This window comes from Actinomadura sp. B10D3 (assembly GCF_039871695.1).
Taxonomy (GTDB): domain Bacteria; phylum Actinomycetota; class Actinomycetes; order Streptosporangiales; family Streptosporangiaceae; genus Spirillospora; species Spirillospora madurae.
Genome location: NZ_JBDPLY010000009.1, coordinates 170,554 through 227,523 on the forward strand (window position 1 = coordinate 170,554; position 56,970 = coordinate 227,523).

Sequence of the window (56,970 nt, forward strand, 5' to 3'; positions counted from 1 at the left end):
GCTCTTGCGCAGGGTGCGCTGGACGTAGGCCATGGCCTCCTGAGCGGCAGCGTCGGGCTGGTCACCGAACGCGCCCCGGCCGCGACGGCCTTTCCGACGGCGTCAGCGGGCCCAGTGGGTGGGGTCTCCGCCGCCACCGCGGCGGGCAGCGGTGGCTCGGCCGGCGGTGGAGTCGACGATCGCGCGTGCCTCGCCCAGATCGCGGTCCGCCGCGGCGACCTGGACCGGGCCGGGGGGCGCGTCAACGTGGACGGTGGCCAGGCCGAGCAGGCGCTGGAAGACGTTCGCCGTCAGGCGGACGCTCTGCGCGCGCGCGTGGGCGATCACGTCCGTGCGGCGGCACGGCCATCCGTGCCGGGACACGAAGACCACGTCGTCGGTGCCGGCGCCGTCCGCCCGGTCGATGGCCACGGCCTTGGAGGACGCGGGGACGAGGGGCACGGCGTCGACGTCCGTCCCCGGGAAGACCTGGGAGACGAGGTGCATTGCGACGTGTCGAGGTGCGACGGGCAGCAGGGTCGACGACAGGGCCTGGCGTTCGCCCGCGTAACCGGCGACGGTGACGTCGACGCGGGCCCAGCCGAGGCTGCGCCAGATCGCCGGTTCGACGATGCTCACGGCCTGCACGCGGCCCGGCGGGAGCGTCTGCATCCGGGTCTCCAGCAGCCCGTAGCGCAGGCGGATTCCGTCCGGCGACATGGCGACCGTGAAGTTGGCGTACATCACCAGAGGCGCGGCGACGGCCCGGATGAGGCCGAGCAGCACGGGGATGGTGACGGCCAGGATCCCGCCCTCGGCGTACAGGACGAAGAAGATGAGGGACGCGATGAAGAGCAGCACCGTCCCGAGTACAGGGAGCCGCACGACCAGCGACCCGAGCAGCGAACCGAACGGGACGCGCCACAGGTGCCGTTCGGGCGCCTCTGGTGTGTGACCCGGCAGGCCCGCAGCGCGCGCGAGAAGTTCGGCTCGCAACTGTTGTGCCGAGTGCCGTCCCAGGTAGCGGAGTGCGATTTCGCTCTTCTCACCTCCGGCCAGTTCCACTCGCACTTCTGCCAGAGCGAACACTCGCGTCACCAGAGGGCGAACCAGGTCGATGGCCTGGATGCGCGAGAGGGGGATGCGGCGCTTGTTTTTCCGCAGAATGCCGGTTTCGACGACGAGGTCGTCGTTGTCGACGTGGAAACGCACCGACAGCCACGTCCAGAGCCCCGTCACCACCGCGACCAAACCCATAGGGACGGTCACGATGATGAACCGGAACAGGACCTCCGGCGTGAGCGCCAGGGTTACGCCACTGTTCGTCTGGGTCAGCAGCAGGGGAAAGCCCAGAAGGACGAAGTAGATGATGAGGAAGATGAAAGCGCGCAGCGGGGCCGTCGCCCAGTGGAGCCTGTGCGTCCCCTCGGAGAACCTGATCGGCGGGCGCTGCGCCTGCGGGGGGCCGTACCCGTAGGGAGGACGAGGCGGACCGTACGGCCCAGGCGGCCCGTACGGAGGGCGAGGCGGGCCGTAGGGGCCCGGACGTCCTTGAGGGCCGTACGGGCCAGACGGGCCAGGCGGGCCAGGCGGGCCGGGAGGCCCTGGGGGCCCAGGAGGCCTCGGCGGACCGTAAGGGCCGTAGGGGCCGCTCATAGGCCCATGCTCCGCTCTTCGCCCTTCTGCGCGAGACGGTCGCGCAGCTGGGCGGCATCGGCCGTGGGCAGTCCCGGGATGGTCGCGTCCGTCGCGGCGGCCGCGGTGTGCATCCGGACGGTGGCGATCCCCATCCAGCGTTCGAGAAGCCCTGCGGTGACGTCGACGAACTGCATCCGCCCGTACGGGACCACGATGAGCCGCTTGACGAACACCCCGTGGGTCACGATGAGGTCGTCGGCGCGTTCGACATACCCGTACGCCCGGCGGTCCAGCTCCGCGACCAGCCAGGTCAGCGCGGCCCCCAGGACGACGGCGGCGACCCACATCGCGGCGGGAACGACGCCTCCGTTCCGCCACACGATGAATCCGCCCACACCGCCTATCGGGATCGCCCACAGGACGGCCATGAGCAGCCTGTGGAACGCGTGGCGCTTGGAGATCGGCGACCAGTGCAGGCCGGCTCCGGGTGCGAACGCCTGGTCCGCCTGGTACATGGGCGGTGCCTGCTGCGCCGGGTATTGTGCCGGTACCTGACCCTGACCAGGCGGCTGACCGCCGGATCCCGGGCCGGGCGGCGCGGGCGGGTACGCCGCGCCCTGATGTCCAGGGTGCGCGGCGGGCTCGTATGGCGGTTCGCTGTGGCTCGCGTTCATTGCCCCCTAGTCAACCGGATAACGAGCACCGCTCGCCATGGGACCATGAAGCGGTGATCGGAGCTGCGGAGACGCGACCATGACCACCGAACGGATCGTCGGGATCGGTGCGGGCGCCAAGGAGCTCGCCACCGAGGACATGACCCTGAACATCGGCCCCCAGCATCCGTCCACGCACGGTGTGCTCCGGCTGAAGCTGACCTTGGACGGCGAACGCATCTCGGCGGCGGAACCCATCGTCGGGTACATGCACCGGGGCGCGGAGAAGCTGTTCGAGGTACGCGACTTCCGGCAGATCATCGTCCTGGCGAACCGGCACGACTGGCTGTCGGCGTTCTCCAGTGAACTCGGCGTCGTCCTGGCCGTCGAACGCATGCTGGGCATGGAGGTCCCTGTCCGCGCCGTATGGGTGAGGACGCTCCTGGCGGAGCTCAACCGGATCCTCAACCATCTGATGTTCCTCGGCTCGTATCCGCTCGAAGTGGGCGCGATCACGCCGATCTTCTACGCGTTCCGTGAGCGTGAGGCCCTGCAGCGGGTCATGGAGGAGATCTCCGGCGGACGCATGCACTACATGTTCAACCGGGTCGGAGGGCTGAAGGACGAGCTCCCCGCCGGTTGGACGGCGCGCGCGCGGACGGCGGTTTCCGAGGTCCGTTCCCGCATGGGTGAGATCGACGACCTCATCATGGGCAACGAGATCTTCCGCGCCAGGACGAGGAACGTCGGCGTCCTCACGCAGGAGCAGATCCTGCAGTACGGGGTGTCCGGACCCATCGCACGCGCTTCCGGCGTCGACTTCGACCTGCGCCGGGACGAGCCCTATCTCGCCTACGGGGACCTGGACGTCCGTGTGGTCACCCGGTCCGAGGGTGACTGCCTCGCTCGTTTCGAGTGCCTGCTCGACCAGGTGCACGCGTCCCTCGACCTCGCCGACGCCTGCCTGGACCGTCTCGCGGAACTGCCGCCAGGCCCGATCAACCAGCGGTTGCCCAAGGTCCTGAAGGTCCCGGAGGGGCACACCTACGCCTGGACTGAGAACCCGCTGGGCCTGAACGGCTACTACCTGGTGTCGCACGGCGAGAAGACGCCCTGGCGGATGAAGCTGCGGTCCGCGTCGTTCAACAACATCCAGGTCCTGACCGAGCTGCTGCCCGGAACCCTGGTGGCCGACATGATCGCCATCCTCGGATCGATGTTCTTCGTCGTCGGCGACATCGACAAGTGACCGGCGACAAGTGACCGGCGACAAGTGACCGGCGACAAGTGACCGGCGACAAGTGACCGGGGATCGAGTGACCGGGCGCGCGATGTTCCGTACGGGAGGCTGAACCGGTCACGGTCCGCTCGCGTCAGAAGCCATGACGTGAGGAGTCGCCGATGACGCAGATGCTCGAAAATCCGCCTAACACCGTGCCCGCATTCCCTCCCCCACCGCAGTGGGCGGCAGCCGACCAGCAGTGGACCGACTGGGGGCGGATGCAGGCGTCCGCAGGACCGCCCAGGCAGACCCGCAAGTTCTTCCGCGCGCCTGTCATCGTCCCGCTCGCCGTGCTCACGGGCCTCATCGTGCTCGGCGGCCTGTTCCTGCTGATCGCGGCCCCGACCGGTGCCGCCGCGGTCTGCGGCGGAGGCTAGTCCGCACCGTGGCAGCACCGAGCAACGCGAGCGCGCCGCCCGTCGGCGAGGCCCTAGCCGGGACGTTCCGGACCCTGCGCCGCACCTGGCTTCTCGGGACGGCCCTGCTGTCGGCCGGCGCGTTCGCGGGCGCCATCGCACTGGCGCCCGACGGTTCTGATTCACCCGGCAGAGCGCTGGGAGCCCTGCTGTTCCTCGGCTCGTCGGTGCACGTCGCCGCGACCGGCTGGTTCTTCACCCTCCCGGAGATACGCGCACACGCGGCTGCACACCGCGGGCGCTACGTGGTCGCTCCCGTCGCGCTGATCCTGGGGACGGCGCTCGCCGCGGCACTCGTCCCGTACGAGCAGCTGCAGTGGGCGCTTCTCGCATTCCTGGGCTGGCAGTTCTTCCACTTCCAGAAGCAGAACCTCGGGATGGCGGCGTTGGCGGGGGTGGCCCAGCGCGCCGGGTCCGTGAAGCCAGTGGAGCGACGCGCCATCATGCTCGCCGGTGCGGGCGGGATAGCGGGACTGCTCGTCCACCCGGAGCTGCTTCAGCTCGGCGTGGATCCGCCGGTCCGATCACTGTTTCCGGTGGCTTTCGCTGTGTTCGCCAGTGGGGTGGCCCTCGGCGTCTATGCGTTGGCACGGCGGGAACAGCGTCCACCGGCGTTCATGGCCATCTACCTGATCTCGCTGCTGTTCTTCTTGCCGGTCTTCCTCTTCACATCCCCGTACGCCGCGGTCGCCGGCCTCACCATCGCGCACGGCTACCAGTACCTGCTCATCGTCGGGCTCGTATCCGGCGCACCCAGGCGCGGACGCTCGGGCATGACCGGGCTCTGCATCATGGCCGTCATCGCCCTGGCCGGCGGTATCGCGCTCGATCAGGCATCCCATCTGCACGGTTCGCCGCACATCTGGGAGCGGGCCCTCTACGGCGCCTATCTCGGCGCGGTCATGGCCCACTTCGTCGTCGACGCCGGACTGTGGCGGCTGAGGGACGAGTTCCCGCGGCGCTTCCTCACCTCAAGCGTCCCGTACCTGCTGAAGCCCTAGGCACGGGACGCGCGGCGGTCGCGCTCCTCCTCGCCCGGGTCCTTCGGCACCCGGCACGCGTATTCCAGGAAGAACGCGGCCGCCACGAGCACGACCGCCGCGAGGAACGTGCCGCCGCTCACGTAGAAGTCGTGGCGCGGGGTCGCCTTCTCCAGGGACGACACCAGGCTCGCGGCGAACCCGCCGAACACGCCCGCGATGACCGCGGCGGAGTGCGCGCTGGCCTTCCCCAGCGCGGCCAGGCGCGCGACCGCCATCGGGTCCAGCGGCTTCGGCGCGGGCTTGCGGCTGTCCGGCACGCGCCCCTTGCCGGGCCTGCGGCGGATGCGGCGCAGCACGTTCAGCCCGCTGACGCTCTCGCCGAGCGCGAGCAGGAGCAGCGTCGGTACCGCCGTCCACGGCAGCGGCGGCAACGAGACGTAGGCGGAACGCAGCACCGCCCACGTGATCACCGCGACGACGACCACGAGGGCGATGAGGAACAGCGGGCGGGACGGTTTCATGCAGGCTGCTGCAAAGCCAGGTCGTCGCGCCGGCGGACGGCCGACGAGCCTCCCTCGGACTTCTTCGCCTGCGCCAGGTCACCGACCCGGCCATGGCCGGGCAGCAGCACGTCCGGCTCGATGTCGGCCCACGGGACGAGCACGAAGGCGCGCTCGTGCGCGCGCGGGTGGGGGAGCGTCAGATCGGGGTCGTCGGACGCGATGTCCCCGAACACCACGATGTCGATGTCGAGGGTGCGCGGGCCCCAGCGGACCACCCGCTCCCGGCGCATCGAGTTCTCGATGTTGAGGACGCGTTCGAGCAGGTTCTCCGGAGGCAGGCGCGTGTCGGCGACCAGCACGATGTTGAGGAAGTCGCCCTGCTCGGGGATGCTCTCCCCCGCCGGCGCGTAGGGCGCGGTCTCGTACACCGGCGAGAACGCCACGAAATGCAGCCCGGGTGCGTCGAACAGCGCGTCGACCGCCTCCTGGATGTTGTCCAGCCGGTCCCCGAGGTTGCTGCCGATCGAGAACACGACTCGATGCTGGACCAGCATGTGGCCGCCGGTGGCGGTGCGATCGGGCATGCGGTCGGACGCTGTCATGGGCGACTCCTCTTGATCTTCACGGCGACGTCCGTGAAGGGGTGCGGGACCGGGGCGCTCGGCTTGTGGACGGTGATCTCCACTTCGGAGACCGTCTTCTCTTCCAGACATATTGTCGCCAACCGGTCCGCCAGTGTTTCGAGGAGGTTGACGGGCTCCCCCTCCACGACGGCGACCAGCCGGCCTGCGAGCGTTCCGTAGTCGACGGTACGCGAGAGGTCATCACCCTCCGCTGCGGGGCGCGTGTCGAGCCCCAGGACCGCGTCCACGAGGAACTCCTGGCCCAGCTCACGCTCGGCGGGCAGGCAGCCGTGCCGCCCCCTGGCCCGGAGCCCGCGCAGCTCGATGCGGTCGAGAGTCATTCTTCCTCCGCATCCACGACGTTGAGAACGGGAGAACCATGGTGCAGCAGAAGCCGCCACTCACCGCCCGCCCGTACGAACACGTTCGTCGCGACGATGCTTCCCCCTGCGAGAAATCCGGTCTCCGTGTCCTCGTCCGCGGTGAGGATGTTCTCCTTGCACGTCACCACCGCGTGGTCGCCGAACACGTCGGTCTCCACGTCGGTCAGCACGAACTGGATGTAGCTCGTGTTCGCCATGATGAGCGCCCAGGACCGCAGTACCGACTCGCGTCCCCGGAGCATCGTCCAACCGGGATGGACGCAGGAGACCGCCTCGGCGTACTGGCCGTCCGCCCACACGGCGGACATCCGGTCGAAGTCACCGGCCTCGAACGCGGCATAGAACTCGGCGTGGACCTCGTCCACGTCGGCGCGGTTCACGGCACGGCTCATCGGCGAGGCTCCCCATCGTCGGAAGTGTCGTCTTTGCTCGGACGCGCCGCCCGCATGGCGGCCGCCACGCGCACCGCGTCCGCGTTCGGCCGGACCCTGTGCACCCTCACGCACCAGGCGCCGGCGCACGCGACCAGCGAGGTGATGGCCACGGTCGCGTCGTCGCAGTCGGTGAAGGGACGCCGCGTCCCGTCCGGGTCGGCGAGGAGCCTGGTCAGGAACCCCTTCCGGGAAGCCCCCACCAGCACGGGATAGCCGAGGCCGGTGAAAGCGTCCAGATGGGCCAGAAGAGACCAGTTGTGCCCCGTCTCCGGGTTCTTCGCGAAGCCCAGCCCAGGGTCGAGCACGATCATCGACGGATCGACACCCTCTCCCAGTACTGCATCGACCCTGTGCAGAAGCTCGTCGCGCACTTCTCGGACGACGTCGTCGTAGATGGCGCGGGTCTGCATGTCGTGGCTGTGACCGCGCCAATGCATCACCACGTACGGGACTCCTGCCGCGGCCACCACACGCGGCATGTCCGGATCGGCAAGGCCGCCGCTGACGTCGTTCACCAGCCGGGCGCCCACACCCACGGCGGCCTCCGCCACGTCGGCGCGCATCGTGTCGACGCTGACCGGAACGTTCTGTGCCGTAAGTGCTTCGATGACGGGGATGACGCGGCGCAGTTCCTCGTCCTGGGACACGCGCTGCGCACCGGGACGCGTGGACTCGCCGCCCACGTCCACGATGTCGGCGCCCTCCGCGACGAGGTCGAGCCCGTGCTGGACCGCCTTCTCCGGGTCGAACCAGGCCCCGCCGTCCGAGAACGAGTCGGGGGTCACGTTGACCACGCCCATGACGAGGCAGCGCCCTGGCGCGGGCAGCCCCGGAACAGCGGCACTGGTCATGTCAACCAACCCTATGCCTTGCGCACAACCCGCCGGAGCGACGCCTCAGCCGCCCCGGCACCGCCACCAGGACCCCGGCCGCAGGCCCTGGCCACGGGCCCTGGCCACGGGCCCTGAGGCGCCGGCCACGAGACCAGGCGACGGCGGCCGAAGCCCCCGAGACGCCCCCACCGGAAGCCCAAAACCCCAGACGAATGTCCCCGAGATGCCGGCGGAAGCCCCGAGACGCCCGTCGCAGCGGCGCCGGAACCAGCAGAACGGGCCTCAGCGTGACGCTGAGGCCCGTTCAGGCGGTCAGGCGGCCCGGGAGAGGGCCGGGCGGTCAAGAGCGGCCGAGAATGAGGCTCATCGCCTCGGACCGCGTCTCGGCATGATCGCGGAAGTCGCCGCGCACCGCCGACGTCACGGTCTTCGCGCCCGGCTTGCGCACCCCGCGCATGGTCATGCACAGGTGCTCGGCCTCGATCACCACGATCGCGCCGCGCGGCTCCAGGACGGTCATCAGCGCGTCCGCGACCTGGCTGGTGAGCCGCTCCTGCACCTGCGGCCTGCGCGCGTACACGTCCACCAGCCGCGCCAGCTTGGACAGACCGGTGATCTGGCCCTTCTTGTTGGGCGTGTAGCCGACGTGCGCCACCCCGTGGAAGGGGACCAGGTGGTGCTCGCAGACCGAGTACACCTCGATGTCCTTCACCAGGACCATCTCTTCGTGGTCGGCGTCGAACACCGTGGTGAGCGCGTCCTCCGGCGTCTGGCGCAGGCCCGCGAACTGCTCCGCGTAGGCCCGCGCCACCCTGGCCGGCGTGTCACGGAGCCCGTCCCGGTCGGGGTCCTCCCCGATGCCGATCAGGATCTCCCGGACGGCCTTCTCGATGCGTGCGTGGTCGAAATGCCCGCCGTGTACGGTCTCGCCCGGCGGGTCGATCTCGATCGGCGCCTCGTCGTACGGGATCGCCAAGGCCGTCAGCTTTCGCCCTGGGCCGGATCGGTCGCCTCAGAGGTGACGCCGCCGCCCTGCCCGTTGTTCTTGGTCAGGTCGGTCACGTCCTGGGGACCGAGCAGAGCGAGCTCCTTGGGCGACAGCACCGGCGGGCGGTCGGACGGGAGACGCTTGCCGTAGCCGGTGTAGGAGTTCTGGTGCGGCCGCTTCTGGATCGGCGCGAAGATCTCCAGCACCTGGTCCTTCGACAGGGTCTCCTTCTCCATCAGGTTGACGACGAGCTCGTCCAGGACGTCCCGGTACTCCACGAGGATCTCCCACGCCGTGTCGTGCGCGGCCTCGATGTAGCGGCGGACCTCGTCGTCGATGGCTGACGCGATGTCCTCCGAGTAGTCCCGCTCGTGGCCCATGTCGCGGCCCAGGAAGACCTCACCCTGACCGGTGCCGAACTTGCGGGCGCCCAGACGCTCGCTCATGCCGTACTCGGTGACCATGTTGCGGGCGATGGAGCTGGCCTTCTCGATGTCGTTGGCCGCGCCCGTGGTCGGCTCGTGGAACACCAGTTCCTCGGCGGTGCGGCCGCCCAGCAGCATCGCCAGCTGGTCGGTCATCTCCGAGCGCGTGGTGAGGAACTTGTCCTCCATCGGCAGGGTCATGGTGTAACCCAGGGCCCGCCCGCGCGGCAGGATCGTCACCTTGTGCACGGGGTCGGAGTTCGGCAGCGCGTGCGCCACCAGCGCGTGCCCGCCCTCGTGGTAGGCGATGATCTTCTTTTCCTTCTCCGACATCACCCGGGTCTTGCGCTCCGGCCCGGCCATGACGCGGTCGATGGACTCCTCCAGGGTGTCCATGTCGATCAGCTTGCGGTCGAACCGCGCGGTGAGCAGCGCCGCCTCGTTGATCACGTTGGCCAGGTCGGCGCCGGTGAAGCCCGGGGTGCGGCGCGCGATCACGTCGAGGTCGACGTCCTGCGCGAACGGCTTGCCGCGGCCGTGCACCCGCAGGATGCCCTTGCGGCCCTCCAGGTCCGGGCGGTCGACGGTCACCTGCCGGTCGAACCGGCCGGGACGCAGCAGCGCCGGGTCGAGGATGTCCGGGCGGTTCGTCGCGGCGATCAGGATCACGCCGCCCTTGACGTCGAAGCCGTCCATCTCGACGAGCAGCTGGTTCAGGGTCTGCTCGCGCTCGTCGTGGCCGCCGCCGAGGCCCGCGCCGCGGTGCCGGCCGACGGCGTCGATCTCGTCGATGAAGATGATCGACGGCGCGTTGGTCTTGGCCTGCTCGAACAGGTCGCGGACGCGGGACGCGCCCACACCGACGAACATCTCGACGAAGTCCGAACCGGAGATCGAGTAGAACGGCACCCCCGCCTCGCCGGCGACGGCGCGCGCGAGCAGCGTCTTACCGGTACCGGGCGGTCCGTAGAGCAGCACGCCCTTGGGGATCTTCGCGCCGATCGACTGGAACTTCGCCGGGTTCTGCAGGAAGTCCTTGATCTCCTCAAGCTCCTCCAGGGCCTCGTCGGCCCCGGCAACGTCGGCGAAGGTGGTCTTCGGGGTGTCCTTGGTGATGAGCTTGGCCTTGGACTTGCCGAAGTTCATCACCCGCGAGCCGCCGCCCTGCATCTGGTTCATGATGAACAGGAAGATCAACACGATGACCACGATGGGCAGCAGGCTGAACAGCAGGCTCATGAAGACGCTCTGCTTCGGCACGTCGACGTTGTAGCCGCCGGGCAGCTTGCCCGCGTCGGCCTGCTTCTGCAGCTGCTGCTGCAACTGGAGTCCCTGGCCGTCGACCCACGAGGCCTGCTGCTGCTTGCCGTTGTTGAGGGTCAGCTCGATCCGCTGGTCCTTGTCGACGATCTTGGCGGACTTCACCTGGCCCGCGTTGATCTCCGAGACGACCTTGGAGGTGTCCACCTTCTCGAACGAACGGCCGGGGTTGACGCCCCACATGACGAGGGCGACCAAGAGGCCGAACAGCAGGATCCACAGCAGCGGCCCGCGAAAATAGCGCTTCACGTCCATTTATCCGGTTACCCCTTCGGGGCCCGTCCCTCCTGACCAACGTCTGTGTGCGATCCCCGCCCGTCCCGGGGGGACGAACGCCACTGCGACCAACAATCCGTCCAACGAAGGACCCGTCGCCTGGGCTCCGGGCCCGTCGTGGCGGCTTCCCTCATAATCGCCTCCCGAACCCAGGGTCCGGGACACCGACGGTACACCGCAGGGCGCAGGAGACGCAGCCGACGCCGTTCCCCTGCTCCCCTTCCATATACCCGTCAACGACCCTTGCAACGATTCGTCACGGTCCCTTGTTCCCTGGGCGGTCCGTGCGGGCCCCTGGGGCCCTTCTCAGGGCCTTGGGGGCGCCTGTGCGGCGGCCGCCGCCCGCCGGGCCCGGAGGGGCCGGTACGGAGACCTCAGGCCCCGTCGCCGCCGTAGACGTGCGGGGCCAGCGTCCCCACGAACGGCAGGTTCCGATACTTCTCCGCATAGTCGAGCCCGTAGCCGATGACGAACTCGTTAGGGATGTCGAACCCGATGTACTTGACGTCGACGTCGGTCTTGACCGCTTCCGGCTTGCGGAGCAGCGCGCAGATCTCCAGGGAGGCCGGGCCACGCGACCGCAGGTTGCTCACCAGCCACGACAGGGTCAGCCCGGAGTCGACGATGTCCTCCACGATCAGGACGTGCCGGTCGAGGATGTCGGTGTCGAGGTCCTTGAGGATGCGCACGACGCCCGACGACTTCGTGCCCGACCCGTACGACGACACGGCCATCCAGTCCATCGACGCGGGCGAGTGCAGCGCCCGCGCCAGATCCGCCATGATCATGACGGCGCCCTTGAGAACGCCGACGAGCAGCAGATCCTTGCCCTCGTAGTCCGCGTCGATCTCCGCGGCGAGCTCGCGCACCTTGGCCTGCAGGTCGTCCTCGCGGATCAGCACCTTCGCCAGGTCTTTGCCCAGGTCCTTCTCGTCCACAACCCCACCCTCATCACTCAGACCGCGCCCGTCCGATAGGACGGACGTAGGACGGACTCCGCACGCGCGCGCCCGGTAGGAACGCGCGGCGGGCGCGGCATGTGACGATCGGCACACGCCGCGACGTCAAACCGGGACGAATAGCAGCTTTCCATACCGCCTGACGGCTCGGAGCCGCCCCGGCAGATCAACGTGCCGCTGCCCGCGCCAGGCCGTGACCAGCCGATCCATGGCATCGACATGGACCGCCGCGAGCGTACCCGGTGGGCTTCCGGCCTTGACCGCCGCCATCCGGAGGACCCGCGTACGGACGGCCCTCGGGAGCCCCTCGAGCCCTTCCAGTGCCACGGCGACGCTGTACCCGTCTTCCGTCGTTTCCAGGTCGCTGAATGCGCGGGAGGCAAGTTCGTCCAGGGCATCGGCATCGTCGCGCAGCATCCCGGCCGTCCGCGCCAGTGCTTCCGCCACACCGGGCCCCAAGGCCTTCTCCAGGGCGGGCAGGGCCTCGTGCCGGACGCGCACGCGCGCATAGGCGGGATCGACGTTGTGGGGGTCATCCCAGGGTTCAAGCCCCATCGCCTCACAAGCACGACGCGTGGTAGCTCGATCAAGTTCGAGCAGAGGCCTCGCGTAAAGGACGCCCTGGGATCGCCTGAACGTGGGAGGCATCCCGGACAGCGACCGGGCACCGGACCCACGCGCCAGCCCCAGCAGGACGGTCTCGGCCTGGTCGTCTCGCGTATGCCCGAGGAGGACGGCTGACGCCCCCCACCGGTCGGCCGCATCGTCGAGCGCGGCGTACCGGGCGACGCGCGCCGCGTTCTCCGGGCCGCCAGGCCCCTCGACGGTGACCGCGACGGAGCCGGACGGGTCCAGGCCGAGGTCGACCATGGTCCGGACCACGGCGTCCGCACGCTCCGCTGAGCCTTCCTGGAGGCCGTGGTCGATCGTGACGCCGCCGGCCGGGCGTCCCGCCCTGGGCGCCTCGAAGGCGAGCGCCGCGGCGAGCGCGAGGGAGTCGGCGCCTCCACTGCACGCGGCGAGGACCATCGCACCCTGCGGCAGGTCGGAGAGCACATGCCGCACGGCGAGACGCACCGCCGCCACCGCAGGATCAGGGCCCATGGGAAACGTGTACCACCACCCTGCGACGACCGAGCGCCCAGCCATCGGGCTCAGGCGTCACCGGACCCATGCGTCGGCGGGCCCGAGCGTCGGCGGGCTCAGGCCTCGTTGGCCTCAGGCGGGGCGTCGATGGCGCGAGGACCGACGACCCGGTCCATCCACAGGGCCGGCTCCTTGATCTCGGCGTGCGTGGGCAGCGTCTCCGGTGACTGCCAGACCTGGTTGAAGCCGCTCATGCCGATCTCGGTGACGACCCGCCGGACGAACCGCGAGCCCTCCGCGTACTGCTTCATCTTCAGGTCGATGCCGAGCAGGCGCCGGATCGTCCGGTCGAGCTTGGAGCCGCCCGCGCGGCGCCCCTGGAAACGGGACCTGATCTGCTGGACGGACGGCACGACCTCCGGGCCGACCGCGTCCATCACGTAGTCGCCGTGCCCCTCGACGAGCGTCATCACGGCGGTGAGGCGGTCGAGGATCTCCCGCTGCTCCGGGCTCTGGATCGCGTCGATGAGGTTGGCGTCACCAACACCGCGCACGGCGTCGGCCACGGCTTCGGCCGCGTCCCTGATGCGGTCCAGCATCACGCCCGGGTCGAGGTCGGACGCCAGGAGGAACTTGGTCATCTGGTCCTGCACGTACTCGCGCAGCCACGAAACCCCGGTGAACTGGGCGCGGTGCGTCTCCTCGTGGAGGCAGACCCAGAGACGGAAGTCACGCGCTTCCACACCGAGCTCCTGCTCGACGTGGACGATGTTGGGTGCGACCAGGGTCAGCCGTCCTGTCGGCGCGCGTCCGGACGGGTCCGGCGGCAGGAACAGCTCGTACTGCCCCAGGACACGGCTGGCCATGTACGCGAGGATCGCGCCCACCTGCATGCCGGTCACGCGGGAGCCGACGGCCTGGACGACGACGTTGCCCGCCCCGCCGAGGGGGCCCGGGCCACGCCGTTCGGACATCTGCTCCATCAGCGGTTCGAGGACGACCCGGAAACCGTCCACGTTCGCGCGGATCCAGCCGGGCCGGTCGACGATCGTCGCGGGGTCAGGGTCGAGTTCGGACGCCATGCCGGTGAAGTCCCGCACGTGCCCGTGGGCGATCTTCGAAAGTTCGCGCAGCTCCTTCACGACCTCACGGGCCTCGTCATGGGTGACCTGCGGGCCCGGCCTGACGAGCCGGGTTCCGGCCTGAACCGCCACGTTCCAGTCGATCATTGAGGCGCTCATGTACTCCACCGTACGTTTCGGACGCGGCGCCGGAGCGCCTGTGCACGGTCGTTCAACGAACAACCGTTCTGGTTATCTCCCGTTCAACGGACCCCACACGCGCACCCAGACCCGCATGTCCTGAAAAAGCACGCCCCTCCCACCCGGGGGCGGACCGTACTCCCCCACCCTTGCCCCACCCGCCACCCAAGCGCAGGGCAACAGGAACCTGTGGACAACCAGAGGGGAATCAGCCGCACCCGCAGGCCGCGACCGCCGCCGCGAGCTGGTCCAGCTTCCCCGGATCGACCGGCCCCTTCCCGTCCCCGGCCATGAACGCGAAAGCGAGCAGCCGGCCGTCAGCGTCGTAGGCGAGCCCCGCCAGCGTGCTGACCCCCGCGAGGGTGCCGGTCTTCGCCCGCACCATCCCCGCACCCGCCTGACTGGTGGCGACGGTGTAGCGCGGCGGGCTCAACGTCCCCGAGAACCCGGCGACCGGCAGCCCGGTTATGGCAGGGCGCAGCTCCGGATGGTCCTCCCCGGCAGCGAGCGAGACGATCCGCGCCAGCGCGATGGGCGAGATCCGGTTGCGAGGCGACAACCCACTGCCGTCGTTCACCGAGACGCCCTCCGCCACACCCAGCTTCGCCAGAACCTGCTGGACGGCCTGAGCAGCGTCCGCGAACGTCGCCGGACGCCCCAGCTTGATGGCGACCTGCCGGGCCACGGCCTCCGCCACATCGTTGTCACTGTCGGTCAGCAGATGCTCCACCAGAGCCGACATCGGCGGCGACTGGACGGCACCGAGCGGAACCGCCTCCTTCGGCGCGACCGTCCTTCGCCCGACCTTGGCGCTCACCCCGTACCTGGACACCAGACGGGCGAACTGGTTCACGGCAGAGGCCCCTGGATCGGAGACCCTCGTCTTCTTGGACGGATCGGACGGCGCGACGCGTCCTTCGTCGACCGTGAGGGCGGTGACAGGCGCCACCTCACCGTCCGGCAGATAGTTGGGCTTCCACCCCGCGGCGGTACGGGGGCCCTGATACGCCGAGACGTCGTAGTCGACGCGGACCTGGCCCACACCGGACGACTTCAGCGCCGCGGCCGCCTGGCGGGCCAGTTCCGAGAGCGAGGCATAGGGCGGATGGCCCGAGTCCGGACGCGGCGGGAGAGCCGTCAAGGTAGGATCCCCGCCTCCGACCAGAACGATTCTGCCGCTCGTGCTCTGCACGACCTGCGTGGTGATCCGGTGCGTGGGCCCCAGCGAGGCGAGCGCCGCCACCGATGTCACCAGCTTCGTCGTGGAAGCCGGGGTGGCGGGCCGGTCGGCGCGCAGCTCGTACAAGGTCCTGCGGGTCTCCGCGTCGATGACCACCGCGTTGATTTTCGCCTTCGGGCCGCCGACCAGGGACGTGAGCCGTCCAGCCAAGGCGGACGCGTTGGGCGGACGGCCCGAGCCCGGGCCGGCGGGGGGAATCGAGGCCGGTGAGCCCGGAACCTGCACGAGGTCACGCGCGGCCACGCTCGGCGGTTGCGGAGACAGATGCCGGTCGGGTGTGAGTTTCACCACTGCAAGGCCGGCACCGACAGCGAAAACGTTAAGGAGAGAGAGCGACAGAACCGCGAGGGTTCGGCCCCGTCCAGGCACGTGACCGCCCCTCTCCCACTCAGCACTCACCAACGTGCGACATCCTTATACAGGGGAACATTCGCCTGCGGGGCCGGCCTCGCCCACAGGTTCCCGAAAGACTATTCACTGCGAGCGCGCAGGGAGCGGAGGACATCTTGGATTTCGACGTCACCATTGAGATCCCGAAGGGCCAGCGGAACAAGTATGAGGTGGACCACGAGACCGGTCGCATCCGGCTCGACCGCATGCTGTTCACCTCCACGCAGTACCCGGCCGACTACGGGTTCATCGAGAACACCCTCGGTGAGGACGGTGACCCCCTGGACGCGCTGGTCCTGCTGCAGGAGCCGACCTTCCCCGGCTGCCTGATCCGCTGCCGCACGGTGGGCATGTTCCGGATGACCGACGAGGCCGGTGGTGACGACAAGGTCCTGTGCGTCCCCGCCACCGACCCCCGGATGGAGCACCTGCGCGACATCCACCACGTCGCCGAGTTCGACCGTCTGGAGATCCAGCACTTCTTCGAGGTCTACAAGGACCTGGAGCCCGGCAAGTCCGTGGAGGGCGCCAGCTGGGTGGGGCGCAAGGAGGCCGAGCAGGAGATCGAGCGGTCGTTCAAGCGCGCTGCGGACCAGGGCGGCCACTGAGCGCCGCCCGGTCCCGCTGACCACCGGCTGGGCCGTGCCGGTGCCGGGCCAGGGAGTCGCGGACGGCGCCGATCCGCTCCCCGCCGCCCACGCGACACGCCTCGCGAGGAACCCTTCCGTACAGGACGCCGTACGGAAGGGTTCCGGCTTTCCGGGGAACGGTGCGCGCGGGTCAGCGACCACGTACGGCGTCACCCGGCCGGACGGGTCGCGCCTATCAGGTCTCCCCGGTGGATGCTCGCGATGCGAACCCGTGCCCCGGTATAGGGCGCCTCGACCATCCGGCCATCGCTGACGTAGATGCCGACGTGGTGGATGGTGTCGGGGTCGGACTTGTCGGTCGCGAAGAAGACGAGGTCGCCAGGACGTAGTTCGCTCACGGGAATGTGGGGCCCAGACGTCCATTGAGTACCGGTCCAGTGGTCGAGCTGTACGCCGGCCTTGCTCCACGCGTACATGGCCAGGCCTGAGCAGTCGAACCCCTTGATCTCCGCGCCCTGCTCCACACCGTAGGTGGGACCGGACTCGTCACCCCCGCCCCAGGAGTACTGCGTGCCGAGCCACTTGAGCGCGGCTCGGACCGCTATGCCCCCGCGCGCCGCCGACGTGGTGAGGGCCGCTCCAGGATGTCCGGAACTTGCGCCCGAACTGGCGAAGTCGGAGCGGACCTTCTGCTCTGTTGCCTTCTGCGAGGCACGCTCCCGCGCGCGCTTGACCCTCGCGGCATGCGCTTCGGCTTTACCAAGACGACGCTCCAGGCGCCGCTTTTCGGCCTCGAGACGCTGGACGGATGCCTGCTGGGTCTCGACCGCCTCCCGTGCAGTCCGTTTGGCCGCATCGGCGCGGCTTGCCGCAGCGCTCTGTTCGTCCAGGGTCATCTTCGCTTGGTGGCGGAACACGTCCGCTACCGTCTTGGCCGCTTCGACCCTGCGCACCATGGCGGCTCGACGTTCGGCGAGCATCTTGACCATGCCTGCACGGTCCATGAAGCCTTGTGGGCCGCCTTCGCCGGCGACCGCAGAGGACATCGGGTCGTAACCGGTGTTGTCCCGGTAGACCTGCGCGGCGAACGACGCCAGTTCGGCCCTGGATATCTCGACCCGCCTGTTCGCCTCTGAGAGCCGTCCCTGGGTGTCGGTGTACGCCCGCTGTGCACGCCGTAGTTTCAGCTGCTCACCGTTGTAGCGCTCTACTGCGGACGCCGCGGCGATCGCGAGCCTGTCGAGTTCGCCGTCCGCTTGGGCGAGCTTGGCCTTCGTCCGTCCGACCTCGGCTGCGCGCTCCCTGACCTGGTGTTCACTCCGTTCGACATCGTTCGCGCTGGGGCGGGGCTCCGCCAGGGGACGGGCGGACGCCGCAGGAAGGAGCAGGTTCATCCCGAGCGCCAGGCCGGAACCGAAGGCGACCAGCCGAAGCGCCGTACATTGCGCAGGGGACGGGTTCACACGACGGCGACGTGTCTCTGGTGCGCCAGGTGCCATGAGCACGTCCTCCCCCAGGCATGCACTGCTTAGCGCAAACGATCACCTACGAAGAGTAGTTGACTCGGGCAAGGGTAAGTACGTACGCCACTCCTCGTCAGCCACTCGGGGTGGGGCTCGCGGTGTCGTTGCCCGCAGAGGGCTCCGGTGTGGACGGGGTCGTGGGCGAAGGAGTCGGCTCTGCCTCTGTGGGAGGCGGACCGGAGGGGGCCGGCGCAGGAGTCGTGGGCGCGGGGCCGCCCGCCCGTTGCGTTTCGGGCGGCGTGGACGACGATGGCGGGTCTGAACCAGTGGGCGTGGGAGAGGGAGTCGGATCCGGGTCGGGAGCATCGGGACGCCAGGTGACGTGGACCTGGCAATTGCCTGGGGTGAAGGTGATGACTCCCTCCCCCTGCGAATCGTCCCGTCGCAACACATGCACCTGAACGACAACGCTCTGCCCGGCCTCAAGACGACCGGACGACGGGCTTGCCGTCAGGGAGCCGCGGCTCGCCGCCTTCCAGGCGACCGGACCGCCTTCCGCTCGTAGCTCTACCGCGCCGTCGGAGCTTCCTGCCAGGTCCAGGTAGAGCGGGGAGACCACCAATGCACCGGTCGCCCCCGGCCCTGACGCCTCATATGAGGAGACCAGTGCCGACGACGGTACTGGGAAGGCGGTCGGCGGAGCGGAAGAAGCACGGGCGCCTAAAGGAAAGGTGGCCGACACGGGGGCAACGCCGATAGGACCGGCCCCGTCAGGACGTTCGTCCGGATCCTGCGGCAGTGGTGCCCGCGAGACACCAGGCACAACGGTCGGATGCGGGCCCGCGCTCGTGCCCGCGTCCTTGTTACCTGGGCCGATGAGCCCGTACATGGACGCGACCCCACCGCCGGACAGCAGTGCCACCACCGCGAGCACCGCAGCAGCACGAACGGCTTGCCCGCGGAGGTTAGCCGCCGTTCCGTCGCTGGACGTCCTGCGGAAGCGGGCGTACCACCCGCGTCCGCCGAGACGCGACGTACGGACCACCCCTCCCGACCCCACGGACTGGACTGGGAACCCGTCGGACGTGAACTTCGTGACCCGGGTGGCGACGAAGAGCCTGTAGCCGACCAGCTCGGGGTCCATGAAACAGCTCATCACCCGAAGGCGCAGTTCCGGCGCCGGCTTCGCCTGCGGCAGCAGTCCGTACACCTTGGCGGCCGATACTGCACGGGGCCTGAACGCCGCACAGGCGGAACAGTCTTCCGCATGCTCCACTAACCGCCGGCTGATGTCGGGCGTGAGATCGCCTCGCCGCTGCCGTAAGAGCCGAGCGCGCTCCGCGCAGCCGTACGGCCCCGTCTGCGCGAGTATCTCCGCCGTCAACGCCTCGTGGAGTTCGTCATGCGCGCGGTCGAGCGCCGCCTGCGCACCCTTCCCGGACATCCCGAGCACGGCCGCGAGGTCGGGCACCGACAGTCGATGCCGGACACGTAACTCCAGGATCTCCCGCGAGACCGACTTGAGGGCGAGTACCGCCTGCCACGCCGTGATGCGCTGGTCGACGTCCTCCTGGTCGTGACTGGCGACCGGCACGTCCGGCGTCTGGTGGCTCTGCGGCAGTCGCCTGGCGCACTCCAGCCTTGCGATGGAGTAGAGCCACGGCCCGAACCGGTCGGCATCGCGCAACTTGCCGATGTGAGCCTCGGCCACCACGAAGGTGTCGCGTAAGGCCACCCGGGCCGCTTCCCTGCACCGCAACTGGAACCAGCAGTACGCGTAGAGCCTGTCGGCGTGGGCGTCGTACATCGCGGCCGTGGCGGCGGGTGCGCGCTCGCGTAGCGCCTCGACCAGGAGATGGTCGTCCATGCCAAAAAGGTAAAGGCTGAGAGCGCTCTTTACAGGCATATTCAAGAGTTCGGACTCTCTACCGAACACTATTCTTCCCCCTTCGGGGGACGCTCTGGCGAAATGCCTTGCATGGGAAGAATGGCAGCTATGACCGACCTAGTGCAAGGTTCGCCCGGTTCTCGTGACCAGCACTTCATCTCGATGAGCGATCTTCACGTCACCCAGAGTAAAAGGGTTCATCTTGACGACTCATTCAGGGAAAGGGCCTCCATCATGGGCGGCAGCCGCTTTTCCGCGGCAGCCGCAAGCGCCGCCACCTGCGCGCTGGTGTAGATAACGGGTTCCGCCTCAATAACACCCGGAATCGTCCGAGCCGAGCGAAAGACCACCGAACCGTGCCGCACCCCTTCACGGGCGACCCGTGCTCCGTGCACGACTACCAACGGCGTGACAGAGACCTCTTGGCCCAGTTCCTTGGAGAGCAGTTCGGCAACCGTGTCTGCGGCACGCGTCGCCACGTTCGCCACCCCGCCCACGGAGCTACGCCCCACCCAGAGGCGACGCTGCTCAGCGCGCAACCGCGCACCCCACCGGAACCTCCTACTGACGATCGCGTAGGCACCAGTGAGGCCGACAACCAGATGGTCGAGATTGGCCGCCGCCATGGGCCCGTCGTGCAATGCGCGGTCATGGAGGACATGGAAGCCCGCAGGATCCAGACGTGCCAGCCGACGGCCAGTGCGGCGTTCGGCCCGAGCACCTCGGCGCCAGCTGGCCATGGGGCTTGGCCTGTACCTGGTGTACGCGGCATGGCCGGCGAAGACGAGGACGGCGACGAACAGGCCGTTCCACCAGGTGACCAATCCGGCCGTGACGACACCGGCGGCTCCGGCCACCACCGCCCTCACCGCACGCCGTTCCCACCGGTGCTTGGCGGCCAGGGCCCGGTAGCGGTGCAGCGCCGACGCCCCGGCGGCGGACATGCCGACCCCGCTGCTGCGCACTTCACGGCCCCTTTTCCTCCACCCCCGACCGCACCTGAGTCACCCAGCGTGCGGCAGCCCGGCGGTTCCATCAAGGGTTTGCCGCTGTCGATCTTGGATTGGAAGTTGACACTGTCATCATGACAGTGTCATCATCGAGCCATGGAGAGGACCTGGACGATCGGCGAGCTGGCGGAGGACGCCGCCGCGGCCCTCGCGGCGGACGGATCGGCGCAGGTCAGCGGCAGGGTGCGTGATCTTCCCAACCAGCGGCTGATCCGCTGGTACACCACGATCGGCCTGGTCGACCCGCCCCTCGGCCGTCGCGGCCGGACGTCCCTGTACGGCCCCCGCCACCTGCTCCAGCTCGTCGCCATCAAGCGCCGCCAGGCGGCAGGCCGCTCCATCGCCGAGATCCAGCTCGAACTAGCCGGCGCCACCAACGCCACCCTCGCCCAGATAGCCAACCTCCCCGCCCCACTACCGATCGCAACCGAGCCCTCCACAGGCCCCCTGGCCTCTACGGCGGCCCGGATTGCCGGTGCGGACGATGAGACGTCCACCGAGCCCGAAACCCCTGCCACGGCCTACGCCGCGCCGGAGCGCTCCACGCCCCCGGCCGCTGACTCTCTGGGCGATGAGACGCAGCCCGCCTCCACTGGCGAGAAAGCGCGTGAGCGGGAAAGTTTCTGGAGGGCACGTCCGGACGTGTCCTTCAGGGGAGCCACTGTCGCCGACGACTACCGCGTGGCCCATCACACCGTGGTCCAGGGGGTGCGGCTCGTCCCGGGCCTCACCGTGCTCCTGGATGTTCCAACCCTGAGCGGCGACGACCTCGCCGCGATCGAGACCGCCGCGCGTCCGCTGCTCGACGAGCTGCGAAGGCGCGGACTGCTCCCCGCCGAAGACCCGACCGAAGTTCGGGTCAAAGGCCCGGTCGGAGACTCCGCCGCAGCCCCAGCCACAGACCCCGCCGGAGGCTCGGCTGGAGGTTCTGCCGAGCCCCCCGCGTTCTTGCCCGCCGCTCAACCCCGGAGGAACCAGTGACCGTGCGCATCCTGCCGCTACCCGATACCGCGCCACCGCTGCCCGACCGGGGGTTCGGCGCGCTCAGCACCGACAAGGGCAACCTGCCGCTCGACGCCGTCGACGTGCACGCCTCGATCACCGGCCTGGCCGCCGGGATCGAGGTGGTGCAGGGGTTCCGGAACCCGTTCGACGTCCCGCTGGAGGCCACGTACATCTTCCCGCTGCCCGACCGCGCCGCCGTCACCGCGCTGCGCATGGAGGCCGCCGACCGGGTCGTCGAGGGGAAGCTGAAGGAGCGCGGCGAGGCGAGGCAGGACTACGACCGCGCGATCGCCGCCGGTCAGCGCGCGGCGATCGCCGAGGAGGACCGCCCGGACGTGTTCACCATGCGGGTGGGCAACATCCTGCCGGGCGAGCGGGTGACGATCACGCTGAACCTGAACCAGCCGCTGCCGCACGAGTCGGCGTCCAGCGCGACGTTCCGTTTCCCGCTCGTGGTCGCCCCCCGCTACATCCCGGGCGCGCCGCTGAACGACGAGCGCGCCGGATCCGGAGTGGCCGACGACACCGCTGCCGTACCGGACGCGTCCCGGATCAGTCCGCCCGTCCTGCTGCCCGGATTCCCCAACCCGGTGCGGCTGTCCGTCACCGTCGACATCGATCCCGCCGGGCTGCCGCTGACCCAGCTCCGGTCGGCACTGCACGTCGTCACGGGGGAAAGCGGCGGCAAACGCACCACCGTCCGGCTGCGGCCCGGTGAACGCCTCGACCGCGACTTCATCCTCCGCCTCGACTTCGCCCCGCAGGAGAGCGCGGCCCTCACCCTGATCCCGGACGAGTCCAGCGAGGAGGGCACGTTCAGCCTGACGGTGCTGCCCTCAGGTGAGGCCACACCCGCTCCGCGGGACGTGGTCCTCGTGCTCGACCGCTCGGGCAGCATGCACGGCTGGAAGATGGTCGCCGCGCGCCGGGCCGCGGCGCGCATCGTCGACACGCTCCGCACCGAGGACCGGTTCACCGTCCTGTCGTTCGACGCCGTCATCGAACGCCCGCGCGACCTCGGTGCAGGGCTCGTCGACGGCACGGACCGCAACCGGTTCCGCGCGGTCGAGCACCTGGCGGCGCTGGGCGCGCGGGGCGGCACGGAGATGCTCGCCCCGCTGGACGAGGCCTGCCGCCTGCTCGCCGACCCGGGGCGCGACCGGGTGCTCGTCCTGATCACCGATGGCCAGGTGGGCAACGAGGACCAGCTCCTCGCCCACCTGGAACCGCGGCTGCATGGCGTCCGCGTGCACACGGTCGGCATCGACCGGGCCGTCAACGCGGGCTTCCTGAACCGTCTCGCCGGCATCGGGCGGGGGCGGTGCGAACTGGTGGAGTCCGAGGACCGCCTCGACGAGGCGATGGAGCACATCCACCACCGGATCGCGGCCCCGGTCGCGACCGGCCTCGGCCTGCACCCCGACGGGCTGGAGATCGTCCCCGGGACGGTCGCTCCGGCCCGGCCGGGCGCCCTGTTCCCCGGCGTGCCGCTGGTGATCGCGGGACGGTTCCGCGGCTCCCCGACCGGTTCGCTGACCGTCCGCGGCACCGCGTCGGACGGGAGGCCGTGGGAGCAGCACGCCACCGGCGTCGTCGCCGATGACCCGGCCGCCAGGTCGATCTGGGCCCGCGCTCACCTCCGCGACCTGGAGGACCGCTACACGGTCGGAGGCCCCGACGACCTCGAGCACCGCATCATCGAGACCTCGCTCAAGTTCGGTGTCCTGTGCCGCTTCACCGCGTTCGTGGCCGTGGACAGCAGGGTGGCGACCGAGGGCGAGAACCCGCACCAGGTCGTCCAGCCCGTAGAGACGCCATCGGGCTGGGACGCTGCGGCCGCCGCTCCGCGCGGGGTCCACGCCGCGTTCTCGGTCTCAACGGCCGACATGGACATGGCCGACATGGAGCTGCCGCCGCTGTCCGGCGCCCCCATGCCGCCCATGCCGGCGGCGCCCGCCGGAATGCCGGGCGCTTCCGCGCCTCCCGGCGTCGGCGCGGCACCTCCCCCTGCCGCACCGCCTCCCCCCGTTGAGCCGCGTCCCTCCGCAGCGCCGGGAGCCGCACGGGGTTCCAGCCGTCCCCTCGGCCGTCCCGCCAAGCGGAAGCGCCCGGTGTCAGAGTCCGGCGGCAGCGCCACCGCCCCCACCAAGTTCCAGCGGGAAATGGCCGTGGTGCTCGAACGCCTCCGTCAGGTGCCCGAGAATCCGGAGGCGCGCGTCCAGCATCTGCTGAACGAGCTGCTGCCCGCCCTGGAGTCGATCGTCCCGCGGCTGGAGGCGCAATCCCTGGACGCGACTCCACTCGCGGAGCTGCGCGACGACTTCCAGCGCCTCCAGTTCCCCGCCGACCTCCCGGCGGTCAGCGAGCTGTGGGACCGCGCGCTGCGGGTGCTCGCCGACTTCACCGGTGAGTCCCAGCCCCGGCGGTCCTTCTGGAAGCGGCCGAGCTGACGCGAGCGGGGGCGTCCCGTGAAGGACGCCCCCGCACCGGTCGTTCCGGTCAGGTGTGCTTGGGCTGGTACCGGCGGAGGAGGGGGATCAGGTTGAGCGCCAGTCCGACCACGGCGACGGCACTGACCAGGTTGACACCGGGGTGGAACTCGGCGAACCCGTCGCCGCCCGCGGCCGTCCCGCCCGCGACCAGCGCGGTGACGACGGCCAGGACCAGCGCCGCGCCGACCTGGCCCGACGTCTGGACCAGCCCCGAGGCGAGCCCCTGCTCGGAGTCGTCGATGCCGTCCGTGGCCTGCGCCATGATCGAGCTGAACCCGAACGCGAACCCGCCGCCCAGCAGCAGCATCGTCGGCAGGATCGTGAACACGTAGTGCGGGCTGTTCCCGGCGGTCGCGAGGAACCAGGCGTAGCCGAGGCTGAGCGACGTCATCGAGCTGATGATCAGCCGAGGCGTCCCGTACCGGTCGATGAGGCGGCCGACGAACGGGGACCCGAACGCCACGAGAAGCCCGGCGGGCAGCAGCGCCATGGCCATCTTCAGCGGCGACCAGCGCAGCACGTCCTGCAGGTACAGCGTCATCATGAACTGGAAGCTCAGGTACGAGCCGAACAGCGCGACGATGCTCAGGTTGGCCCGGACGATCGAGCCGATCCGCAGGATGCCGAGCCGGATCAGCGGGTGCCGCACCTTCTTCTCGGTGACGAAGAAGGCGATCAGCAGGGCCGCGGCAAGGACGACGGAACCCAGCGTGACCGGGTCGAGCCAGCCCCGCTCCGGCGCCGAGACCACGGTGTAAACGGCGAGCAGCATGCCGCCGGTGAGCGTCACGGCCCCCAGGACGTCGTGGCCGCCACCGGCCGCGGGACGGTCCCGCGGGATCAGCGCGATGCCCGCGACCAGGGCCAGCACGGCGATCGGGACGGGCGTGAGGAACGTCCAGCGCCATCCGAAGCTGGTCAGCAGCCCGCCGAGGATCAGCCCGGACGAGTAGCCGCTGGCGCCGAAGACGGAGAACACCGACAGGGCCCGGTTGCGCGCGGGCCCTTCGTGGAAGGTGGTGGTCAAGATGGACAGGGCGGTCGGCGCGGTGAACGCGGCGGCCAGCCCCTTCACGAAACGGGTCGCGATCAGCAGCGCGCCGTTGTCGACCAGGCCGCCCACCAGCGACGCGAGGGCGAACACGGCCAGCGCGGCGAGGAAGACCCGGCGGCGGCCGAGCAGGTCGGCGGTGCGCCCGCCGAGCAGGAGCAGCCCGCCGTATCCAAGGACGTAGCCGTTCACGATCCACTGCAGTGACGTGGTCGAAAGGCCCAGTTCGGCGCCGATCGACGGCAGCGCGACGCCGACCATCGAGACGTCGAGCCCGTCGAGGAACAGCACGGCGCACAGGACCGCGAGGACTCCCCACAGCCGGGGAGTCCAGGTCTGTTCGGCCGGCGCGGCGGCCGGTGCACGGACGGTGGAGTCGGGTGAGGTGTCGGTGATAGTCACGTCGGAGGACAGTACATGCACACGCATCAAATGTCCACGCACAAAATTCCTGGGAATCTAATTCGCATGCATCTGATGCGCGTGCATGCTAGGATGCGCGGCATGGAGGCGGAGACTGCTCTGGTCAGCCGCTGGCGCGAGCTGGCGACCTGTTACAACACGGTCGCGTGCGCCTTGGACCGCGCGCTGCAGGACGCCCACGGCCTCAGCATGAGCGAGTACGAGACGCTCGACAGGCTCGTCGATCTCGCCTGTGAGAAGCGCCGCATGCAGGAGATCGCCGCCGCCATGTACCTCAGCCAGAGCGCCCTGTCCCGCACGGTCGCCCGCCTGGAGAAGCACGGGTACGTCCAGCGCGGACTCTGCGAGGACGACCGCCGCGGAGTCTTCGTCGAGATCACCGACGCGGGCCGCCGCTGCCACGGCGAGGCCCGCGACACCCACCTGAAAATCCTCGCGGAGCACCTCACCGACTGACCGGCGGGGCCGTCCGGCATCCCCGGTTCCGCCTCCATGACGTCTCCGCGGAGCGGCTGCGCGCCGGGGCGCACGTGGTGCAACCTTGCTCTGTTGGCGACAAACGGTCCGGGGGCGAGGAGGCCAGGGCGGAGGCATTGTGGGGTGTCGCGTGGTCCTGCGGCGGATGCGGGCGGGGGACGAGGAGGAGTTCGTCCGCCTCGCCCGGCAGAGCACCGAACTGCACGCGGACTGGGTCAGAACACCGGCCGACCCCGCCGCGTTCCGCGACTACCTGGGACGCTTCGCCGACCCGACGGCCGGCGAGGCCCTGCTGATCAAGCAGGCGGACACCGGAGCCATCGCCGGCCACGTCACCCTCACCGGGATCGTCCGCCGGCCGTACGACCGGGCCATCCTGGGTTTCGCGGCCTTCGCACCGAGCGCCGGCCAGGGCTACATGTCGGAAGGCGTCGGCCTGGCCGTCCTGTACGCGTTCGGCCCGCTCGGCCTGCACCGGGTCGAGGCGGACGTCCAGCCGGGCAACGAGCCATCGCGCCGACTCGTCCAACACCTGGGGTTCCGCCGCGAAGGCTTCTCCCCCGAGTTCATCAACATCGGCGGTGTCTGGCGCGACCACGAACGCTGGGCCATCACCGCCGGCATGACCGCCCACCTCCCACCCTGCGACCGGCACGTCCTGCCCTAGGGGGTGCACGTCCCGGACCCGCAGGACGTGCACCCCGAAGTCAGCGCTCGGCGATCACCCCCACTGGCCGGGCTGGTAGTCGCCGGCGGGCTGCCGGGTGATGACGTTCAGGCGGTTCCAGGTGTTGATCAGGGCGATCAGGCCGACCAAGGCGGCGAGCTGGTCCTCGTCGAAGTGCTTGGCGGCGTTCTCCCAGGCCTCGTCGGTGACGCCACCCGCGGCATCGGCGATACGCGTGCCCTGCTCGGCCAACTCCAAGGCGGCCCGCTCCGCCTCGGTGAACACCGTGGCCTCCCGCCACGCCGCGACCATGTTGAGGCGCACCGACGTCTCCCCCGCCTCCAGGGCGTCCTTGGTGTGCATGTCGAGGCAGACGCCGCACCCGTTGATCTGGCTGGCCCGGATCTCCACAAGGTGCTGCGTGAGAACGGGCAGCGACGAGTCCATCAGCACCTTGCCCGCCGACTGGATGTACTTCATGTACTTGGCCCCGACGGTGCCGCCGTAGAAGCTGAACCGGGCGTCCATAGCGATCTCCTTGCCGTGATGACTGGTACACCTCCTGACGGAGCAAGCCACCAGAACGTGACGCCCAACCGCCTGTGACCTACGAACGGCCCCCGCATACCGCTCCGCACCCCCAGGACCCGCTGAACTGCTGACGGGGGTGCCGATGAGGCCGACAAGTCACTCAGCATCCCGCGCAACACCCAACGGGACGGCTGCCACTACCCGCGCCGCAGCTCCGCTGCCCACCGGCCTGCCACATGGCCGTCCGGACACTGCCAGCACCCGATCAGAGTCGACGCCTTGCCCGGGGTCGACCCGTCCAAGGCCGTCCAGACCCGCTGTTAGCACCCGCGACAGCAAGGACACGCAAGCCCTGGATCCGAGCTACTGGCAATCACCTGCTTCGTCGCTTCGCCCTGGTCATGACGTGTGCCTTCCAGGGGAACCTGGCACGCTCAGTTGACCCTGGTGATTCAGTCGTTATGGCTTGATCGTGTGGTGGATCAAGAAAAGGTGCCTCTGTCCTGCAAGGATCTGAGTGTCTAGTTCATGATCTCTGCTGGGGCAGGTGCACCTTTTCGGTGTCGAAGACTATCGGATGGGACCGGCGGCTGAGGGTCGCGGCCACGGGCAAGAACCAGGTCGGCCAGGCGGGGGCGGTGCTGCTGCGGGCTTGCGCGGACCGCACGGGTCTGACGGCGGCGTTGTCGCAGGTGATGCCCTCGAGCACGGCGGCCGGCTGGTGGGACCGGGGCGTGACGTTGGCCTCAACGGCGGTGGCGATCGTGCTCGGGGCGGTGAACCTGTCGGACTGCGAACGGCTGTGGGCGCAGCAGGTCGCGGTGTTCGGGGCGCCGGTCTCGGACTCCACGATCCACCGGGCCCTGGCCGCGACCGACGACGAGCTGCTGGCGAGGATCTCCCGGGCCCGAGCGAAGGTGCGGCGGCATGTGTGGAGCCTGCTGCGGCTGCGGCCGGGTGGCTTCCCCTGGCTGGTGGTGGCCGGTAAGCGCCTGACCGGCTGGGTCGTGATCGACATCGACGCCACGTTGATCACCGCGCACTCGGCCAAGCAGGGGGCGGCGGTCACGTTCAAGAAGACCTGGGGCCACCATCCCCTGGCGGCGTGGTGCGCCAACACCAGCGAGTGCCTGGCGATGCTGCTGCGGGAGGGAAACGCCGGCAGCAACACCGTCACCGATCACCTGGCGGTGCTGGCCGAGGCGCTGCGGCAGGTCCCCGGGTCACCGGCGGCCAAGATCCTGGTGCGGGTGGACGGGGCGGGCGCCACCCATGAGCTGCTGGAACACCTGCAGTCGTTGAACACGATGCGCCGCACGGTCCGGTACACGGTCGGCTGGAAGATCACCGACGCCGATGAGAGGGCGATCGCCGCCCTGCCCGAGCGGGTGTGGGCGGTCTCGCTTCACCAGGACGGCCGGGAACAGCAGGAGTACGGCATCGCCGAGCTCACCGGGTTGAACACCCGCACCGGCTGGCCCGAGGGGATGAGGCTGCTGGTGCGCCGGACCCGCTGGTCGGCCCGGCACGTCAACAAGCTCACCCCGTTCGAGCTCAAGACCGGGTGGCGGTATCAGATCACCGCCACCAACATCGGCCGGATGTGGGGCATCGCCGGCTCCCACCACCCGCAATGGCTCGACGTGCTGCACCGCGCGCACGCCGGTGTCGAAGACCGGGTCCGCACCAACAAGGCCCTGGGCCTGGGAAAACTCCCCAGCAAATCATGGGAGGTGAACTGCGGCTGGGTGTTGGCCGCCAATCTCGCCGCGGACCTGGACGCCTGGACCCGGCTGCTCGGCCTGCACGACTCGGACGACCTCGCCGACGCCGAACCCGGCACCCTGCGCTACCGCCTGCTGCACCTGCCCGGCAGGCTCACCCGCCACGCCCGCACCCGGACCCTGGCCATCGCCGCGGACTGGCCCTGGGCCAAAGCGTTCACGACCTGCTGGGACAGGCTCACCAGCCTGCCCGCCCCGACCTGACCCCAAGCCCCATCCCGACGACCAAGGAAGGAGCCGGCACCTCCTCCGGCCCGTGGAACCGGACGCAGCCGCAGCGACACGCGACGGCCCACCCCCTCACCCCAGGGACGAACGGGCATCAACCGGACCGGCACTCAAACCAGACAACCCGCTGAAGAATCGAGGTTGATCTCTAATCTGCCGGTACCGACCGCGCCGGGGCGGTCCTGCTCTCGAACGCAACGGTCCCTGGGACGTGTACTGCGGATAGCCACAAGATCGATCCGGAGTGCTCATCCGCGCGAACGGCGATAGGTTGATGGGCCCTGCGCAAGCGCAGGACCCATCAGATCAGGAAGTCGCCTCCGCGTCAGAGGAAGCGGCTTCTGTCAACTCTACTTCTGCACCTTGCCGGTGCCATGGCACGTCGAGCAGCGCATCGAACCGACGCCGTTGTTGACGCTTCCGCCGCCCTGGCACGTCGGGCAGGTCTTCTCTTCCATTGAAATTCTCCGTCCTTTCGGGTCCCGCTTTATCGCAAGGTCACCCTTGCCACTCTGAATACCGTGCAGCGTCCGGACCGCTTGGCAAGATCAATTTAGGGTCGACTCTTCGCGTGAGGCGGGTCGATCAGCTTGTTTTCATACGAAAGTGGTCTGAGCTGGAAATCGGCGGGCCGTGACCGGGCTGCGAGACGGGACCGGACGGAACAGGCCGCATGCCCGGCTCGCAGAGCCGGGCGCGGCCGCCCGGCGACCCTCGCAGTGGGGCACCCTGCAATAGTCGAGCATCGACCTGGACGCGAAGCAGATCACGATCAGCGGGTCAACGGGCGTCGTCGCCGGCGAGCGCATCGAGGGGGCGACCAAGAGCGGCCGGTCCCGCGTCGTGAGCATCGATGACGAGACCGTGATCGTGCTGAGGGAGCACCACAGGGCCCAGGCGGCTGACAAACTCCTCGTCGGCGAAAAGTGGCGCGGCGGCGATGACGGCTACGTGTTCGCCACCGGTTGGGGCGACCCGATCCATCCGGACACGGTCGGCTGGTGTCGGCTGGCTGATGACCAGGCCCATCCGGGCCTACAACGACCCAAGAAGGGGCCGCGTCCGGCTGAGCCGCTCCCCCATGCTCGGGTTCACGACCTGCGGCACATCCATGCGATGCCCCTGCTCCTGGCGGGTATGTTTCCGTCCACGTCGTCGCGGCGCGTCGGGCGCGCTGACCTGGCAATCACGCTGCGGGTCTACGCGCACGTGAACCGGTCGGCCAAGGTGGCTGCGGCGGACGTGTTCGCGCAGGTCATGAGGGGGCAGCGTAGGCGCTGCTGTTAGCAGGCCTGGTAGCAAACAGCCCCCTTCCATGATCGGAAGGGGGCTTTGACGTGGGAGCCGCCTGTCGGAATCGAACCGACGACCTATTCATTACGAGTGAATCGCTCTGCCGACTGAGCTAAGGCGGCCTGCCATGCGGAGCACGGCGGGAAGCAGTCTACCGGGTCTCCGGGGGTGGGTTGCACTGGTTATCAGCGGCAGGTGGTTCCGTCCTTCGGCGGCTCGGTCGTGACCAGGTACTTGTCGGTGGCCTCGTTGACGCAGGAGTTGCCTTGCAGGTAGGCGGTGTGGCCGTCACCGTCGAAGGTGAGCAGGACGCCGCTGGAGAGCTGCTCGGCGAGGCTCTGGGACCACTTGTACGGCGTTGCGGGGTCGCGGATGGTTCCGATGACGACGATCGGGGCGGCGCCCTTGGCGGTGATGGGCTTCGGCTGCTGCTTGATCTGGACGGGCCAGTAGACGCAGGGCAGGCCGCCCCAGACGACGAAGGGGCCGAACCGGGGGGCGACCTTCGCGGCCTCGGCAGCGGACTTGCCGTAGGTGGCGAGGTCCGGTGGGTTGGGCTTGTCGACGCAGTTGACGGCCATGTTGGCGTCGGTCTGGTTGCTGTAGGAGCCGTCCTCCTTGCGCTCAACCATCTCGTCCGCGAGGGTCAGGAGGTAGGTGCCGTCACCCTTCTGCATCGCCTGGATGAGGGACTGGCGCAGGACGGGCCAGTACTCCTTGACGTACAGGGCCCTCGCGATCCCCATAACGGCCAGGGACTCAGTGACCTTGCGGGAGCCCCGGGTACTTGGGAGCGGCTTCTTGTCCGTGGCTGCGAGGAAGGACGAGATGCTGGCGATGACCGCGTCGGTGGTGGTTCCGAAGGGGCAGCCGCCTGACCTCACGCAGTCTTCGGCGAACGCGCGGAGGGCGGTTTCGAAGCCCTTCGCCTGCTCGGTCAGTAGTTCGGTGGACGAGAGCTGCGGATCGACTGCACCGTCCAGGACGAGGGCCCGGATGTTCTTCGGGAACTGTTCGGCGTAGAAGGCGCCCAGGTACGTGCCGTAGGAGGCGCCGTAGTAGGTGAGCTTGTTGTCGCCGAGGGCCGCGCGCAGGATGTCTATGTCGCGGGCTGCGTCGACGGTGCCGACATGGGGAAGCTCCGGGGCGGCCTTGGTCTTGCAGCGCTCCGCGAACGCTTTGCCTTGTTCGCCGAGGATGTTCGTCTCGTTCTGGTCGTCAGGGGAGGCGTCGGTGGCGAAGAACGCGTCCAGTTGGGGGCCGCTGTTGCAGCGGACGGGGTCGCTGGCGGCCACTCCGCGCGGGTCGAAGCCGACGATGTCGAAGCGGCGGCGCAGGTCGTCTCCGAAGGCTCGGCCGGCCTGGCGGACGAAGTCGATGCCGGAACCTCCGGGACCGCCCGGGTTGGTGAGGAGGGAGCCGATCCGGTCCGACTTGTCCTGGGCCGGAAGCTTGATGACGGAGATGCCGACCTTCTCTCCGGACGGCTTGGAGTAGTCCAGGGGTACCTGGACGGTCGTGCATTGGAAGTCGTCCCCGCATCCCTTCCAGGTGGGCTTCTGCGCGTAGAAGGAGTCGAGCCCCGCCGGGACGTCGGCCGGAGGCGTCGACTCGTTCTTGGCATCGCCACTACAGGCGGTGACCGTCGCCAGTGCCAGGACAGTCGCCACGCTGATGAACTTTGCTGCCCGCACCTGGACCCCGTCTCGTCGTAGCGGCACGTACGCCGTCGCCTACGCTACGTCGGCGCGATGACCGAGGGCTACTTCCCTCCGTATTCGTGTTCGATGCCGTCGAGCAACCACTTGAGGCCCTGCTCGAAGCTGCTGTGGCTGTAGAGGCCCGTCTCCAGGAAGGGTTTGAGGTGGGGGAGCTCCCCGCTATCGACCAACTTGCGGACGAAGGCCTGTTCCAGAGGGCTCGACGGACGGTCCTGACCGATCCCCTGCTCGAACGCGATGAAGCCCATCATGTAGTAGTCGACGGCCTTGACGATCGTCAGCATCTTCTCTGGATCGTCGGTGAGCCGGGCAATGGCCGCCAGGGACTGCTCGAGGTGGCGCAGGCCGTTCGGCCCCACGCGCACGGAGCGGCCGGCGATCTTCAGCAGCCAGGGATGCCTGATGCTCGCGTCGCGCTCCCTGCGGGCGAGCACGAGCACCGCGTCCCGCCAGTCGTCGGGGAGCTCGCGGTCGTCGACCAGGACCTCGCCCGCGACCTCGTCGTACATGAGGTCGAGGAGGTCCTCCTTCGCGTCGATGTGGGTGTAGAGGCTCATCGCGCGGACGCCCAGCTCGCTCGCGATGCGGCGGATGGACACCGCGTCCAGACCCTCGGCGTCCGCGATCCGGATCGCCGCCTCCACGATCGCCTCGCGCGTCAGCTTCGGGCGGCGCCCGCCGCGCGGACGCGTCCACACATCGTCTGACCTCGATGTTCCCGCCACATCGCCGATGGTACGCGATACGGCGTATCGATACGGTGTACGGACTGAGCGATACGGTGTATGGTGATGGCGATACGGTGTACGGAAACGAGGGGGGCGCCGATGAAGATCACGGAAACCGCACCACCCGCCGAGAAGGGCGGCATCGACCCGCACCTGCGCAACCTCGCGATCGTCGTGGTGCTCGGCGCGATCATGACCGTCCTCGACAGCACGATCGTCAACGTGGCGATCACCGCCCTCGGCAAGGACTTCGGCACCTCCCTGTCGACCATCCAGTGGGTCGTGACCGGCTACACCCTCGCCCTGTCCATGGCGATCCCGATCACCGCGTGGTCGGTGCGGCGGTTCGGCGCGCGGACGATGTGGCTGGTCTCGCTCGGGCTGTTCATCAGCGGGTCCCTGCTGTGCGGGTTCGCCTGGTCGGTCCCCTCGCTGATCGCGTTCCGCGTACTGCAGGGCCTCGGCGGCTGGATGCTGCTGCCCGTCGGGCAGACCATGCTCGTCCGCGAGGCGGGCCCCGACCGGATGGGACGGGTGATGAGCATCGTCTCCGTGCCCGCGATGCTCGCCCCGGTACTCGGCCCGCTGCTCGGCGGCGCGATCGTCGACAGCCTGAACTGGCGCTGGATGTTCTTCGTCAACGTCCCGTTCTGCGCGGTGGCGCTGCTCGCCGCCCTGCGCATGCTGCCCCGTGACGGCGAGCGCGACGTGCACGCCCGGCTGGACGTCCTCGGCATGCTGCTGCTGTCCCCCGGGCTTGCGGTGCTCGTGTACGCCCTGTCCGTTGCCGGCAACGGCGACAGCCTCACCGGTGGCCGCTTCCTCGTCACCGCGATCATCGGCGGCGTCATGGTCGGAGCGTTCGTCGTCCATGCGTTCCGTAAGAGGGACGGCGCGCTCATCGACCTGCGTCGCCTCGGCAGCCGCGCATTCACCGGGGCGACCGGCGGGCTCTTTCTCTACAGCGCCGCGATGTTCGGCGTGATGATCCTGGTTCCGCTGTTCGCGGGTCTCGTCCGCGGGGAGTCGGCCCTGGACGCGGGCTGGCTGCTCGCGCCGATGGGGCTCGGCGCGATGCTCACCATGAGCGTGTCGGGACGGCTGGCCGACCATTTCGGCGGGCGGTGGTTCGCGTTCGGCGGCGTCCTCGGCGTGCTCGCCGGGACCCTGGCGCTCACCGGCCTTTCCCCCGGCACCGGCCGCCCCGTGATCATGTGCGCCATGTTCGTCGTCGGGCTGGGTCACGGCTTGATCGCCCCATGCCTCATGGCGATGGCCTACCAGGGGCTGCCCCGCGAGGCGATCCCGGCGGCGACCACCGGCGCGAACATCCTGGTCCGCGTCGGCAGCTCGCTGGGCACGGCGGTGACGGCGGTCGTCCTGCAGATCAGCATCCGCGACGAGATCCCCGGCGCGTCCGGCAGCCTGGACGAGGCCGCCGCGCTCCACACGGCGGGAACGCCGCACCTCGTGGCCGGCGCTTTCACCACGACCTTCTGGTGGGCGGCCGTGATCCTGCTCGTCTCCCTGCTGCCGATCCTCGCCGTCCCACGCAGAGCAAAGGCGAAATAGGCCCCGGCCGGTGGCGGTTGCCCAAACATGGGCACATCGCGGAAGACCAGCCTCCGGATCGAGGAGAGCGGCAAGCGCGTACGGGCGTACCTGGGCGGTCACCTGGTCGCCGACAGCACGAGGCCGTCCCTCGTATGGGAGATCCCCTACTACCCGACCTACTACTTCCCCGAGACGGACGTGCGTGCCGAGCTCGTCGAGGACGGGCCCGGGAAGCGTTCGCCGAGCCGCGGCGACGCGACCGCCTACACCGTGAAGGTGAACGGGGCGGAGGCCCCGGGCGCCGCGCTCCGCCACACCGAACTGCCTGGCCTGGTCCGGCTCGACTGGGCTGCGATGGACGCGTGGTTCGAGGAGGACGAGGAGGTCTTCGTCCACCCACGCGATCCGCATACGCGCGTCGACGTCCTGGCGTCGTCACGGCACGTCCGGGTGGAGGTGGACGGCGTGACGGTCGCGGAGTCGTCCAGCCCGCGGCTGCTGTTCGAGACGGGCCTGCCGGTGCGGTACTACCTGCCGAAACCGCATGTCCGGATGGATCTCCTCGAACACACCGAGAGCGTGACGCACTGCCCCTACAAGGGCACCGCCGAGTACTGGTCGGTGCATGCGGGCGACGAAATGCACAAGGATCTCGCCTGGTCGTACCCCACTCCGTTGGACGAGAGCCGCAAGGTGGCCGGCCTGGTCTGCTTCTACAGCGAGAAGGTCGACATCTTCGTCGACGGGGTGCTGCAACCCCGCCCGAAGAGCCCATTCGCCTGACCACCGATCACTGCGAACCGCCTGTTCCGTCTCTGTCCCGCTCACACTTTTGATCGTGGCCGAGGCGGAGACGGGGGACGGCACAGAGGCCGGTCGCTCACGTTCCGCGCGGCCTCGTACGTCTCCTCTGTGACGCGGCTGCAGACGTCAAGCGTCACCGGAAGCCACAGGCCCTCCCGGGAGTGGCCGAGAAACCCATCACCCGCCAGGCTGACTCACGCGGCGATCATGGCGCCGATGACACAATGCGCGACACCGTGCAGGACATTCGCGTACCAGGCGTAGCGAACGTGCCGCGCATGCCGGATTGCCGGGCGTGACTGGCGTGGCGAGCGCACCGCGCGTGGCGACCCACCGTGCCGGGACGTGCCGGGCGTGCCGGGCGTGCTATGCGTGGCACGCGTGCCGTGCGTGTCAGGGCAGGCGTGCCGTGCGTGGCATGCGTGCCAGCGCGGCCGTTCTCCGGCAGGGTCCTCGCGCCGGTCCGCGCGGCCAGCTCGGCGACGCGGTGGCCCGCGTGCGTGGAGCCGACCTCGTATAGGTCGCGGGGGATGTTCCGGAGCCCGGCGGCGTGGCGGGCGTGGCGAACGTGCCGCGCGTGTCCTGACGTGGCCTGCGCGTGGCGGGCTTACCTGCCGTGTCAGGCGTGGTCGTGGGTTGCCTGGTTGGCGGGCGTGGTCGGGGTGCTTGGTTTGGCGGGCGTGGCGGGACTGGGTGTGCGGCTAGGAGAGGTTGGGAGGTGTGGGCGGCTCGGGGGTGTGTGCTAGCCGAGGGCTTGGGCTACGGGGAGGTAGAGGCGGGACGGGTCGTTCGGGATCGGGTCGCCGTATTCCATGATCGTCGTCGTGAAGGCGGGGCGGAGGCCCTGCCGTTCCGCCCACGCGGTCAGTTCCGTGTGCCGGTGGTCGATGTCCAGGCGTATCGGGCCCTCGGGGACGATCTCGTCTACGAGCGCGAGGGCGGTGTCGACGTCCTGTGCCAGGACGGGGCCCACGATGGCTCGCCCGTCGTTCCACCACACGCCACCGAAGCCGGCGATGCCCGTCCCGTCCCTGATTACGCGGAACGTCGAGCAGAATGCCGGCAGGCCTTCGATCAGTTGGGATCGGTCGGCTCCGAAGACCTCGGTGTCCAGTGCGTGGATGGACGGCATGTCGGGAGGTTCTACCGGCACTGACACGTTTCGCTCGGACGGGCCTGGACCGGTGCCCATGTAGGTGGTGCAGAGTCCGACAGACCTGAACCCCAGACGCTCGTACAGGGGGCGGCCATATTCCGTGGCGGTCAGGCAGAGGCTGGACGTCCCGGCGTCCTCCATCGCGTGCCGCATGACTCGGCCGCCCAGACCACGGCGCTCATAGCGTTTGGCGACCAGCACCATGCTGATGGCCGCGACGTCCTTGCCGTACGGGGTCGACACCACCGTCGCGGCGAGGCCGCCGTTCCCGTCGTCGACGCCGTACACGTCGCCGACGGAGAACAGGAAGCGCCACTTGTGGTCTTCGCGGCCCCACTCCCGGTCCTCGGCGAGGCGCTGGCAGGCGGCGAGGTCGTCGATTCCGAGCAGCCGCACAGGCCCGTCGGGTACCAGGGAGTTCATGTGATGGAACGCTAAATCGCCTCGAGCAGCCCGCACAACCGAATTACGGCGCCGACCTCAGCGTTGCCGCTGGACGAGGCGACCGCGATGGTCAACCCCACGGCGACTGCCGGCGGCGTCCGCGCCGGGCAGTGCCACCACGGGTTGGCCGGGCGGAACGGTTTCGCCGGCCGCGTTTGCGCCTTCGTGCCTGGCCATCGCGGATCGGCAGTATGTGTGCCCGCGGCTGGCCGGGGTGTCCCTGTGGCAGGGTAAGCCACCCGGCGACCACGTCCGTGGTGGCGCAGGCGGTCGCGGCGGAGTTGATGTCCCCGGCCGCCCGGCCTCCCTCCTCGTCGCCGGCGTCGCCCAGCAGCTCCAGAGCTACGCCGCTGTCGGCGCTCTCCTGGTGGCATCGCCCTGTCTCGCAGCCTCGCCCGCGCGGGTGGCGCTTGCGGTGGGTGCGGAAGTTCGCCGTGCCGCCCGCGACCGGCGAGTGCGCGGGTCTGGCCGCGGGCGGACGTTGCCAGCGGACTGGTCGCCCCGGGGATCAACCTGTCAGGAGGTGACGTCGCCGCCTCGGGGACGGGGTCGGCGGGTGGGTCTTGAGGTTGCGTTGTGCTGGAAGATCGCGGATCGTCCGGGCGTTGCCGGAGGTATGCGGATCGGCGAGGCCGCCCGGGTCAGTGGCGCCAGTGCGAGGTCGTTGCGGTACTACGAGGACGCGGGCTTGATCGTTCCTGGGCGCCGCGGCAACGGGTACCGCGACTACTGCCGATCCACGATCGACCGGGTCCTCGTCATCCGCTCGCTGCTGGAATCCGGGTTGCCCGTTCGGTTGATCAAGGACGTCCTGCCCCATATCACCGAGGCAGAGGCGGGTGTGCCGTGCACGGAATTTCTGCGTGAGGTGCAGAATCACCGCGATCGGCTCGCCGCGCGTATCGCCGCGCTCAGCGCTCAGCAGGCGGCTCTCGACGACTACCTGCGCGAGGCCCGTCGCGCCGCTCAATGAGCCGCCGTTTGACCTTGACGCCTGTGTGAGCCTTCTACGTTCCGGTGCATGGAGACCAACGAGCGGCGTCACAGCGCCGAGCAGACGATGCGGGCACTGGTCCAGCGGTCGGACGGTGGGCCAGAGGATTTGTTCCTGACGACCGATCAACCCCGTCCGGCGCCTGGTCCGGGCGAGTACCTGATCCGGGTCGGCGCCGCGGGGGTCAACTTCGCGGACGTCATGCAGGCGCGTGGAACCTACGGCGGGGGTCCACGGGCGCCCTACGTGGCGGGTTTCGAGGCCGCCGGCGAGATCGTCGGTATCGGCCCGGCGGTCGAGGACCCTCTCCCCGTCGGCTCCCATGTCGTTGGGGCAGGGCCGGGCGCCTTTGCCGAGTACATGACGATGCCCGCCGCGGAGGTGCTCCCCGTCCCGTCGGGGCGGGACGACGCCGAAGCGCTCGGGCTGGTGCTGAACTGGGCGACGGCGTTGGCGGCGCTGAAGCCACTGGGCGACATCGAGCCGGGCGACACGGTGCTCGTTCACGCCGCGGCCGGTGGCGTGGGGCAGGCCGCGGTCCGTCTCGCCCGTCACTACGGTGCGCGCGTGATCGCCACGGCCTCGCCGGCCAAGCACGACACCGTCAGAGCGCTCGGCGCGGACGAGGTCGTGGACGGCGGACGCCCTGACCTGGCCGCGGAGATCGTTCGCCTGACCGGCGGCGTCGACCTGGTCCTGGAGTCCGTGGGGCGGGACACGTTCGAGGTCAGCCTCGCGGTCACCAGGCCCTTCATCGGACGAATCGTGGTGTTCGGTGCGGCGTCCGGCGATGCCTCCGTGACCACTCACGAGCTGGTGTTCACCCATCAGGTCCAGGTCAAGGGGCTGCACATCGGTGCGCTGGCGGCGGCGGTCCCGTCCACCTATCGATCGTTGCTCACCGAGATCGAGGCGCTCATCGCCCGGGGCGTGTACCCGCCCGGCACTCCCCAGGTTCGTCCCCTGGCCGAGGGGCCGGCGGTGCTCCGGGACCTCGAAGCGCGCCGGACCAGTGGCAAGCACGCCCTCGACCCGTGGAGTTGACTACCAACCACCCCGCAAGGCCCGGCCGCGCGCCACCGGCGCAACCGCGGGCCGCCACCCCGCGGCGAGATATGCAATGGATACCAGTCGCCGGGTCCGGCGGCGTTAGCCGCCGACCGGACGGGCGGCGCCCACACATCCTGCCCGCGCCATCAGCGCCTCCGCACGATGCGTTTCCGGCGCGACGCGTTCGGCCGCGCGGGCACACCGCACGAGATACGCCGTGGGTTCCGGTCGCTGAACCGCGTTGGCGCTGTTCGGTTGAACGTGGTCGAGGATGGCAGCCCAACACCGGGGCCGAAAGGCCCGGTCAGTGAAGGCCATCCTGTTCGTACGTCACACTCGTGAAGCTGCCGGTTCGAAGATCATCCGAGGAGACCATGACTCGCTCGAACCCGGTGTCGTGGTCGTCGTCGCCCAAGAGGCGGCCGGGAAGCGTGAGCAGATGCGCATAGTCCTCTTCTCGTTTCCCTACCCACTGGTCGATGAGCGGCCAGCCGAACGCCTGAGCGGCTCCAGGTCGGTACCCCAGCCTCTCTGAGCAGAATTCATCCCAAACCTTGCCGAACCTCGCGTCCGGACCAAGCATCCGTTCGTCGTCATCGAAGTCCGGCAGAGCATCGAAGTCGAAACGTTTTCAAGATCGGATCGTTGGACTCCTCCACCAGCGACGGCAGGGTGATGATGGGGGCGGCGGCGAGGTGCGCTGGGCTCGCGGGCGCTGACCATACGCGCCACCCGGATGGCCTGGCCGCGTCACCGGCGGCCTGCTCTGCGCGACGCGTTCGGTGTGCTGGCAGCCGTGGCGGGGTTGCCGTGGGCGCTGGTTGTCGGGTTCCCGTGGTGTTGGCGGATGCATTACCTCTCGCGTTATCGCACTTGTGAGCGGGTTCGGGAGATCGTCGAGGCTCACGACGGCGAACGGGGGGAACCATGTCGCATACTGCGGTCCCGGCGGCGGGTCGGCGGCCGGGCGGGGACCTGCGGGCAGGCGCCGCGTCCACCGGGACGCTGCTGGTGCTGCTCACCGGCATTTTCATCACCACGCTCGACTTCTTCATCGTCAACGTGGCGATTCCCGACATCCAGGCGGATCTGCGGGCCGGTGCGACGGCGATCCAGTGGGTCGTCGCCGGATTCGGGCTGGCTCTCGGCAGCGGGCTGATCACCGGCGGGCGGCTCGGCGACCTGTTCGGGCGCCGCCGGGTGTACGCCCTCGGGCTCGCGGCGTTCACCGTCGCGTCCCTCGCGTGCGGGCTGGCTCCCTCCCCGGGCACGTTGATCGCGTCCAGGGTCGTGCAGGGTGTCGCCGCCGCGCTGCTGATGCCGCAGGTCCTCGGCATCATCAACGGCGCGTTCAGCGGGGAGCGGCGCGCCCGCGCGTTCACGGCCTACGGCCTGGCGCTCGGCCTGGGCGGCGTGTTCGGGCAGCTCATCGGAGGCGCGCTGATCGAGGCCGACCTGTTCGGCAGCGGGTGGCGCAGCATCTTCCTGATCAACGTTCCGGTGGGCCTGGTCACGCTGGCGATGATCCGCCGGACCGTCCCGCCCCAGCCCCGCGCCACCGGCACCCGCCTGGACGTCCCCGGGACCGTCCTGGTGACGCTCGGCCTTCTCGCGCTCGTCCTGCCGCTGATCGAGGGCCGCCGGCTGGGCTGGCCGGCCTGGACGTGGACGTCGCTCGCGGCGTCGGCCGTCCTGCTGGCCGCGTTCGCCTTGTCCCAGCGCCGCAGCAGCGCGCCGCTCGTGGCCCCCGCCCTGTTCCGTGAGGCGTCGTTCCGCGTCGGCAGTTGCCTGGCGCTCGTCTACACCCTGGCGATGGCGTCGTTCTTCCTGTACCTCGCCCTGTATCTCCAGCAAGGGCGTGGCCTCACCGCGCTGGAATCAGGCCTGCTGTTCGTCTCCCTGGGCGCCGGGTACTTCGCCGCGTCCACCCGGGCCACGGCGGTCGCCGCCCGGCTGGGGCGGCAGGTCCTCGCTCTGGGCGCGGCGGTTCAGGCGCTCGGCTGCCTGCTGCTGCTGGACGCGATCGGGCATCCGATCGGCTGGCTCATCCCGGGCCTGGCGCTCGCGGGAGCGGGCATGGGGCTCGTCCTGGCGCCGCTTTCCGCGCTCGTCCTGTCGGGTGTCACCGACCGGCATGCCGCGGCGGCGGCCGGCGTCCTGTCCACGGCACAGCAGGTGGGCAACGCGCTCGGCGTCGCGCTGGTCGGCATCGTGTTCTACGAGGCCTTGGGGACCGTCCCGGACGCCTTCAAGGCGGCCCTTCTTCCGGTGATGGCCTTCTGCGGCGTGACCGCCGTCCTGGCCCAGTTCCTCCCGAAACGCTGAGCTCATGAAGTGCGGCACAGGTTCATCCCCCGGGGACGGGCCTGTACCGCGATCTTTCAACCGACGATCATGTGCCTGTGCAGGAGGGGGCCGATCCCCGCGATGCCGGCGAAGAGCCCGGCCGCGACCCAGAGGTCCCCGTGCGGCGTCGAGCGGAGCAGCCAGCTCGCGGCCAGCGCGACGACGAGGAGAGCCGCCTTGGCCACGGCGAGCCGGACGCCGACAGCCTCGGCCCGGGCCGGCTCGGACGCAGCGTCCTTCGTGCCCGGTCCCTGAGGCGCCGATGAGAGGATCATGATCATGAGCATCAGGGAGGACAATCGCCTGTGGCGGGAGGCGCTGGCCGACGGCGACGCGCGCGGCGTCGAACGGTTGCTGCGGCGCGGCATTCGGCTGAGGCTGTTGGCGCACGAATGGTCGGGATCCCTTGAGGTCGCCGAGACGGCCGAACTGCGGGGGCTTCTGCTGCTGGGCGGCGCCGGCGACGTTCCGTTCGCTGCCGACTCTCCGTGGGACATACCGGCCGGCGCGGGCCTCGCCGACGCGCTGGAGGACGTGTGGGCGCCTGTCGCCGGACGCTGTTCGGGCTTCCTCGCGGCGCTGCGCTCGGAGGTGCTCGGGCTGGCGCTGGTCGCGATGGAGGGCAGGTACCTGCTCGGGTATCTGTACCTCGCCGATCGGAGCGGGGAGTTGCCGCGCGAACTGAAGGACCTGGCGCCGTACACGGGGTCGAACTCTCTGGACGTGCTGTGGGGGACGGCCCCGACCCGTCTCGGCCCGGCCGACGTCGTCCCGCTGCTGGATGAGCCGCTCCCCGCGGGAGTTCGTGACCTCGCCGCGGTCCACGCCTCCCTCACGTCGTTCGACTTCGATCTGTGCCTGGACCACTTCACCACGACGCTCGGCGCTTCGACCCTCGCGGACTACGAGGGAGAAGACCCCGGCGACTACGACGAGGACGACGATTTCGTCCGCGCGGTGAACGGCGAGTTCGACCGCTGGATACGGTTCTGCACGTGCGACTCCGCCGCCGAGGCCTACTTCCTGGACATGGCCGACCGCGACCCCGACGGCATCCCCCGGGTCGCGCTGTCGAGCATCAACGGCACCTCCCAGCGCCCCGGCGACTCCCTCTGGAACTGGCTCGATAAGGCAGTGCCATCCTTGCTCTTCTGCGTATGAGCATGGTTGACACACCCCGGGCGTCAGCAACGCCCAGCATGTAGGCGGGGTCGGTCAGGCGGTTCGGGTCAGGGAGTCGATGGCGGCGACGTCTTCCTTGGTGAGGGCGAAGCCGTCCAGGTCGAAGTTGCTTGCGATGCGCTCCCGGCGTGAGGAACGGGGCAGGATCACGATGTCGTGTTCCAGATGCCAGCGCAGGACGACCTGGGCGGTGGTGACGCCGTACCGCTCTGCGATTCCGGTAAGGACCGGATCGCGTAGGTCGGTGTTCTTCAGGCCGCTGTAGCCCTCCACAACGACCCCTCGGCGCCGGTGCTCCTCAAGCAGGGACGGGTCGTGCTGCGCGGGGCTCCACGGGATCTGGTTGACCGCCGGCCGCTCTCCGGTGGCCTCGGTCACCAGGTCGATCTGCGCCGGGCTGAAGTTGCTGACGCCGACAGTGCGGGCCAGCCCTGCGTCCCTGGCGGACACCAGTTCGCGCCACGTCGGGACGAGGTCGTCCCGTCCGGTCGGCCAGTGGATCAGCCAGAGGTCGACGTAAGCGGTGTCGAGTAGGCGGAGGCTCGACTCCAGGGTGCGGCGGGCGTGCCGCGCGTCCTGCGGCATCAGCTTGGTCGTGATGAAGACCTGCTCCCGGTCGACGTCGCTGTCCTTGACGGCCCTGCCGACGTCCGCCTCGTTCCTGTACAACGTCGCGGTGTCGATGTGCCGGTAGCCGATGTCGAGCGCCGCGCGCACCGACTCGTAGGCCGTCTTCGGCCGCAGCTGCCACGTCCCGAAACCGATCATCGGGAGCGGGGTGTCGCCGGGCAGGTTCACGGTTCGCGTCATGCCTCGCATTCTGCCCACTCGCCGTCAGCCGTCGTCGGAGCCCGGGTTGTGCATCGCGTCGTGTTGCTGGCGGGGGGAGCAGACCGAGGCCGAGGGGCAGGAGCAGCGGCCGCCGCTGTTGAGGCGGACGGTGACCTTGTCCGCGGGGACGTTGCGGCCCACGACCTGGCCGGGGCCGTTCGGGGTGTCGACGCGGGAGCCCAGGGACGGCATGCGCTCGTGCGCCTTGACGTAGAGCGGGTGCTCGTACTTGAGGCAGCACATCAGGCGGCCGCAGGCGCCGGCGATGCGGAGCGGGTTGACGGGGAGGTCCTGCTCCTTCGCCATGCGGACGGAGACGGGCTCGAAGTCCTTGAGGAAGGTGGCGCAGCACAGGTCGCGGCCGCAGGGGCCGATGCCGCCCTGGAGGCGGGCCTCGTCGCGCGGGCCGACCTGGCGGAGCTCGACGCGGGCCTTGATGCCGCGGGCCAGGTCGCGGACGAGGGCGCGGAAGTCGACCCGGTGCGGAGCGGTGAAGTAGATCTTGAAGACGTTGTCGGTGTCGAGGTAGTCGACGCCGATGACCTTCATCGGGAGGTCGTGCTTGCGGATCAGGCGCTTGGCGATGGCGCGGCCCTCGGCACGGCGGCGGCGGTTGGCCTCGTCGCGGGCGAGGTGCTCGTCGGCGGCGGGGCCGGCGCACTCGGGCAGGCCGCCGATGTCGTCGGACACCCACTGCGGCGCCCACACGCACTCGGCGACCTCGGGCCCGGAGTCGGTCGGGACGAGGACCTTGTCGCCGACCTTCGGGCTGTGCGGGCCCGGGTCGAGGTAGTAGAGGCGGCCGTAACGGGTGAAGCTGACTGCCATCACCATGCCCACGGTTTTCGCTCCGTTCGCCCGATTCCGTGGGTCCACTCTAGGTCTCACCAGGCGACGTCGGCGAGATCCTCTCCGGGGACGGCGGCGACGCCCTGCGCGTACAGGTCACCGGCGGTCGCGATGAGACTGTTGCTCGTGTGGGCGATGTCCAGGCCGGTGAGGGCGCCCTTCACCTTCTGGGTCCACAGCGTCTTCTCGGGCTTTCCCTGAAGCGTGTACGCCTGGAGGGTGAGTTCGGAGTTCTTCACCGCGCCCGTGATGACGGAGTTGCCGTCCCGGCTCAGGACGGCGTTGGTGGCGCCCTTGGGCAGCGTCATCACGGCCTTGCTGGCCTTGAGGTCGCCTGCGGGGCCGTTGGTGTCGAGGGTGCGGACCTGGCGCTTCGGGGATCCGGCCGACGTCCAGACGAAGGAGAGCGTGTCGCCGGACCAGGAGAGGCTGCCGATGCGGGCGCGGAGCTTCGTCGTCCACACCTTGTGGGCGCCGCTCGCGGGCGAGACGACGTCCACGCGGCCCCGGGCGCCCTTGTAGGTGACGTAGGCGATGCGGCCGCCGTCCGGGCTGACGGCGAGTTCCGACCATGCGGTGGACGCGCCCGGGACGCTGATCTTGGGGACGTCCGTCAGGCTCTTCGGGCGCCCGTCGTCACCCAGCCGGAGGCGCTGGAACGTGACGCCGCGGCCGCCGTAGGAGGCGACGATGTAGGAGCCGTCCTTGACCGCGGCGACGCGGTGGAAGCGGCGGCCCGCCGGGGCGGCCACGGGCAGCCCGACGTTCGCGCCGGTGTGGACGTCCCGGACGAGCAGCGCGGTGCCCGGCGCGGTGATGCCGACGACGAACGCCGGCTCCGTCCGCTCGGCCTTGGCCGCGGGCTTGGCCTCGTGCTTGTCCTCGCCGGCCCGCTGGTGGCGGTGCACCACGTCCACGCTCCCGCCGATGAACAGGGCCGCCGCCGCGGCCATGCAGAGGGGGATGAGGCCCTTCCACGAGCCGAGCCGGTCCCCCGGGTCCTGGCGCCTGCCACCGTTCATGGGCTTGTCTCGCACCTGCCTTCCTGCGGATCGCCCGTCGTTTCTATCTCATTTACATCGCCACAAACACCCATGAATGCGGAGTTACCACTTCGCAGTGAAGTCGCAAGCCGCCTCAGCCGAGCGCCGCGCGGGCCGCGTCGGCCAGGGACGCCCTGTAGGGCGCGCCGAACAGGGCCACATGGACGAGCAGCGGGTGCAGCTGGTGCAACGGGACGCGGGAACGCCATCCGTTCGCCAAGGGCGCCGCCTCATCGTAGGCGGCCAGGATCGTGTCCAGGTGCGGGGTCCCGAAGAGCGCCATCATCGCCAGGTCCGTCTCGCGGTGCCCGCCGTGCGCTGCCGGGTCGACCAGCAGCGCGCGCTCGTCCGTCCACAGGATGTTCCCGGACCACAGGTCGCCGTGGATACGGGACGGTGGCTCCGGCGGCCCGGCGAGCGTCTCCACGTCCTCCAGGACGCGCTCGATGAGACGGACGTCACTCGACGACAGGTGCCGCGCGCCGAGCCGCAGGAACGGTTCGAGGCGGCGTTCGGCGTACCAGGCGGGCCAGGCGCGATCGTCGAGGGTGTTGTCGAGCGGCAGATCGGCGATGTAGCCGTCCCAGGGCGCCCCGTAGGAGCCCGGACGGTTCCCGGTGTGCAGGGCGGCCAGTTCGCGCCCCAGCCGTTCAGCGGCGGCCGGGGACGGCGACCCCGGGGGCAGCCACGGCAGGACGAGCATGTGGTCGTCCGCGGCGACGACCTCCGGGACGGGCGCTCCAGGGCCCGCCTCGCCCAGCCACCGCAACCCGGCGGCCTCCGCGGCGAACACGCCGGCCTGGTCGGACGCCGCCTTGACGAACACCTCGCGGCCGTCCGCCAGAGCGGCCCTGTGCAGCCTCCAGGAGTGGCTGGGACCGAGATCGCGCAGGTCGTCGACCGCGGTCCCGAGCAGCCGTCCCAGCCGCACCGCGCTCACGCCTCCTTGAGCGCCGCGCGGATCTCCTCCAGGAGGCCGGGCATCGCCGCCTCCACCTGCTCCAGGACGAGGTCGAATTCGGCGCGGTCACCGTAGTAGGGGTCGGGGACGTCGAGGTCGCCGTCCGCGTCCGGGTCGAACTCGCGCAGCAGCCGGACCTTGCCGCGCGCCTCCCCGTCCGGTGCCATCGCCCGCAGCGCCCGCCGGTGCCCCTCGTCCAGAGCCAGGATCAGGTCGTACCGGGCGAACCAGCCGGGCTCGAACTGCCGCGCGATGTGCGCCGAGCGGTACCCGGCCCGCTCCAGCGTCTCGACCGTCCGCTCGTCGGCGCCGTCGCCCACATGCCAGTTGCCGGTGCCCGAACTGTCGACCTCGACGTCCAGCCCCCCTTCCTCGACGTGGTGGCGCAGGACCCACTCGGCCATCGGGGAGCGGCAGATGTTGCCCGTGCAGACGAACGTGACGCGGTACGACATCCCACCATCATGCCCCAGGGCGGGGCGGCACGATGACGACCTCCTGCACGCCCGGGGTGCTGGTCAGCGACGCCTTGACCGCCTCGGCCGCCGTGGTGTCGACGCGCACGTGCAGCGAATCGGGAACGCCGCCGGAAGGTCCCGGCACGAAGAACGCGGCCCCCGGCGTGATCGCCGGGGGCCGCGTCCTGGGGTGGCCTGGAAGGGATGGCCTAGAGCAGGGTCACCGCGAGACCGCGTTCAGCGCGTCCACGACACCGCTTCCGAAGAAGCCGTTCTGCCCCTTCGAACCCTCGCACGTCTGCGTCGAGGTGTGCTTGACCCACTCGCCGTTCTCGCCCTGGGTGTACCAGACGTACTCGACGGTCCGCGGGCTCGGGCACGCCTTGGGAGTCGCGGTGCCGCGCAGCACCTGCTCGACGGCGCGCGGGTCCATGGTCAGGCCGCCGCGGCGGTCCCGGTGCCCGTACTTGCTGACGATGAGCGAGGCGACCCCGACGGCGTGCGGCGACGCCATCGACGTGCCCTGGATCGACTGGTAGTAGGCGCACTTGTCGCCCTTGCAGCTGCGGATGAGGTAGGGCACCTTCGGCGTGCCGTCGGCGTTCAGCTCACCGCGGGCCTTCGCGAGCCGCTCGGGGTAGGCCGCCCAGATGCCGCCCTTGTCGTCCGGACGCTGGTTCGCGTTGTCGACCTTGTCGCCGCCGGGCGCCGCCACCGCGACGTAGCCGTTGCCGAAGCTGCTGTAGTACGACTTGCGGCCGCTCGGCCCGGTCGCCGAGATCGGGATGACGTGCTCGCCCTCGGACGGCATCGACACGCAGCTCGCCGGCACCGTCCGCTCGTACGGGGCCTCGCCCGGCGTGGACGGGAAGTCGGGGCTGCTCGCGTCCTCGTTCGTCTTGGTGTAGTCGACGAGGTCGTTGCCCGCCGCGGAGATCAGCGTGACGCCGCGCCGGTGCGCGAAGTCCAGGGCGCGCTGCGCGGCCTTGATGATCGTCCGCTGCTCCAGCCGGGCCTCGGGGCTGTCGGCCGGGTTGTTGCCGCAGTTCCAGAGCCACGGGTCGATGTAGTAGCTCATGTTGACGACGTCGATGCCGTTCTTGGCCGCGTAGGTCAGGCCGTCGACGGTCGGCTGGAGGAAGAAGTAGCCGGAGTCCTGGCCGACGCGCAGGTTGACGATCGACACGTTCGGCGCGACGCCCGCCATGCCGAGGCCGTTGCGCGGCGAGGCGATCGTGGACGCGACGTGCGTGCCGTGGTCGTTGTCGTCCCAGTCGTTCGGGTCGACGCACGAGGTGAACTCGCACGGCCCGTCGACCTCGTCGCCGTTGGCGTCGGTCGGGATGTCGTGGGTGAAGTTGCGGCTGAGCTTCCGGTTGAAGTTCGGCGCGATGTCCGGGTGGTCGCCGTCCACGCCGGTGTCGAGGACGCCGACCAGCACGCGCCTGTCACCCGGCTCCTTCTTGTACGAGCCGTCCGCCGTCGCGTGGATCTGCTTCATGTCCCACTGCAGGTCCGCGAGCGGCTCGGTGTCCTTGGACGGCTTGCCCGCCAAGGAGAGCTTGTTCGTGGCGCCGTTCGTGACGCCGGCGAGCTTCTCGACCTTCGCGGCCTTCTTCTTGGTCTTCGGCGCCTCGCCGATGACCCGGTTGTGCGCGACGCCCTCCAGCTCCCGCTGGTTCATCACGGCGCGGATGAACCCCGGGTTGCTCGACCGGACGGTCGCGACGCCCACGTCGCGGTTCTCGTGGACGACCTTGCCTCCGGCCGCCTTCACGGCACGGTGGGCCCTGCCCGTGGACACGCCCTCCTTGTAGAGGACGACGTACTCCGACGCCTCACCCTTCGCCTGCGATGGGTTCGGAGCCGCTGACACTGGATACGCGAGGGCCGCCATGGTGGCGACGGCGCACGCGGCGGAAATCAAGGCTCGCCGCAAGGCAGACCTCCTGGCCGTGGGGGTGAATAGCCCGTTTTCTGTTGATCAGCCAGGAGACGTTACGTGTGCGCTTGTTGAGAGACGCGTACGGAAATGTAACGAATAGGGACATCTCTTGTAAGCGCGGGAACAAGAGCGGGAACGGGAGCGTCCCGGCCGGTGCGAGGTCAGCCGGTGCGGAGCGCGAGCGTGAGGGCCTCGAACGCCAGCTGCGGGTTGACGTTCGCCGCCAGCCGCTCCCGGCAGTCCATGATCGCGTCAAGGCGGCGCAGGGTGTCCTCCGGACGGCCCTTCCCCGCCGCCGTCCGCAGCTCCGGCCCGAGCTCGATGTTGACCAGCTCGCCGCCCGCCCCGATCTGGAGCGTCAGCAGGTCGCGGTAGTAGGACGCGAGGTCGAGCAGCGTCCGGTCCAGGGCGTCCCGCAGGACGCGCGTCGCCCGCGACTTCTGCCGGGCTTCGAGGTCCTTGAGGGCGCCCGCCGTGCCGCGCGGCATGCGGCCCTTCTCGCTCTCGCCGAGCGCCTTGCGCAGCGCGGACGTCTCGGTCTCGTTCAGCTCCGCCGTCTGCGCGTCCCGCTCCGCCTCCGCCGCCTTCACGAGGGTCTCCGCCGCCGCGACCGCCGGGCTCACCCCGGTCAGCCGCCGCGGGATCGCCACCACGCCGTCGCGCACCTCCCGCATCGCCGGGTCGGCGGCGAGGCGGCGGGCCCGGCTGATGTGGCCCTGCGCGGCCCGCGCCACCACGTCGGCGGTGCCGCGGTCGACGCCGTCCCGCTGGACGAGGAAGTCCGCGATCGCCGCGATCGGCGGGGTCTGCAGCGTCACCAGCCGGCAGCGGGACCGGATCGTCACCAGCAGGTCCTCCGGCGACGGCGTGCACAGCAGCCACACCGTCCGCGCCGGCGGCTCCTCGATCGCCTTCAGCAGCGCGTTCGCGGCGCCCTCGGTGGCCCGGTCGGCGTCCTCGAACAGCACCACCTGCCAGCGGCCCCCGCTCGGCGACGACGACGCCCGCAGCACGAGCGACCGCGCGTCCTTGACGCCGAACGACAGTCCCTCCGGGCGGACGACCTCGACGTCCGCGTGCGTCCCCTGGAGGACCTGGTGGCAGGACGTGCAGTGCCCGCACCCGCGCGGCGTCTGCGTGCACTGCAGCGCCGCCGCGAACGCCCGCGCGGCGGCGACGCGGCCGGAACCGGGCGGCCCGGTGAACAGCCACGCGTGCGCCACGCCGCCCGTCCCGCCGGCGGCCGCGGACAGCTGCTCGATGACGGGCTCCTGCCCGACCAGGTCGTCCCACACGCTCATGGGAGAGAGGCTAGCCGGGTCAGTAGTCGGTGATGACCGGGAACGTGCTCGTGGCGTCCTCGGTGCCCGCCGGGATCGGGTCGGGCAGGATCTCGCGGATCCGGTACTGGATCTCGCGGGTCAGCTCGGCCTGCGGACGGCTCGCGTCCAGGATGAGGTAGCGGTCCGGGTCGGCCTCGGCGAGCGCGCGGAACCCGGCGCGGACGCGCTCGTGGAAGTCCGCCGACTCCGACTCCATCCGGTCGGCGGGGGCCGACAGCCGGCCGAGGCCCGCCTGCGGCGGGATCTCCAGCAGGACAGTCAGGTCCGGGACGAGGCCGCCGGTCGCCCACGCGTTGACGCGGGCGATGTCCTCCACGGCCTGCTGCCGGCCGAACCCCTGGTAGGCCAGGGACGAGTCGACGTAGCGGTCGCTGACCACGATCGCGCCGCGGTCCATCGCCGGCCTGATCACGTTGGCGACGTGGTCGGCGCGGTCCGCGGCGTACAGCAGGGTCTCGCCGCGGGCGGACAGGCCGGTGGTGTCGCGGTCGAGCAGCATCGCCCGCAGCCGCATCCCGATCTTGGTGGCGCCGGGCTCGTGCGTCGTGACGACGTCGTAGCCGTGGTCGCGGAGCCAGATCGCGGCGAGCCGCGCCTGGGTCGTCTTGCCCGCGCCCTCGCCGCCCTCGAACGCGATGAACACGCCGCGGTTCCGGTGGACGGGCTGCTGGGGCGCGGCGGCGGCCTGCTCGGGCGGGATGTAGATCTCGCCGTGCAGGGCGGCGCGCACGTCGGGGACGAGCGGGATACCGCGCCGGTCGTCCAGCCGCCGGTACGCCAGAAGGCCGGACACCAGCGCGACCACGGCCGCGACCAGCAGCGCGACGCCGGACCCGTGGACGTCGTACACGCCGCCGCCGAGGTCGAGGCGATGCGAGCCGACGGCCCCGGCGATCAGCGGGACGGCGACGGACGCGAGGAGCACGGCGACCAGAGCTACCGACCGCAGGTAGGCGGACGGGCGGGTGTCCTCCGGCGCGTCGGGGTCGTTCACCGCGGCCTTGGCGTTCGACCAGGCGGCCCCGGCGAACACCCCGAGGAACGCCGTCACGAACACCACGACGACGAGGTTCTGGACGAGGGCGAGCACGGCCAGCGCCGGCGCGGCGGCGATCACGGCGAGGCCGAGGAGGCGCCGGCGGCTGAACGGGACGAGGACGCGCGGCCCGAGGAACAGCCCGAAGCCGGTGCCGGCCGTGAGCCCGGTCAGCACGGTGCCGTAGCCGGCGTCGCCGCCGCCCAGCGCACCGGCGTGGACGCGGGCCGCGGCGGCGATCGCGCCGGCCGTGACGGACGCGCCGGCGATCGCGAGGCCGAGCCCGCGGGCGGCGGCCGTCCCCGGCCCCTGGAAGATCAGCTTCAGCGGCGCGCCGGCCGCGGCGGGCTCGGCGAACGGGATCTCGCGGATCGTGGCGGCGGCGCCGGCCGAGGCCAGGAACACGGCGGCGGTCACGTAGAGGGCGAGGTCGGCGCGGGAGCCGGTGCCGAGCGTCCCGTCCGCGACGAGGGCGAGGACGGCGAACAGCAGCGCGGCGGCGGGCGCCGGGGCGAAGACCACGCGGGTCGCGGCGCGGCGGGCGGCGGCGCGCAGCTCCTCGTCCGGGACCAGGGCGGGCAGGGACGCGCGCGCCGCCGGGAACCACACCAGGCTCAGGCAGGACACGAGGAACGCCGCGGCCAGCGTCCACGGCAGCATGCCGACGAGCGGCACGGTGACGACGACCACCAGCCGCAGCACGTCCGCGATCATCAGCATCAGCCGGCGGTCGACGCGGGCGGCGAGCAGGCCGCCGAGCGGCGCGAGCAGCACCGCGGGCAGCAGCATCAGCGCCAGCGTGCCGCCGGCCGCCTGCGCCTGCGTCGCGGCGCCGTCGTCGCGGGTGAGCGTCACCGCCATCGCGGTCAGCGCGGGCACGCTGAGCCACTGCGCGAGGCAGGACAGCGTGAGCACGCTCCGCAACCGGCGGAACGGCCCGATCGAGGACAGTGACGAAACGCCCGGCGGCGGTGACGCTGCGGGGTGCGGCCGGGATGCGCCCGTTCTGGTCATGTCGGTCAGGGTATCGGCGTGGATGTCCCTAGGAGCCGGACTTTGCGGAGGTTCGACGGCGCGTCGTCGTCTTCTTCTTCCCGCCGCCCGCGGCCACCTTCTCCCGGCGCTCCGCGAGGAGCTCGGCGGCGCGCTGGATCGTGATCGACTCGACCTCGTCGCCCTTACGCAGGCTGGCGTTCGTCTCACCGTCGGTGACGTACGGGCCGAACCGGCCCTCCTTCACCACCACCGGCTTCTCGCTCGCCGGATCCTTGCCCAGCTCGCGGAGCGGCGCCGCCGCCGCGGCCCGCCGTCCGCGCTGCTTGGGCTGCGCGAACAGCTCCTTCGCCTGCTCCAGCGTGACGGTGAACAGCTCCTCCTCGGAGCCGAGCGACCGGCTGTCGGTGCCCTTCTTGATGTAGGGACCGAACCGGCCGTTCTGCGCGGTCACGGGCTCGCCGTCCAGCTCACCCAGCGTGCGCGGCAGCGACAGCAGCTTCAGCGCGTCGTCGAGCGTGATCGTGTCGAGCGACATCGACTTGAACAGCGACCCGGTGCGCGGCTTGGGGGCGTCGGCCTTCTTCGTCCGCTTCTTCCCCTCGGCGGGCGGCGCCGGCTCGGGCAGGATCTCGGTGACGTACGGCCCGAACCGCCCCGACTTGGCGACGATCGTGTGGCCCGTCTCCGGGTCCTTGCCGAGCTCCCGGTCGCCCGACGGCTGCGCCATCAGCTCCTCGGCCTTCTCGGCGGTCAGCTCGTCCGGCGCGATGTCGTCGGGGATGTTGACGCGCTCCCCGTCGCGGTCGAGGTAGGACCCGTACCGGCCGACCCGCACCACGATGTCGGTGCCCTTGATCGGGAACGAGCTGATGCCCTTGGCGTCGATGTCGCCGATGTCGCCGACCAGCTCCTTCAGGCCCTCCTCACCGTTGTCGCCGAAGTAGAACCGGGTCAGCCAGCGGACGCGCTCGGCCTCGCCACGGGCGATCTCGTCGAGACCGTCTTCCATGTGCGCGGTGAAGTCGTAGTCGACCAGGTTGCCGAAGTGCTGCTCCAGCAGGTTGACCACGGCGAACGCCAGGAACGACGGGACGAGCGCCGTGCCCTTCTTGAACACGTACTCGCGCGCCAGGATCGTCCCGATGATCGAGGCGTAGGTGGACGGGCGGCCGATCTCCCGCTCCTCCAGCTCCTTGACCAGGCTGGCCTCGGTGTAGCGGGCAGGCGGGCGGGTCGAGTGGCCCTCCGCGTCCACCGCGTCCGCGGTCAGCGGGTCGCCCTCGGCCAGGTTCGGCAGCCGCCGCTCCTGGTCGTCCCGGTCGGTGGACGGGTCGTCCGAGCTCTCCACGTACGCCTTGAGGAACCCGTGGAACGTGATCGTCTTGCCGGTCGCGCCGAACTCGGCCCGCTCGTTCCGCGTCGAGAGCCCGGTCACGCGGACCGACACCGACTGGCCCACCGCGTCCTTCATCTGGGACGCGATCGTCCGCTTCCAGATCAGCTCGTAGAGGCGGAACTGGTCGCCGGACAGGCCCGTCTCGGCCGGCGTCCGGAACGTGTCGCCCGCCGGGCGGATCGCCTCGTGCGCCTCCTGCGCGTTCTTCACCTTGGACGCGTAGACGCGCGGCTTGTCCGGAACGTACTCGCCGCCGAACAGGCTCGCCGCCTGCCTGCGGGCCGCCGTTATCGCCGTCTCCGACAGCGTGATCGAGTCGGTTCGCATGTAGGTGATGAAGCCGTTCTCGTACAGCTTCTGCGCGACCGACATCGTGTACTTCGCGGAGAAGTTCAGCTTGCGGCTGGCCTCCTGCTGGAGGGTCGTCGTCCGAAACGGAGGGTACGGGCGGCGCGTGTACGGCTTGCGCTCGACCGACTTGACCTCGTACGGGCGGTCACGCAGCCGCTCCGCCAGGCCGCGGGCGGCGGCCTCGTCCAGGTGCAGCGCGTCCCGGGTCTTCAGGGTGCCGTCGGACGCGAAGTCGCGCCCCTGCGCGACGCGCCTGTCGTCGACCGAGACGAGCCCGGCCTTGAAGACCTTCGGCTCCTCGTCCCTGCCCGTGTCGAACTGCGCCGCGATGTCCCAGTAGTGGGCGGGCACGAACGCGATCCGCTCCCGCTCCCGCTCGACGACCAGGCGCGTCGCCACCGACTGCACGCGGCCCGCCGACAGCTTCGGCATGACCTTCTTCCACAGGACGGGGCTGACCTCGTACCCGTAGAGGCGGTCCAGGATCCGGCGCGTCTCCTGCGCGTCCACCAGCCGCATGTTCAGCTGGCGCGGGTTCGCGGCGGCGCGCTGGATCGCGTCCTTGGTGATCTCGTTGAAGACCATCCGGTGCACGGGGACCTTCGGCTTCAGGACGTCCTGGAGGTGCCAGGCGATCGCCTCGCCCTCCCGGTCCTCGTCCGTCGCGAGGAACAGCTCGTCCGCCTCCGCGAGGAGCTTCTTGAGCTTCTGCACCTGCTGCCGCTTGTCGGTGTTGACCACGTAGAGCGGCTCGAAGTCCTGCTCGACGTTCACGCCGAGCTTGGCCCACGGCTCGCCCTTGTACTTGGCCGGCACCTCCGAGGCGCTTCCCGGGAGGTCCCGGATATGGCCGATACTGGACTCCACGATGTAGCCACGGCCCAGGTACCCGGCGATCGTCTTCGCCTTCGCGGGCGACTCGACGATCACCAGGCGGGTCCCGGAGCCGTTGCCCCGGCCACTGTTCGCGGTGCCGTTCTTGGCTGGCACAGTCGCTCCAACCTCGCTGTCTCGGTCCTCTTACTCAGGCTCTTTCTTACCGGCTTCGTACAACGTCGCATGGCGGCGCGTTCAATCCCGTGGGTCCTCCCCGCCGCCCTTGCGATCATCGTGCCGCCCCCGTGGAGGGACGGGATTCTCACCGTCGCGCGCCTCCGACAGGATGACATGCCCCCGGCCGCCGCGCGGACGCAGACGCCGCAGTCGGGTGCCGCACGCCCGGTCGACCACGTAATAATGGTCTCAATGGCGGAGTACACCTACCTCGTCCTGTCACTGCCGCGCGGCACCACGCGTGATACCGCCCGGCAGATCCTCACCGAGCACGCGGAACGCGGCGGCTGGGAGATCGATCGGTTGCGCCTGTACCCGGACGGCCGCCGCCGTATTCAGCTTCGCCGCAAGGTCATCCGCGCCGTCCGCACGTTCTGACCGTTCCCCCGTGGTGTCGCCCGGAGCGTAGCACCACGTTCGGTCCACTTGACGCATCGTTACTCCTGCCGCCCGCGCGGCCTGCCTTCAGACGGGTGTTCGCCCGCCCCAGGGCGAACACCCGGGACGGGCGAAGTTTTCCGCTCGCCGTGCGGGCGTGGCGGCGCGGCCACCACGCCCGCCGGCCGGTTAGCGGCGGCCCACGCGGAAGCGGCGGGCCAGCGCCAGGGTCCCGGCGGCGATGGCCAGCACCCCGGACACCGCCAGCACCCACACCGACCCGGAGTCCGCGCCGGCCGCGTCCGTGGCCGCGTCCGTGGCCGCGACCTCCGCGACCGGGCCGAGCTCACTCGTCACGGGCACCTGCCCACCCGTGCGAAGCAGGCCATCGGCACTGACCGGCGTGGCGGGCAGCGGGAGCGTCGACGCGCCGTGGGACGTCAGCGGCCGTCCAGCCGCTCCAAGCCCGGGAACCTGAGACCGAACGCCGTCCGCGCCCAGAGTCTCCCCGGTACGCCCACCGTCCTGCACGAGACCGCTCTGGGCGAGCCCACCCGTCCGGGGCAGCGCAAGCAGGTTGGGCACCCCGTCCACCCGCACCAACGCACGAACCGGGAGCAGCCCGTCCACCCCACGCCGCTCAGCCGCGACCGACCGACCACCCACAGGCAGCGCGCCGACTCGCGGGAGCCCATGCACCTTCGGCAGCGCCACCAGCCCATCGGTCTTGGGCAAACCGCCCACGCCGGGGAGGTCGGTCGCGGTGTGGCGGTCGGTCGTCTGGGAGTGGCCGGCCACCGCGGGGGACGCGTTGATCTCCGCCAGGCCGTCCGTCTCGGGCAGTGGGCTGAAGAGGCCGTGCACGCCGTCCACCTTGGGCAGCGTGTTCTCGCTCGGCAGGCCGCCCGTGGCGGGGACGGCGCCGGTCGTCCGGGAGTAGGGCTGGTAGCCGCCGTAGCCGGGGCCGCCCTGGCACAGGCCGGAGGCGAGGCCGGCGATCGCGGCCGCGTTGCCGCAGACCTCGGCCGGGGCGGTGACCGGCGCGTTCCCCTGGTTTCCGGCGAGGACCCCGCCCACGCCGGACATGTGCTGGTCGCCGCCGGAGCTATTGCGCGCATGCGCGCCGCCCTCGCAGAACGCGCCGGCCTGCCCGGCGACCGCCCCGGCGTTGCCGCAGAGGGTCAGCGGGATGCTGACGGGGGCGTTGCCCTGGTTTCCGGCGATCACGCCGAGGTCGCCCGCCGTGGTCTGCCGTCCCGTCCGGTGGCCGCCGTTGCGGACGGACGCGCCGCCCTCGCACGCCGCCGCCGCGTTGCCGACCGCGTTGCCGCAGATGTCCACGGGCACGCTGATCGGGACGTTCGCCTGGTTGCCGGCGCCGACACCGAAGATGCCGGACGTCCGCTGTCCCGACCCGGTGTCGCCGCCGGCCTTGACGCGGGCGCCGCCCTCGCAGCCACCGACCGCCTCCCCGGCGACCGCGGCGGCGTTGCCGCAAACGTTGACCGGGATCGAGATCGGGGCGTGCACCTGGTTCCCCGCGAGGACGCCGCCCGTCCCGTCGGTGCGCTGGCCACCGCCCGCTCCTCCGCCGCTGACACCGGCACCGCCCCGGCAGCCCGCGTCGGCCTCGCCGAGGACGGCCGCGCCGTTCCCGCAGACGTTCACCGGCAGGGAGATCGGCGCATTGACCTGGTTGCCGGACGCGATGCCGTGCGCGCCGGACGTCCGGCCGCTCCCGCCGCGCTTGCGGACCTTGGCGCCGCCGCGGGACGT

Annotated in this window: 51 protein-coding genes and 1 tRNA gene (1 of these 52 only partly in view); 17 read left to right on the forward strand and 35 right to left on the reverse strand. The window is 70.3% G+C overall.

All coding sequences use genetic code 11. The features are described from left to right. Window positions 1-102 precede the first annotated feature (102 nt). Together ABGB11_RS16610 and ABGB11_RS16615 are read right to left on the reverse strand one after the other, a co-directional pair. A complete protein-coding gene (locus ABGB11_RS16610; protein ID WP_347633583.1) occupies window positions 103-1,236 on the reverse strand; it encodes a PH domain-containing protein in 1,134 nt (377 codons plus the stop codon). 395 nt (window positions 1,237-1,631) lie between these two features. Next, window positions 1,632-2,132: a PH domain-containing protein gene (locus ABGB11_RS16615; RefSeq protein WP_347633585.1), complete on the reverse strand. Its 501-nt coding sequence runs from the start codon at window positions 2,130-2,132 to the stop codon at window positions 1,632-1,634. Between the two features lie 238 nt (window positions 2,133-2,370). Here ABGB11_RS16615 and ABGB11_RS16620 point away from each other — a divergent pair, with 238 nt between their 5' ends. The 3 genes from ABGB11_RS16620 (at window position 2,371) to ABGB11_RS16630 (ending at window position 4,969) form a co-directional block, all read left to right on the forward strand. Beyond that, window positions 2,371-3,519 carry an NADH-quinone oxidoreductase subunit D gene (locus ABGB11_RS16620; RefSeq protein WP_347633587.1) on the forward strand — a complete coding sequence of 383 codons (1,149 nt, stop codon included), beginning with the start codon at window positions 2,371-2,373 and terminating at the stop codon, window positions 3,517-3,519. Between the two features lie 152 nt (window positions 3,520-3,671). Then, window positions 3,672-3,929 carry a hypothetical protein gene (locus tag ABGB11_RS16625; RefSeq protein ID WP_347633588.1) on the forward strand — a complete coding sequence of 86 codons (258 nt, stop codon included), beginning with the start codon at window positions 3,672-3,674 and terminating at the stop codon, window positions 3,927-3,929. An 8-nt stretch (window positions 3,930-3,937) separates the two neighbouring features. After that, a complete protein-coding gene (locus tag ABGB11_RS16630; RefSeq protein WP_347633589.1) occupies window positions 3,938-4,969 on the forward strand; it encodes a hypothetical protein in 1,032 nt (343 codons plus the stop codon). Here the strand turns inward: ABGB11_RS16630 and ABGB11_RS16635 are convergent. From ABGB11_RS16635 to dacB, 11 genes are all read right to left on the reverse strand, one after another. Then, entirely contained in the window at window positions 4,966-5,472 is a 507-nt protein-coding gene (locus ABGB11_RS16635; protein ID WP_347633590.1) for a DUF3180 domain-containing protein, read from the reverse strand. The genes ABGB11_RS16630 and ABGB11_RS16635 overlap by 4 nt on opposite strands. Next, entirely contained in the window at window positions 5,469-6,056 is a 588-nt protein-coding gene (folK, locus tag ABGB11_RS16640; RefSeq protein ID WP_347633592.1) for a 2-amino-4-hydroxy-6-hydroxymethyldihydropteridine diphosphokinase, read from the reverse strand. Before folK ends, ABGB11_RS16635 begins: the two co-directional genes overlap by 4 nt. After that, entirely contained in the window at window positions 6,053-6,418 is a 366-nt protein-coding gene (gene folB, locus ABGB11_RS16645) for a dihydroneopterin aldolase (protein ID WP_347633594.1), read from the reverse strand. The genes folK and folB overlap by 4 nt, the downstream gene beginning before the upstream one ends. Continuing rightward, entirely contained in the window at window positions 6,415-6,852 is a 438-nt protein-coding gene (locus ABGB11_RS16650) for a nuclear transport factor 2 family protein (protein ID WP_347633596.1), read from the reverse strand. Before ABGB11_RS16650 ends, folB begins: the two co-directional genes overlap by 4 nt. Further along, complete coding sequence (gene folP / locus ABGB11_RS16655; RefSeq protein WP_347633598.1) at window positions 6,849-7,745, reverse strand: dihydropteroate synthase; 897 nt, start codon at window positions 7,743-7,745, stop codon at window positions 6,849-6,851. The genes ABGB11_RS16650 and folP overlap by 4 nt, the downstream gene beginning before the upstream one ends. 322 nt (window positions 7,746-8,067) lie before the next feature. Further along, window positions 8,068-8,676: a GTP cyclohydrolase I FolE gene (gene folE, locus ABGB11_RS16660; RefSeq protein ID WP_347633700.1), complete on the reverse strand. Its 609-nt coding sequence runs from the start codon at window positions 8,674-8,676 to the stop codon at window positions 8,068-8,070. Window positions 8,677-8,708: 32 nt separating this feature from the next. Next, the gene (gene ftsH, locus ABGB11_RS16665) at window positions 8,709-10,715 is read right to left on the reverse strand and encodes an ATP-dependent zinc metalloprotease FtsH (protein WP_347633600.1); all 2,007 of its coding nucleotides are present in this window, start codon (window positions 10,713-10,715) and stop codon (window positions 8,709-8,711) included. Window positions 10,716-11,110: 395 nt separating this feature from the next. Beyond that, the gene (gene hpt / locus ABGB11_RS16670; protein WP_347633602.1) at window positions 11,111-11,674 is read right to left on the reverse strand and encodes a hypoxanthine phosphoribosyltransferase; all 564 of its coding nucleotides are present in this window, start codon (window positions 11,672-11,674) and stop codon (window positions 11,111-11,113) included. Between the two features lie 126 nt (window positions 11,675-11,800). Further along, window positions 11,801-12,799, reverse strand: a complete 999-nt coding sequence (tilS, locus tag ABGB11_RS16675; protein WP_347633702.1) for a tRNA lysidine(34) synthetase TilS — start codon at window positions 12,797-12,799, stop codon at window positions 11,801-11,803. Between the two features lie 98 nt (window positions 12,800-12,897). Continuing rightward, window positions 12,898-14,010: a zinc-dependent metalloprotease gene (locus tag ABGB11_RS16680; RefSeq protein WP_347633704.1), complete on the reverse strand. Its 1,113-nt coding sequence runs from the start codon at window positions 14,008-14,010 to the stop codon at window positions 12,898-12,900. Between the two features lie 241 nt (window positions 14,011-14,251). Further along, a complete protein-coding gene (gene dacB, locus ABGB11_RS16685) occupies window positions 14,252-15,433 on the reverse strand; it encodes a D-alanyl-D-alanine carboxypeptidase/D-alanyl-D-alanine-endopeptidase (protein WP_347633604.1) in 1,182 nt (393 codons plus the stop codon). Between the two features lie 356 nt (window positions 15,434-15,789). On the opposite strand from dacB, the gene ABGB11_RS16690 reads away from it, so the two are divergent. Then, on the forward strand, window positions 15,790-16,281 hold the full coding sequence (locus ABGB11_RS16690) for an inorganic diphosphatase (protein WP_347633606.1): 492 nt from the start codon (window positions 15,790-15,792) through the stop codon (window positions 16,279-16,281). Window positions 16,282-16,472: 191 nt separating this feature from the next. On the opposite strand, the gene ABGB11_RS16695 is transcribed toward ABGB11_RS16690, so the two are convergent. From ABGB11_RS16695 to ABGB11_RS16705, 3 genes are all read right to left on the reverse strand, one after another. Continuing rightward, window positions 16,473-17,657, reverse strand: coding sequence for an NlpC/P60 family protein (locus tag ABGB11_RS16695; RefSeq protein WP_347633608.1), 1,185 nt, complete (start codon window positions 17,655-17,657; stop codon window positions 16,473-16,475). Between the two features lie 202 nt (window positions 17,658-17,859). Further along, window positions 17,860-19,593 (reverse strand): sigma-70 family RNA polymerase sigma factor, encoded by a 1,734-nt coding sequence (locus ABGB11_RS16700; protein WP_347633610.1) that lies wholly within the window; start codon window positions 19,591-19,593, stop codon window positions 17,860-17,862. Between the two features lie 218 nt (window positions 19,594-19,811). Beyond that, window positions 19,812-20,579: a nuclease-related domain-containing protein gene (locus ABGB11_RS16705; RefSeq protein WP_347633612.1), complete on the reverse strand. Its 768-nt coding sequence runs from the start codon at window positions 20,577-20,579 to the stop codon at window positions 19,812-19,814. A gap of 141 nt (window positions 20,580-20,720) precedes the next feature. Between ABGB11_RS16705 and ABGB11_RS16710 the strand changes: the two genes are divergently transcribed. Both ABGB11_RS16710 and ABGB11_RS16715 read left to right on the forward strand, forming a co-directional pair. Then, on the forward strand, window positions 20,721-21,605 hold the full coding sequence (locus ABGB11_RS16710) for a MerR family transcriptional regulator (protein WP_347633614.1): 885 nt from the start codon (window positions 20,721-20,723) through the stop codon (window positions 21,603-21,605). After that, window positions 21,602-24,079 carry a VIT domain-containing protein gene (locus tag ABGB11_RS16715; RefSeq protein WP_347633616.1) on the forward strand — a complete coding sequence of 826 codons (2,478 nt, stop codon included), beginning with the start codon at window positions 21,602-21,604 and terminating at the stop codon, window positions 24,077-24,079. The genes ABGB11_RS16710 and ABGB11_RS16715 overlap by 4 nt, the downstream gene beginning before the upstream one ends. A 49-nt stretch (window positions 24,080-24,128) precedes the next feature. On the opposite strand, the gene ABGB11_RS16720 is transcribed toward ABGB11_RS16715, so the two are convergent. Continuing rightward, window positions 24,129-25,574 (reverse strand): MFS transporter, encoded by a 1,446-nt coding sequence (locus tag ABGB11_RS16720; protein WP_347633618.1) that lies wholly within the window; start codon window positions 25,572-25,574, stop codon window positions 24,129-24,131. Window positions 25,575-25,676: 102 nt separating this feature from the next. Between ABGB11_RS16720 and ABGB11_RS16725 the strand changes: the two genes are divergently transcribed. After that, window positions 25,677-26,051: a MarR family transcriptional regulator gene (locus ABGB11_RS16725; RefSeq protein WP_347633620.1), complete on the forward strand. Its 375-nt coding sequence runs from the start codon at window positions 25,677-25,679 to the stop codon at window positions 26,049-26,051. Window positions 26,052-26,190: 139 nt separating this feature from the next. Further along, complete coding sequence (locus ABGB11_RS16730; RefSeq protein WP_347633621.1) at window positions 26,191-26,739, forward strand: GNAT family protein; 549 nt, start codon at window positions 26,191-26,193, stop codon at window positions 26,737-26,739. A 54-nt stretch (window positions 26,740-26,793) separates the two neighbouring features. Here ABGB11_RS16730 and ABGB11_RS16735 read toward each other — a convergent pair whose 3' ends face one another. Continuing rightward, window positions 26,794-27,267 (reverse strand): carboxymuconolactone decarboxylase family protein, encoded by a 474-nt coding sequence (locus ABGB11_RS16735; protein WP_347633622.1) that lies wholly within the window; start codon window positions 27,265-27,267, stop codon window positions 26,794-26,796. Between the two features lie 563 nt (window positions 27,268-27,830). On the opposite strand from ABGB11_RS16735, the gene ABGB11_RS16740 reads away from it, so the two are divergent. Further along, window positions 27,831-29,258, forward strand: coding sequence for an IS1380 family transposase (locus tag ABGB11_RS16740; RefSeq protein WP_347633623.1), 1,428 nt, complete (start codon window positions 27,831-27,833; stop codon window positions 29,256-29,258). Between the two features lie 867 nt (window positions 29,259-30,125). Next, window positions 30,126-30,569: a hypothetical protein gene (locus ABGB11_RS16745; RefSeq protein WP_347633624.1), complete on the forward strand. Its 444-nt coding sequence runs from the start codon at window positions 30,126-30,128 to the stop codon at window positions 30,567-30,569. A 55-nt stretch (window positions 30,570-30,624) separates the two neighbouring features. On the opposite strand, the gene ABGB11_RS16750 is transcribed toward ABGB11_RS16745, so the two are convergent. The 3 genes from ABGB11_RS16750 to ABGB11_RS16760 all read right to left on the reverse strand — a co-directional run bounded on the left by ABGB11_RS16750 (window position 30,625) and on the right by ABGB11_RS16760 (window position 32,994). Next, window positions 30,625-30,697: transfer RNA gene (locus tag ABGB11_RS16750), tRNA-Thr, on the reverse strand. A 63-nt stretch (window positions 30,698-30,760) separates the two neighbouring features. Then, the gene (locus ABGB11_RS16755) at window positions 30,761-32,245 is read right to left on the reverse strand and encodes an alpha/beta hydrolase (protein ID WP_347633626.1); all 1,485 of its coding nucleotides are present in this window, start codon (window positions 32,243-32,245) and stop codon (window positions 30,761-30,763) included. Between the two features lie 92 nt (window positions 32,246-32,337). Beyond that, window positions 32,338-32,994, reverse strand: coding sequence for a TetR/AcrR family transcriptional regulator (locus ABGB11_RS16760; RefSeq protein ID WP_347633627.1), 657 nt, complete (start codon window positions 32,992-32,994; stop codon window positions 32,338-32,340). Between the two features lie 129 nt (window positions 32,995-33,123). Here ABGB11_RS16760 and ABGB11_RS16765 point away from each other — a divergent pair, with 129 nt between their 5' ends. Continuing rightward, complete coding sequence (locus ABGB11_RS16765) at window positions 33,124-34,596, forward strand: DHA2 family efflux MFS transporter permease subunit (RefSeq protein WP_347633628.1); 1,473 nt, start codon at window positions 33,124-33,126, stop codon at window positions 34,594-34,596. A 27-nt stretch (window positions 34,597-34,623) separates the two neighbouring features. Beyond that, complete coding sequence (locus ABGB11_RS16770; RefSeq protein ID WP_347633629.1) at window positions 34,624-35,361, forward strand: DUF427 domain-containing protein; 738 nt, start codon at window positions 34,624-34,626, stop codon at window positions 35,359-35,361. A 763-nt stretch (window positions 35,362-36,124) separates the two neighbouring features. Here the strand turns inward: ABGB11_RS16770 and ABGB11_RS16775 are convergent. Further along, the gene (locus ABGB11_RS16775) at window positions 36,125-36,961 is read right to left on the reverse strand and encodes a GNAT family N-acetyltransferase (protein WP_347633630.1); all 837 of its coding nucleotides are present in this window, start codon (window positions 36,959-36,961) and stop codon (window positions 36,125-36,127) included. A gap of 637 nt (window positions 36,962-37,598) precedes the next feature. On the opposite strand from ABGB11_RS16775, the gene ABGB11_RS16780 reads away from it, so the two are divergent. Further along, window positions 37,599-37,955, forward strand: a complete 357-nt coding sequence (locus tag ABGB11_RS16780) for a MerR family transcriptional regulator (RefSeq protein ID WP_347633632.1) — start codon at window positions 37,599-37,601, stop codon at window positions 37,953-37,955. A 48-nt stretch (window positions 37,956-38,003) separates the two neighbouring features. Then, window positions 38,004-39,020 (forward strand): NADPH:quinone oxidoreductase family protein, encoded by a 1,017-nt coding sequence (locus ABGB11_RS16785; protein WP_347633634.1) that lies wholly within the window; start codon window positions 38,004-38,006, stop codon window positions 39,018-39,020. Between the two features lie 310 nt (window positions 39,021-39,330). Here ABGB11_RS16785 and ABGB11_RS16790 read toward each other — a convergent pair whose 3' ends face one another. Beyond that, the gene (locus ABGB11_RS16790) at window positions 39,331-39,609 is read right to left on the reverse strand and encodes a hypothetical protein (RefSeq protein ID WP_347633636.1); all 279 of its coding nucleotides are present in this window, start codon (window positions 39,607-39,609) and stop codon (window positions 39,331-39,333) included. Window positions 39,610-39,953: 344 nt separating this feature from the next. Between ABGB11_RS16790 and ABGB11_RS16795 the strand changes: the two genes are divergently transcribed. Continuing rightward, a complete protein-coding gene (locus ABGB11_RS16795) occupies window positions 39,954-41,351 on the forward strand; it encodes an MFS transporter (RefSeq protein ID WP_347633638.1) in 1,398 nt (465 codons plus the stop codon). Window positions 41,352-41,407: 56 nt separating this feature from the next. Here ABGB11_RS16795 and ABGB11_RS16800 read toward each other — a convergent pair whose 3' ends face one another. Further along, window positions 41,408-41,647, reverse strand: coding sequence for a hypothetical protein (locus ABGB11_RS16800; protein WP_347633640.1), 240 nt, complete (start codon window positions 41,645-41,647; stop codon window positions 41,408-41,410). 4 nt (window positions 41,648-41,651) lie between these two features. On the opposite strand from ABGB11_RS16800, the gene ABGB11_RS16805 reads away from it, so the two are divergent. Further along, a complete protein-coding gene (locus ABGB11_RS16805; RefSeq protein WP_347633642.1) occupies window positions 41,652-42,533 on the forward strand; it encodes a hypothetical protein in 882 nt (293 codons plus the stop codon). Between the two features lie 54 nt (window positions 42,534-42,587). On the opposite strand, the gene ABGB11_RS16810 is transcribed toward ABGB11_RS16805, so the two are convergent. From ABGB11_RS16810 to topA, 10 genes are all read right to left on the reverse strand, one after another. Next, a complete protein-coding gene (locus ABGB11_RS16810; RefSeq protein WP_347633644.1) occupies window positions 42,588-43,364 on the reverse strand; it encodes an aldo/keto reductase in 777 nt (258 codons plus the stop codon). A gap of 24 nt (window positions 43,365-43,388) precedes the next feature. Continuing rightward, window positions 43,389-44,219: a regulatory iron-sulfur-containing complex subunit RicT gene (gene ricT / locus ABGB11_RS16815; RefSeq protein ID WP_347633646.1), complete on the reverse strand. Its 831-nt coding sequence runs from the start codon at window positions 44,217-44,219 to the stop codon at window positions 43,389-43,391. Between the two features lie 50 nt (window positions 44,220-44,269). Further along, window positions 44,270-45,271: a hypothetical protein gene (locus ABGB11_RS16820; protein WP_347633648.1), complete on the reverse strand. Its 1,002-nt coding sequence runs from the start codon at window positions 45,269-45,271 to the stop codon at window positions 44,270-44,272. Between the two features lie 100 nt (window positions 45,272-45,371). After that, window positions 45,372-46,217, reverse strand: a complete 846-nt coding sequence (locus ABGB11_RS16825) for a fructosamine kinase family protein (RefSeq protein WP_347633650.1) — start codon at window positions 46,215-46,217, stop codon at window positions 45,372-45,374. Further along, window positions 46,214-46,693, reverse strand: coding sequence for a low molecular weight protein-tyrosine-phosphatase (locus tag ABGB11_RS16830; protein ID WP_347633652.1), 480 nt, complete (start codon window positions 46,691-46,693; stop codon window positions 46,214-46,216). The genes ABGB11_RS16825 and ABGB11_RS16830 overlap by 4 nt, the downstream gene beginning before the upstream one ends. Before the next feature lie 7 nt (window positions 46,694-46,700). Then, window positions 46,701-46,841, reverse strand: a complete 141-nt coding sequence (locus ABGB11_RS16835; protein ID WP_347633654.1) for a hypothetical protein — start codon at window positions 46,839-46,841, stop codon at window positions 46,701-46,703. A gap of 75 nt (window positions 46,842-46,916) precedes the next feature. Beyond that, entirely contained in the window at window positions 46,917-48,500 is a 1,584-nt protein-coding gene (locus tag ABGB11_RS16840) for a S8 family serine peptidase (RefSeq protein WP_347633656.1), read from the reverse strand. A 302-nt stretch (window positions 48,501-48,802) separates the two neighbouring features. Next, window positions 48,803-49,942: a DNA polymerase III subunit delta' gene (locus tag ABGB11_RS16845; protein ID WP_347633658.1), complete on the reverse strand. Its 1,140-nt coding sequence runs from the start codon at window positions 49,940-49,942 to the stop codon at window positions 48,803-48,805. Window positions 49,943-49,961: 19 nt separating this feature from the next. Beyond that, a complete protein-coding gene (gene tmk / locus ABGB11_RS16850; protein WP_347633660.1) occupies window positions 49,962-52,034 on the reverse strand; it encodes a dTMP kinase in 2,073 nt (690 codons plus the stop codon). A gap of 28 nt (window positions 52,035-52,062) precedes the next feature. Further along, on the reverse strand, window positions 52,063-54,753 hold the full coding sequence (topA, locus tag ABGB11_RS16855) for a type I DNA topoisomerase (RefSeq protein WP_347633662.1): 2,691 nt from the start codon (window positions 54,751-54,753) through the stop codon (window positions 52,063-52,065). 255 nt (window positions 54,754-55,008) lie between these two features. Here topA and ABGB11_RS16860 point away from each other — a divergent pair, with 255 nt between their 5' ends. Next, entirely contained in the window at window positions 55,009-55,194 is a 186-nt protein-coding gene (locus tag ABGB11_RS16860) for a DUF5703 family protein (RefSeq protein ID WP_021596264.1), read from the forward strand. Between the two features lie 189 nt (window positions 55,195-55,383). On the opposite strand, the gene ABGB11_RS16865 is transcribed toward ABGB11_RS16860, so the two are convergent. After that, window positions 55,384-56,970, reverse strand: partial view of a chaplin gene (locus ABGB11_RS16865; RefSeq protein ID WP_347633665.1) — the 3' portion only. 174 nt of this gene lie beyond the right edge of the window; 1,587 of the gene's 1,761 nt are visible here — the last part of the coding sequence; the start codon falls outside the window, past its right edge — the gene reads right to left on this strand; it ends in the stop codon at window positions 55,384-55,386.

Excerpts from the sequence above, each read along its gene's own strand:
- ABGB11_RS16780 (WP_347633632.1), top strand. The coding sequence starts at position 37,599 with ATGCGGATCGGCGAGGCCGCCCGGGTCAGTGGCGCCAGTGCGAGGTCG.
- ABGB11_RS16770 (WP_347633629.1), top strand. The coding sequence starts at position 34,624 with ATGGGCACATCGCGGAAGACCAGCCTCCGGATCGAGGAGAGCGGCAAG.
- ftsH (WP_347633600.1), bottom strand. The coding sequence starts at position 10,715 with ATGGACGTGAAGCGCTATTTTCGCGGGCCGCTGCTGTGGATCCTGCTG.
- ABGB11_RS16610 (WP_347633583.1), bottom strand. The coding sequence starts at position 1,236 with ATGGGTTTGGTCGCGGTGGTGACGGGGCTCTGGACGTGGCTGTCGGTG.
- tmk (WP_347633660.1), bottom strand. The coding sequence starts at position 52,034 with ATGACCAGAACGGGCGCATCCCGGCCGCACCCCGCAGCGTCACCGCCG.
- ABGB11_RS16695 (WP_347633608.1), bottom strand. The coding sequence starts at position 17,657 with ATGAACCTGCTCCTTCCTGCGGCGTCCGCCCGTCCCCTGGCGGAGCCC.
- ABGB11_RS16800 (WP_347633640.1), bottom strand. The coding sequence starts at position 41,647 with ATGATCCTCTCATCGGCGCCTCAGGGACCGGGCACGAAGGACGCTGCG.
- ABGB11_RS16700 (WP_347633610.1), bottom strand. The coding sequence starts at position 19,593 with ATGGACGACCATCTCCTGGTCGAGGCGCTACGCGAGCGCGCACCCGCC.
- ABGB11_RS16860 (WP_021596264.1), top strand. The coding sequence starts at position 55,009 with ATGGCGGAGTACACCTACCTCGTCCTGTCACTGCCGCGCGGCACCACG.
- ABGB11_RS16680 (WP_347633704.1), bottom strand. The coding sequence starts at position 14,010 with ATGATCGACTGGAACGTGGCGGTTCAGGCCGGAACCCGGCTCGTCAGG.
- folP (WP_347633598.1), bottom strand. The coding sequence starts at position 7,745 with ATGACCAGTGCCGCTGTTCCGGGGCTGCCCGCGCCAGGGCGCTGCCTC.
- ABGB11_RS16650 (WP_347633596.1), bottom strand. The coding sequence starts at position 6,852 with ATGAGCCGTGCCGTGAACCGCGCCGACGTGGACGAGGTCCACGCCGAG.
- ABGB11_RS16725 (WP_347633620.1), top strand. The coding sequence starts at position 25,677 with ATGGAGGCGGAGACTGCTCTGGTCAGCCGCTGGCGCGAGCTGGCGACC.
- tilS (WP_347633702.1), bottom strand. The coding sequence starts at position 12,799 with ATGGGCCCTGATCCTGCGGTGGCGGCGGTGCGTCTCGCCGTGCGGCAT.
- ricT (WP_347633646.1), bottom strand. The coding sequence starts at position 44,219 with ATGGTGATGGCAGTCAGCTTCACCCGTTACGGCCGCCTCTACTACCTC.
- ABGB11_RS16710 (WP_347633614.1), top strand. The coding sequence starts at position 20,721 with ATGGAGAGGACCTGGACGATCGGCGAGCTGGCGGAGGACGCCGCCGCG.
- ABGB11_RS16635 (WP_347633590.1), bottom strand. The coding sequence starts at position 5,472 with ATGAAACCGTCCCGCCCGCTGTTCCTCATCGCCCTCGTGGTCGTCGTC.
- ABGB11_RS16845 (WP_347633658.1), bottom strand. The coding sequence starts at position 49,942 with ATGAGCGTGTGGGACGACCTGGTCGGGCAGGAGCCCGTCATCGAGCAG.
- ABGB11_RS16830 (WP_347633652.1), bottom strand. The coding sequence starts at position 46,693 with ATGTCGTACCGCGTCACGTTCGTCTGCACGGGCAACATCTGCCGCTCC.
- ABGB11_RS16810 (WP_347633644.1), bottom strand. The coding sequence starts at position 43,364 with ATGACGCGAACCGTGAACCTGCCCGGCGACACCCCGCTCCCGATGATC.
- ABGB11_RS16775 (WP_347633630.1), bottom strand. The coding sequence starts at position 36,961 with ATGAACTCCCTGGTACCCGACGGGCCTGTGCGGCTGCTCGGAATCGAC.
- ABGB11_RS16790 (WP_347633636.1), bottom strand. The coding sequence starts at position 39,609 with ATGCTTGGTCCGGACGCGAGGTTCGGCAAGGTTTGGGATGAATTCTGC.
- ABGB11_RS16785 (WP_347633634.1), top strand. The coding sequence starts at position 38,004 with ATGGAGACCAACGAGCGGCGTCACAGCGCCGAGCAGACGATGCGGGCA.
- ABGB11_RS16615 (WP_347633585.1), bottom strand. The coding sequence starts at position 2,132 with ATGTACCAGGCGGACCAGGCGTTCGCACCCGGAGCCGGCCTGCACTGG.
- folB (WP_347633594.1), bottom strand. The coding sequence starts at position 6,418 with ATGACTCTCGACCGCATCGAGCTGCGCGGGCTCCGGGCCAGGGGGCGG.
- ABGB11_RS16735 (WP_347633622.1), bottom strand. The coding sequence starts at position 27,267 with ATGGACGCCCGGTTCAGCTTCTACGGCGGCACCGTCGGGGCCAAGTAC.
- folK (WP_347633592.1), bottom strand. The coding sequence starts at position 6,056 with ATGACAGCGTCCGACCGCATGCCCGATCGCACCGCCACCGGCGGCCAC.
- ABGB11_RS16805 (WP_347633642.1), top strand. The coding sequence starts at position 41,652 with ATGAGCATCAGGGAGGACAATCGCCTGTGGCGGGAGGCGCTGGCCGAC.
- ABGB11_RS16620 (WP_347633587.1), top strand. The coding sequence starts at position 2,371 with ATGACCACCGAACGGATCGTCGGGATCGGTGCGGGCGCCAAGGAGCTC.
- ABGB11_RS16765 (WP_347633628.1), top strand. The coding sequence starts at position 33,124 with ATGAAGATCACGGAAACCGCACCACCCGCCGAGAAGGGCGGCATCGAC.
- ABGB11_RS16795 (WP_347633638.1), top strand. The coding sequence starts at position 39,954 with ATGTCGCATACTGCGGTCCCGGCGGCGGGTCGGCGGCCGGGCGGGGAC.
- ABGB11_RS16625 (WP_347633588.1), top strand. The coding sequence starts at position 3,672 with ATGACGCAGATGCTCGAAAATCCGCCTAACACCGTGCCCGCATTCCCT.